Source organism: Sphingomonas sp. UYP23 (assembly GCF_054059235.1).
Map to the genome: position 1 here is coordinate 4,290,199 of NZ_JBSSBX010000001.1, position 54,405 is coordinate 4,344,603.

The 54,405-nt window shown below is 63.4% G+C and carries 60 protein-coding genes and 4 pseudogenes; 30 read left to right on the plus strand and 34 right to left on the minus strand.

Translation table 11 applies throughout. The features are described from left to right. Nucleotides 1–72: 72 nt before the first annotated feature. The 9 genes from ACVWYO_RS21115 to atpD are packed head-to-tail and all read right to left on the minus strand — an operon-like array spanning nucleotide 73 to nucleotide 6,549. Nucleotides 73–924 (minus strand): F0F1 ATP synthase subunit gamma, encoded by an 852-nt coding sequence (locus ACVWYO_RS21115; protein WP_457354193.1) that lies wholly within the window; start codon nucleotides 922–924, stop codon nucleotides 73–75. Further along, complete coding sequence (locus ACVWYO_RS21120) at nucleotides 921–2,459, minus strand: F0F1 ATP synthase subunit alpha (protein ID WP_457354195.1); 1,539 nt, start codon at nucleotides 2,457–2,459, stop codon at nucleotides 921–923. The genes ACVWYO_RS21115 and ACVWYO_RS21120 overlap by 4 nt, the downstream gene beginning before the upstream one ends. Next, nucleotides 2,456–3,187, minus strand: coding sequence for a F0F1 ATP synthase subunit B family protein (locus ACVWYO_RS21125; protein WP_457354197.1), 732 nt, complete (start codon nucleotides 3,185–3,187; stop codon nucleotides 2,456–2,458). Before ACVWYO_RS21125 ends, ACVWYO_RS21120 begins: the two co-directional genes overlap by 4 nt. A gap of 4 nt (nucleotides 3,188–3,191) precedes the next feature. Further along, complete coding sequence (locus ACVWYO_RS21130) at nucleotides 3,192–3,437, minus strand: F0F1 ATP synthase subunit C (RefSeq protein ID WP_457354199.1); 246 nt, start codon at nucleotides 3,435–3,437, stop codon at nucleotides 3,192–3,194. Next, complete coding sequence (locus tag ACVWYO_RS21135) at nucleotides 3,434–4,129, minus strand: F0F1 ATP synthase subunit A (protein WP_457355088.1); 696 nt, start codon at nucleotides 4,127–4,129, stop codon at nucleotides 3,434–3,436. Before ACVWYO_RS21135 ends, ACVWYO_RS21130 begins: the two co-directional genes overlap by 4 nt. After that, nucleotides 4,129–4,398 (minus strand): N-ATPase subunit AtpR, encoded by a 270-nt coding sequence (locus ACVWYO_RS21140; protein ID WP_457354201.1) that lies wholly within the window; start codon nucleotides 4,396–4,398, stop codon nucleotides 4,129–4,131. Before ACVWYO_RS21140 ends, ACVWYO_RS21135 begins: the two co-directional genes overlap by 1 nt. After that, complete coding sequence (locus ACVWYO_RS21145; RefSeq protein WP_457354203.1) at nucleotides 4,395–4,682, minus strand: AtpZ/AtpI family protein; 288 nt, start codon at nucleotides 4,680–4,682, stop codon at nucleotides 4,395–4,397. Before ACVWYO_RS21145 ends, ACVWYO_RS21140 begins: the two co-directional genes overlap by 4 nt. Beyond that, complete coding sequence (locus ACVWYO_RS21150; RefSeq protein WP_457354204.1) at nucleotides 4,679–5,089, minus strand: F0F1 ATP synthase subunit epsilon; 411 nt, start codon at nucleotides 5,087–5,089, stop codon at nucleotides 4,679–4,681. Before ACVWYO_RS21150 ends, ACVWYO_RS21145 begins: the two co-directional genes overlap by 4 nt. Next, nucleotides 5,086–6,549, minus strand: coding sequence for a F0F1 ATP synthase subunit beta (atpD, locus tag ACVWYO_RS21155; protein WP_457354206.1), 1,464 nt, complete (start codon nucleotides 6,547–6,549; stop codon nucleotides 5,086–5,088). Before atpD ends, ACVWYO_RS21150 begins: the two co-directional genes overlap by 4 nt. A 237-nt stretch (nucleotides 6,550–6,786) precedes the next feature. Between atpD and ACVWYO_RS21160 the strand changes: the two genes are divergently transcribed. Further along, complete coding sequence (locus ACVWYO_RS21160; protein ID WP_457354208.1) at nucleotides 6,787–7,524, plus strand: phosphoketolase family protein; 738 nt, start codon at nucleotides 6,787–6,789, stop codon at nucleotides 7,522–7,524. 359 nt (nucleotides 7,525–7,883) lie between these two features. On the opposite strand, the gene ACVWYO_RS21165 is transcribed toward ACVWYO_RS21160, so the two are convergent. Beyond that, nucleotides 7,884–8,789 (minus strand): LysR family transcriptional regulator, encoded by a 906-nt coding sequence (locus ACVWYO_RS21165; protein ID WP_457354210.1) that lies wholly within the window; start codon nucleotides 8,787–8,789, stop codon nucleotides 7,884–7,886. A 117-nt stretch (nucleotides 8,790–8,906) separates the two neighbouring features. Between ACVWYO_RS21165 and ACVWYO_RS21170 the strand changes: the two genes are divergently transcribed. The 7 genes from ACVWYO_RS21170 (at nucleotide 8,907) to ACVWYO_RS21200 (ending at nucleotide 14,268) form a co-directional block, all read left to right on the plus strand. Further along, nucleotides 8,907–9,329 carry a DoxX family protein gene (locus ACVWYO_RS21170; RefSeq protein ID WP_457354212.1) on the plus strand — a complete coding sequence of 141 codons (423 nt, stop codon included), beginning with the start codon at nucleotides 8,907–8,909 and terminating at the stop codon, nucleotides 9,327–9,329. 44 nt (nucleotides 9,330–9,373) lie between these two features. Continuing rightward, on the plus strand, nucleotides 9,374–10,246 hold the full coding sequence (locus tag ACVWYO_RS21175; protein WP_457354214.1) for an NmrA family NAD(P)-binding protein: 873 nt from the start codon (nucleotides 9,374–9,376) through the stop codon (nucleotides 10,244–10,246). 199 nt (nucleotides 10,247–10,445) lie between these two features. Next, a complete protein-coding gene (locus ACVWYO_RS21180; protein WP_457354216.1) occupies nucleotides 10,446–11,069 on the plus strand; it encodes an NAD(P)-dependent oxidoreductase in 624 nt (207 codons plus the stop codon). A 233-nt stretch (nucleotides 11,070–11,302) separates the two neighbouring features. Beyond that, nucleotides 11,303–12,363 (plus strand): IS630 family transposase gene (locus ACVWYO_RS21185; protein ID WP_457354218.1). Its coding sequence is split into 2 segments (ribosomal slippage): nucleotides 11,303–11,795 and nucleotides 11,795–12,363, totalling 1,062 coding nucleotides; the frame shifts between segments, so codons are not numbered across the junction. Between the two features lie 20 nt (nucleotides 12,364–12,383). Further along, nucleotides 12,384–12,863 carry a hypothetical protein gene (locus ACVWYO_RS21190; RefSeq protein WP_457354220.1) on the plus strand — a complete coding sequence of 160 codons (480 nt, stop codon included), beginning with the start codon at nucleotides 12,384–12,386 and terminating at the stop codon, nucleotides 12,861–12,863. Between the two features lie 62 nt (nucleotides 12,864–12,925). Further along, nucleotides 12,926–13,681, plus strand: coding sequence for a winged helix-turn-helix domain-containing protein (locus tag ACVWYO_RS21195; protein WP_457354222.1), 756 nt, complete (start codon nucleotides 12,926–12,928; stop codon nucleotides 13,679–13,681). 116 nt (nucleotides 13,682–13,797) lie between these two features. Next, nucleotides 13,798–14,268 carry a nuclear transport factor 2 family protein gene (locus tag ACVWYO_RS21200; RefSeq protein ID WP_457354223.1) on the plus strand — a complete coding sequence of 157 codons (471 nt, stop codon included), beginning with the start codon at nucleotides 13,798–13,800 and terminating at the stop codon, nucleotides 14,266–14,268. 560 nt (nucleotides 14,269–14,828) lie between these two features. Here the strand turns inward: ACVWYO_RS21200 and ACVWYO_RS21205 are convergent. From ACVWYO_RS21205 to ACVWYO_RS21250, 10 genes are all read right to left on the minus strand, one after another. Beyond that, on the minus strand, nucleotides 14,829–16,121 hold the full coding sequence (locus ACVWYO_RS21205) for a glycoside hydrolase family 130 protein (RefSeq protein ID WP_457354224.1): 1,293 nt from the start codon (nucleotides 16,119–16,121) through the stop codon (nucleotides 14,829–14,831). Nucleotides 16,122–16,355: 234 nt separating this feature from the next. Beyond that, nucleotides 16,356–16,841, minus strand: a complete 486-nt coding sequence (locus tag ACVWYO_RS21210; RefSeq protein WP_457354226.1) for a DUF4232 domain-containing protein — start codon at nucleotides 16,839–16,841, stop codon at nucleotides 16,356–16,358. A 145-nt stretch (nucleotides 16,842–16,986) separates the two neighbouring features. Beyond that, the gene (rpsU, locus tag ACVWYO_RS21215; RefSeq protein WP_010160813.1) at nucleotides 16,987–17,187 is read right to left on the minus strand and encodes a 30S ribosomal protein S21; all 201 of its coding nucleotides are present in this window, start codon (nucleotides 17,185–17,187) and stop codon (nucleotides 16,987–16,989) included. A 134-nt stretch (nucleotides 17,188–17,321) separates the two neighbouring features. Beyond that, a complete protein-coding gene (locus ACVWYO_RS21220) occupies nucleotides 17,322–17,666 on the minus strand; it encodes a VOC family protein (protein WP_457355090.1) in 345 nt (114 codons plus the stop codon). Between the two features lie 54 nt (nucleotides 17,667–17,720). After that, nucleotides 17,721–19,703, minus strand: a complete 1,983-nt coding sequence (gene rlxS, locus ACVWYO_RS21225) for a relaxase/mobilization nuclease RlxS (RefSeq protein WP_457354228.1) — start codon at nucleotides 19,701–19,703, stop codon at nucleotides 17,721–17,723. 349 nt (nucleotides 19,704–20,052) lie between these two features. Next, nucleotides 20,053–20,412 (minus strand): hypothetical protein, encoded by a 360-nt coding sequence (locus ACVWYO_RS21230; protein WP_457354230.1) that lies wholly within the window; start codon nucleotides 20,410–20,412, stop codon nucleotides 20,053–20,055. Between the two features lie 314 nt (nucleotides 20,413–20,726). After that, nucleotides 20,727–21,302, minus strand: coding sequence for a lytic transglycosylase domain-containing protein (locus ACVWYO_RS21235; protein ID WP_457354232.1), 576 nt, complete (start codon nucleotides 21,300–21,302; stop codon nucleotides 20,727–20,729). A gap of 26 nt (nucleotides 21,303–21,328) precedes the next feature. Then, entirely contained in the window at nucleotides 21,329–21,928 is a 600-nt protein-coding gene (locus tag ACVWYO_RS21240; protein ID WP_457354234.1) for a S26 family signal peptidase, read from the minus strand. Then, nucleotides 21,921–22,145, minus strand: coding sequence for a helix-turn-helix transcriptional regulator (locus tag ACVWYO_RS21245; protein ID WP_457354236.1), 225 nt, complete (start codon nucleotides 22,143–22,145; stop codon nucleotides 21,921–21,923). The genes ACVWYO_RS21240 and ACVWYO_RS21245 overlap by 8 nt, the downstream gene beginning before the upstream one ends. Before the next feature lie 192 nt (nucleotides 22,146–22,337). Beyond that, a complete protein-coding gene (locus ACVWYO_RS21250) occupies nucleotides 22,338–22,658 on the minus strand; it encodes a DUF736 domain-containing protein (protein WP_457354238.1) in 321 nt (106 codons plus the stop codon). Nucleotides 22,659–23,086: 428 nt separating this feature from the next. On the opposite strand from ACVWYO_RS21250, the gene ACVWYO_RS21255 reads away from it, so the two are divergent. Together ACVWYO_RS21255 and ACVWYO_RS21260 are read left to right on the plus strand one after the other, a co-directional pair. After that, the gene (locus ACVWYO_RS21255) at nucleotides 23,087–23,542 is read left to right on the plus strand and encodes a thermonuclease family protein (protein ID WP_457354240.1); all 456 of its coding nucleotides are present in this window, start codon (nucleotides 23,087–23,089) and stop codon (nucleotides 23,540–23,542) included. After that, on the plus strand, nucleotides 23,539–23,763 hold the full coding sequence (locus ACVWYO_RS21260; RefSeq protein ID WP_457354241.1) for a hypothetical protein: 225 nt from the start codon (nucleotides 23,539–23,541) through the stop codon (nucleotides 23,761–23,763). The genes ACVWYO_RS21255 and ACVWYO_RS21260 overlap by 4 nt, the downstream gene beginning before the upstream one ends. A gap of 299 nt (nucleotides 23,764–24,062) precedes the next feature. Here ACVWYO_RS21260 and ACVWYO_RS21265 read toward each other — a convergent pair whose 3' ends face one another. From ACVWYO_RS21265 to ACVWYO_RS21285, 5 genes and pseudogenes are all read right to left on the minus strand, one after another. Next, a complete protein-coding gene (locus ACVWYO_RS21265; RefSeq protein WP_457354243.1) occupies nucleotides 24,063–24,287 on the minus strand; it encodes a hypothetical protein in 225 nt (74 codons plus the stop codon). A 136-nt stretch (nucleotides 24,288–24,423) separates the two neighbouring features. Then, complete coding sequence (locus ACVWYO_RS21270) at nucleotides 24,424–26,379, minus strand: ParB/RepB/Spo0J family partition protein (protein ID WP_457354245.1); 1,956 nt, start codon at nucleotides 26,377–26,379, stop codon at nucleotides 24,424–24,426. 127 nt (nucleotides 26,380–26,506) lie between these two features. Next, on the minus strand, nucleotides 26,507–26,989 hold the full coding sequence (locus ACVWYO_RS21275) for a DUF2958 domain-containing protein (protein WP_457354247.1): 483 nt from the start codon (nucleotides 26,987–26,989) through the stop codon (nucleotides 26,507–26,509). A gap of 2 nt (nucleotides 26,990–26,991) precedes the next feature. Further along, nucleotides 26,992–27,267 (minus strand): hypothetical protein, encoded by a 276-nt coding sequence (locus ACVWYO_RS21280; RefSeq protein WP_457354248.1) that lies wholly within the window; start codon nucleotides 27,265–27,267, stop codon nucleotides 26,992–26,994. Beyond that, a pseudogene (locus ACVWYO_RS21285) lies at nucleotides 27,267–27,584 on the minus strand (zincin-like metallopeptidase domain-containing protein); the annotation flags it as partial. The pseudogene ACVWYO_RS21285 and the gene ACVWYO_RS21280, both read right to left, overlap by 1 nt. A gap of 144 nt (nucleotides 27,585–27,728) precedes the next feature. Here ACVWYO_RS21285 and ACVWYO_RS21290 point away from each other — a divergent pair. From ACVWYO_RS21290 to ACVWYO_RS21300, 3 genes and pseudogenes are all read left to right on the plus strand, one after another. Continuing rightward, the gene (locus ACVWYO_RS21290) at nucleotides 27,729–28,940 is read left to right on the plus strand and encodes a tyrosine-type recombinase/integrase (RefSeq protein WP_457354250.1); all 1,212 of its coding nucleotides are present in this window, start codon (nucleotides 27,729–27,731) and stop codon (nucleotides 28,938–28,940) included. Next, on the plus strand, nucleotides 28,937–29,878 hold the full coding sequence (locus tag ACVWYO_RS21295; RefSeq protein WP_457354253.1) for a tyrosine-type recombinase/integrase: 942 nt from the start codon (nucleotides 28,937–28,939) through the stop codon (nucleotides 29,876–29,878). Before ACVWYO_RS21290 ends, ACVWYO_RS21295 begins: the two co-directional genes overlap by 4 nt. After that, a pseudogene (locus ACVWYO_RS21300) lies at nucleotides 29,875–30,750 on the plus strand (tyrosine-type recombinase/integrase); the annotation flags it as partial. The gene ACVWYO_RS21295 and the pseudogene ACVWYO_RS21300, both read left to right, overlap by 4 nt. On the opposite strand, the gene ACVWYO_RS21305 reads toward ACVWYO_RS21300, so the two are convergent. The 3 genes and pseudogenes from ACVWYO_RS21305 to ACVWYO_RS21315 all read right to left on the minus strand — a co-directional run. Further along, nucleotides 30,632–31,720 (minus strand): ArdC family protein, encoded by a 1,089-nt coding sequence (locus tag ACVWYO_RS21305; RefSeq protein WP_457355092.1) that lies wholly within the window; start codon nucleotides 31,718–31,720, stop codon nucleotides 30,632–30,634. The pseudogene ACVWYO_RS21300 and the gene ACVWYO_RS21305 overlap by 119 nt on opposite strands. Before the next feature lie 777 nt (nucleotides 31,721–32,497). Further along, nucleotides 32,498–33,139, minus strand: coding sequence for a DUF2285 domain-containing protein (locus ACVWYO_RS21310; RefSeq protein WP_457354254.1), 642 nt, complete (start codon nucleotides 33,137–33,139; stop codon nucleotides 32,498–32,500). 7 nt (nucleotides 33,140–33,146) lie between these two features. Next, nucleotides 33,147–33,212 (minus strand): annotated as a pseudogene (locus tag ACVWYO_RS21315) (transcriptional regulator domain-containing protein); the annotation flags it as partial. A 356-nt stretch (nucleotides 33,213–33,568) separates the two neighbouring features. Between ACVWYO_RS21315 and ACVWYO_RS21320 the strand changes: the two are divergent. The 8 genes from ACVWYO_RS21320 (at nucleotide 33,569) to ACVWYO_RS21355 (ending at nucleotide 39,454) form a co-directional block, all read left to right on the plus strand. Continuing rightward, the gene (locus ACVWYO_RS21320; RefSeq protein WP_457354256.1) at nucleotides 33,569–34,312 is read left to right on the plus strand and encodes a helix-turn-helix transcriptional regulator; all 744 of its coding nucleotides are present in this window, start codon (nucleotides 33,569–33,571) and stop codon (nucleotides 34,310–34,312) included. Between the two features lie 105 nt (nucleotides 34,313–34,417). Then, entirely contained in the window at nucleotides 34,418–35,005 is a 588-nt protein-coding gene (locus ACVWYO_RS21325) for an acyl-homoserine-lactone synthase (protein WP_457354258.1), read from the plus strand. A gap of 16 nt (nucleotides 35,006–35,021) precedes the next feature. Next, on the plus strand, nucleotides 35,022–35,894 hold the full coding sequence (locus ACVWYO_RS21330) for a phytanoyl-CoA dioxygenase family protein (RefSeq protein WP_457354260.1): 873 nt from the start codon (nucleotides 35,022–35,024) through the stop codon (nucleotides 35,892–35,894). Beyond that, entirely contained in the window at nucleotides 35,891–36,496 is a 606-nt protein-coding gene (locus ACVWYO_RS21335) for a GntR family transcriptional regulator (protein ID WP_457354261.1), read from the plus strand. Before ACVWYO_RS21330 ends, ACVWYO_RS21335 begins: the two co-directional genes overlap by 4 nt. A 115-nt stretch (nucleotides 36,497–36,611) precedes the next feature. After that, complete coding sequence (locus ACVWYO_RS21340) at nucleotides 36,612–36,731, plus strand: benenodin family lasso peptide (RefSeq protein WP_457354263.1); 120 nt, start codon at nucleotides 36,612–36,614, stop codon at nucleotides 36,729–36,731. A gap of 155 nt (nucleotides 36,732–36,886) precedes the next feature. After that, complete coding sequence (locus ACVWYO_RS21345) at nucleotides 36,887–37,006, plus strand: benenodin family lasso peptide (RefSeq protein WP_457354265.1); 120 nt, start codon at nucleotides 36,887–36,889, stop codon at nucleotides 37,004–37,006. Between the two features lie 50 nt (nucleotides 37,007–37,056). Continuing rightward, on the plus strand, nucleotides 37,057–37,716 hold the full coding sequence (locus ACVWYO_RS21350) for a lasso peptide biosynthesis B2 protein (protein WP_457354267.1): 660 nt from the start codon (nucleotides 37,057–37,059) through the stop codon (nucleotides 37,714–37,716). A gap of 1 nt (nucleotide 37,717) precedes the next feature. Beyond that, nucleotides 37,718–39,454, plus strand: coding sequence for an asparagine synthase-related protein (locus ACVWYO_RS21355; protein ID WP_457354268.1), 1,737 nt, complete (start codon nucleotides 37,718–37,720; stop codon nucleotides 39,452–39,454). On the opposite strand, the gene ACVWYO_RS21360 is transcribed toward ACVWYO_RS21355, so the two are convergent. From ACVWYO_RS21360 to ACVWYO_RS21375, 4 genes are all read right to left on the minus strand, one after another. Continuing rightward, a complete protein-coding gene (locus tag ACVWYO_RS21360; protein WP_457354270.1) occupies nucleotides 39,455–41,554 on the minus strand; it encodes an Atxe2 family lasso peptide isopeptidase in 2,100 nt (699 codons plus the stop codon). It lies immediately after the preceding gene. Between the two features lie 14 nt (nucleotides 41,555–41,568). Beyond that, complete coding sequence (locus tag ACVWYO_RS21365) at nucleotides 41,569–44,088, minus strand: TonB-dependent receptor domain-containing protein (RefSeq protein WP_457354272.1); 2,520 nt, start codon at nucleotides 44,086–44,088, stop codon at nucleotides 41,569–41,571. Between the two features lie 164 nt (nucleotides 44,089–44,252). After that, nucleotides 44,253–45,218, minus strand: a complete 966-nt coding sequence (locus tag ACVWYO_RS21370) for a FecR family protein (protein WP_457354274.1) — start codon at nucleotides 45,216–45,218, stop codon at nucleotides 44,253–44,255. Beyond that, entirely contained in the window at nucleotides 45,215–45,805 is a 591-nt protein-coding gene (locus tag ACVWYO_RS21375; RefSeq protein ID WP_457354276.1) for an RNA polymerase sigma factor, read from the minus strand. Before ACVWYO_RS21375 ends, ACVWYO_RS21370 begins: the two co-directional genes overlap by 4 nt. A 692-nt stretch (nucleotides 45,806–46,497) precedes the next feature. On the opposite strand from ACVWYO_RS21375, the gene ACVWYO_RS21380 reads away from it, so the two are divergent. From ACVWYO_RS21380 to ACVWYO_RS21420, 9 genes and pseudogenes are all read left to right on the plus strand, one after another. Beyond that, on the plus strand, nucleotides 46,498–46,785 hold the full coding sequence (locus tag ACVWYO_RS21380) for a transposase (RefSeq protein WP_457354278.1): 288 nt from the start codon (nucleotides 46,498–46,500) through the stop codon (nucleotides 46,783–46,785). Nucleotides 46,786–46,878: 93 nt separating this feature from the next. Then, a pseudogene (locus ACVWYO_RS21385) lies at nucleotides 46,879–47,148 on the plus strand (tyrosine-type recombinase/integrase); the annotation flags it as partial. Nucleotides 47,149–47,541: 393 nt separating this feature from the next. Beyond that, on the plus strand, nucleotides 47,542–48,291 hold the full coding sequence (locus ACVWYO_RS21390) for an enoyl-CoA hydratase/isomerase family protein (protein ID WP_457354280.1): 750 nt from the start codon (nucleotides 47,542–47,544) through the stop codon (nucleotides 48,289–48,291). Between the two features lie 222 nt (nucleotides 48,292–48,513). Continuing rightward, nucleotides 48,514–49,536, plus strand: a complete 1,023-nt coding sequence (locus ACVWYO_RS21395) for an alcohol dehydrogenase catalytic domain-containing protein (protein WP_457354282.1) — start codon at nucleotides 48,514–48,516, stop codon at nucleotides 49,534–49,536. Nucleotides 49,537–49,935: 399 nt separating this feature from the next. Further along, the gene (locus ACVWYO_RS21400) at nucleotides 49,936–50,160 is read left to right on the plus strand and encodes a transposase (protein WP_457354284.1); all 225 of its coding nucleotides are present in this window, start codon (nucleotides 49,936–49,938) and stop codon (nucleotides 50,158–50,160) included. Nucleotides 50,161–50,198: 38 nt separating this feature from the next. Then, nucleotides 50,199–50,390, plus strand: coding sequence for a hypothetical protein (locus ACVWYO_RS21405; protein ID WP_457354286.1), 192 nt, complete (start codon nucleotides 50,199–50,201; stop codon nucleotides 50,388–50,390). Between the two features lie 177 nt (nucleotides 50,391–50,567). Then, nucleotides 50,568–51,362: an alpha/beta fold hydrolase gene (locus ACVWYO_RS21410; protein WP_457354288.1), complete on the plus strand. Its 795-nt coding sequence runs from the start codon at nucleotides 50,568–50,570 to the stop codon at nucleotides 51,360–51,362. A 67-nt stretch (nucleotides 51,363–51,429) separates the two neighbouring features. Further along, on the plus strand, nucleotides 51,430–52,065 hold the full coding sequence (gene wrbA, locus ACVWYO_RS21415; protein WP_457354290.1) for an NAD(P)H:quinone oxidoreductase: 636 nt from the start codon (nucleotides 51,430–51,432) through the stop codon (nucleotides 52,063–52,065). A 133-nt stretch (nucleotides 52,066–52,198) separates the two neighbouring features. After that, nucleotides 52,199–52,957: a sensor histidine kinase gene (locus tag ACVWYO_RS21420; protein ID WP_457354292.1), complete on the plus strand. Its 759-nt coding sequence runs from the start codon at nucleotides 52,199–52,201 to the stop codon at nucleotides 52,955–52,957. A 41-nt stretch (nucleotides 52,958–52,998) separates the two neighbouring features. Here the strand turns inward: ACVWYO_RS21420 and ACVWYO_RS21425 are convergent, their stop codons facing one another. Continuing rightward, nucleotides 52,999–53,523, minus strand: coding sequence for a cytochrome P460 family protein (locus ACVWYO_RS21425; protein WP_457354293.1), 525 nt, complete (start codon nucleotides 53,521–53,523; stop codon nucleotides 52,999–53,001). Nucleotides 53,524–53,612: 89 nt separating this feature from the next. Then, nucleotides 53,613–54,368, minus strand: coding sequence for an SDR family NAD(P)-dependent oxidoreductase (locus ACVWYO_RS21430; RefSeq protein ID WP_457354295.1), 756 nt, complete (start codon nucleotides 54,366–54,368; stop codon nucleotides 53,613–53,615). Nucleotides 54,369–54,405: the final 37 nt, after the last annotated feature.

Below are 54,405 nucleotides of genomic sequence, written 5' to 3' on the forward strand. Positions count from 1 at the left end.
TCCCGGCGCAATGCCGGATCAGCGTTAGGATGGGTCATAGCTTGATCGCCAGGCCACCTCGTGGGTCGGAAACTACCTAGCGCGCGCTTGACTCGCTGCCGCTCCTGCAGCGAGTTCGATGACTTCCGCGGTGATCTCTTCCTGTCGCACAAGCCGCGCCTGGGCCTGCAGATCGACCAGCTGGCGCGTGGATTGATCGCGCGCCGCCGCCATCGCTTCCATCCGCGCTTCGTTCTCGGCGGCGAAGGCGTGGAGCGCTGCGTGGCACAACTGAGCGTGGAAATAGTCGGCGGTCAGCCCGGCGAGGAGTTCCGCCGGCGCGAGGTTGTGCAGCGGGGGACCAAGCACTGACGCGGGAAATCGACTCAGATCGAGCGGGAGCAGCGTCATCCGCTCGATCCTAGCGTTGTGCCCCGGATCGCGCTGGCTGAAGACAACGTCCAGCGCCACAATCTCCCCCTTCGCCAGCCCGCTATAAAGCGCCTCCGCGACCCGATCGGCCAGTTTCGGAATACCCGCCGAGTGCGATGGCATCGCGCCGAGCCATGCCGGGTCGATCCCGCGTTCGGCAAGAACGGTGGCACCGCGCGTGCCGATTAGGAAGATTGCCGATCCTGCCAAGTCGTCGCCGAGCGATGCGAAGACGTGTTCGCTGAACGCACCGGCAAAGCCTTGCTCCGCCGCGAATACCACCAAAGCAGGATGCGTGTCAGCCGCTCGCTCCTTGTGCGGAGTCGACGGCATCAGCGTGAGCGCGCGGCCGATCGCGGCGGCGATCGTCGCGGCATAGCTGTCCACCGCCTTGACCTGCGCGCGCGCCTGCTGCGCCCGCGACGCAGCGATGCCGCGCATCGCGTTGACCACAGCTCCAAGCTGTTCGACGCCCTCGATCCGTGCGTCAATATCGGCAAGGCGAAGCGTCACGTCGCAGGGTCGACGGGCGCGGCCGCGAGTTCGGGCGCGAAGCTGGTCACATACTTCTCCAGCGCGCCGAGCAGCGCCCTTTTCGCGTCGTCGTCGAGCGTGCCGTCCTTCTGCATCATTGCGACGGCATCGGCCGCGTCGCGATCGATCATCTCGGCCAAGCCCTTGCGGAACCCCAGGATCGTGGGCAACGGAAGCACGTCGAGCAGCCCGCCTTGGACCGCGAGCACCAGGGCGACCTCGTCCGCAAGCCTTAGCGGCGCGTGCTGAATTTGATCGAGGATCGCGCGGATTCGCGCACCGCGCGTCAATTGCTGGCGGACGCGCGTATCGGGCATGCCGCCGAAGCGCGTGAAGCTCTCGAGTTCGAGGAACTGCGCGTAATCGAGCCGCAGCGTTTGCGCCGCTTCGCGCAAGGCATGTGCCTGCGTCTTGCCGCCGACGCGGCTGACGCTGGTGCCAACGTCTACTGCCGGCTTCTGCCCTTGGTAGAACAGCTTCGCATCAAGCACGATCTGGCCGTCGGTGATCGAAATGAGGTTGGTCGGGATATAGGCGCTGAGATTGCCTGCGTCGGTCTCGGCGATCGGCAACGCGGTCAGCGATCCGCCGCCCTTGTCCTTCGACAATTTCGACGCGCGTTCGAGCAACCGCGCATGGACGTAAAACACATCGCCGGGATAGGCCTCGCGACCCGGCGACTGGCGCGTCAGCAGCGCGATTTCACGGTGGGTGGCGGCGTGCTTGGTCAAATCGTCGATCACGATGAGCGCGTGGCCTCCCGAATCGCGGAAATATTCGGCCATAGTCATGCCGGCGAAGGGCGCGATCCATTGCAGCCCAGGCGAACTCGCCGCACCTGCGACGACGATAATGCAGCGTTCGGGCGCGGCGCTGCCCTGCATCGCGTCGATCGCACGGCGCACGCTCGAGCTTTTCTGGCCGACCGCGACATAGACGCAGACGATATCGCTATCCTTCTGGTTGATGATCGTGTCGATCGCGATCGTCGTCTTGCCGATCGCGCGGTCCCCAATGATGAGTTCGCGCTGCCCTCGGCCGAGCGCAAACAAGGCGTCGACCACCATCAGGCCGGTCTGCACCGGGTCGACCACCAGATCGCGGTCGATGATCGCCGGGGCGGGCCGTTCGATCGGATGCCGGGTGTCGCTGGCGATCGGCCCTTTGCCGTCGAGCGGGCGGCCGAGCGGATCGACCACGCGGCCGAGCAGCCCTTGCCCGACGGGGACGCGCACGACATCGCCAGTGCCGCGCACGCTGTCGCCCGCCTCGACTCCGTCGACGTCGTCGAGCAGCACGCAGCCGATGCGATCCTCATCGAGCATTTGCGCAAAGCCGAACTGGCCTTTCTCGAAGCGGAGCAATTCATCGAGCCGGACATTCGGCAGCCCTGACACCAAAGCGATGCCATCACCGACCTCCTCGACCCGCCCGATTTGCTCGGCCTGCGCGCCGAGGGTGGTGCCGCCGAGTCGAGCCTGCGAGTCCTTCAGCCAAGTGTCGGAAGCGTTCATATCGCCAGATCGGCCCGGATCGTCACCAGATCGGCTTGCCAGCTGCTGCGCACGATCAGATGCTCTCCGCTCAGCTCGAAGCCAGCGATCAACGTAGCATCGGTGGTGAACGCAATCTTGGGATCGCCGCCGAGAGCCTCACCGATCGCCTTCGCACAGCTCTGCTGAGTCCCCGCATCAAGCGTTACGGCGCTCGCAAGCATAAGCTTCATTTCCTTTGCTGCGGCGGCCTTCCGGGCCGGCGCGGGAAGCTTGCCGATCTCTTCGATCAGCCATTGCCGAAAGCAAGCCTGCACCGCGTCGCCATCGAGCCGCCCCGCCAGCCGACCGGCAATCTTGACCGCGAGGTCGGCCGACCGATCGCTCCAGGCGCCCTCCTGCGTCTTGGCGTCCTTGGCGATGTCGGCCTTCGCGGCGGTCTGCAGCGCGTCCGCATCGCTCTTGGCCTTCGCCAGGACCACCGCGCGCGCGACATCGGCCGCCTTGCGCGCGTCACCCAGTATCGTTTCGCGCTCGTTGGCGAAGCCAGCGCGCGTCTTCGCGACGTCGGCCAGTGCAGCCGCTGCCGTGTCGCTTGCCGTTTTGGCATCGTCGGTCGACTTCTGCGTCGCAGCGCGACGCGCTGCGATCATCGCCGCCACCGGCTTCCAGAAAAAAAGGCGGAGCAGCCAGATCAGGACCGTGACGTTGACGATCTGAAAGCCCAGTGTCCACCAGTCGATGGTCATGGCATCACTTCAGCAACGGGTTGGCGAACAGCAGCAACAGCGCGATGACCAGGCAATAGATCGCCATCGTCTCGATCATTGCCAGCCCGACGAACAAGGTCCGCGAAATTGTGCTGGCCGATTCGGGCTGGCGCGCGATTGCGTCCATCGCCGCTGCGACCGCGCGCCCCTCTGCGAGCGCCGGCCCGATCGCGCCGAACGACACCGCCATCGCCGCGGAAACTATACTGCACAGGGCCAACCAGTTCATGGTGCCGTCCTTTCTTGGGGAAACTTGGGAATGGGCTTGGCCGGCAGGCCGCTGCTGATGAAGACCATTGCCAGCACTGCGAAGATGTAGGCCTGAACCACGCCGGTCAGCAAATCGAGCGCCATCAACGGGATCGGCACGAGCAGGCCGGCGAGCGACAGCACGATGCCGATCACGAACACACCGCTCATCACATTGCCGAACAGGCGCACGAACATCGAAAAGGCGCGCGTGACGCTTTCGATCAGGTTCAGCGGAATCATCAACGGCGAAGGCGAAGCGAAGGTCGATAGATAGCCGCCGAGCCCGCCCGCGCGGATGCCGAACCAGATCACCGCCACGAAGACGAGCATGGCGAGTGCGGCATCGGTCTCGAGACGCGCGGTCGGGGGCGAGACACCGGGAACCAGCGTCGACCAGTTCGCCACGAAGATGAAGGCGAACAGCGTGCCGATGAACGCCCGATATGGACCCGGCTCTGCCTGCATCGTGTTGCGAATCTCGCCGTCGACGGTATCGACGATCAGTTCGAACAGCGCTTGCGTCTTCGACGGTGCCGCTTTCAGCGTGCGCGAGACGGCGATCGCACCGCCGATCAGCACGGCCATGATCGCCCATGTGGTGACTACCGCCTGCGAGATCGGCACCGGACCGATGTGGAACAGCGTCACGCTGGCGAGCGGCGAAATCATCATGCGACTGCTCGCAGGCGAAGCATGACGCCGAAGCGGGCGAGCACGATCCCCAGCGCCATTGCCAGCAACGGCCCGGCACCCTGAAAGCTGGCGAGCACGAGCAACCCGCCAAGTGTGGCCAGCCGCAACAGCGCAACTGCGATCGTCGTCGCCAGGCCGCCATCGTTGGCGAAACGCTGCGCGCTCCACCAAATGCTCATGAAATAGACGATACCGGCGAGAATGCCGGCGACCAGCCAAAGCGCGAGGAGAAGATCTTGCCTCATGCGCTCTTGATCCAGCGCCACGCCGACCAGCAGCCGAGGCCTGCGCCGAGCATGAGCAGCGGCGCGGTCCAGAAGATGCCGCAATGATACGTCCGGTCGAGCCAGCGCCCGGCGAAAATGCCGGCCAGCATCGGGACCACAGTGATCCAGCCGAGCACGCCGATTTGTGCGAGGCGCCGCGCCACCGAATCCTCGCCATCGCGCAGCCAGCGCGCTCGGCGTGCGCCGCGCAGCCGGACGTTGGCGATCAGCGGGTCTTCGGGCGGCGTTTTGAGCGCGCTCATGCGAAGGTCGTCCCGCCACTCGATCCAAGCTGGCTGACAATCCGGCGGATTGCATTGAGCTGGAGCTGGTTGTTTTCGAAGCGGTCGCTGCGCTCTTGCTCGATATCGGCGCGGAATCGGTCGAGTACAGTCGCATCGAGCGTTGCGAGATCGTCGCCCGCAATCGCCTCGCGCGTCGCGACGGCCACGTCCTTCCCGCCGGAGATCGACAGCATCCCGCGGCGCACCGCGCAGTACCGCCGCGACCCGTCGGTTCGCTTCCAGCCGACGACCGAGATTGCGAGGCTGGTCAGGAAATCGCCATGGCCGGGCAGGATGCCGAAGCTTCCGCTATCGTCCTCGGCGCGCACCGCGAGTGCTTCCTCGTCGACGACCACCGAAAGCGGGGTGACGATGCGTAGCCTCATGGCTTAGTATCCTTGTGGGCGTTCTGCTTGGTCGAGGCCGCTTCCTTGGCGCGCGCCTGGTCGAGCGTGCCGACCATGTAGAGCGAGCTTTCCGCCCAATCGTCGGCTTCGCCATCGAGGATCGCCTTGCAGCCGGCGAGCGTATCGGCACGGCTGACGCTCTCGCCGGGCGTGCCGGTAAAGGCTTCGGTGACGACGAATGGCTGACTAAGGAAGCGCTGCAGGCGGCGTGCGCGCTTGACGATCAGCCGGTCGTCGGCCCCGAGTTCCTCGACGCCGAGTAGCGCAATGATGTCGCGCAACTCCTCGAACCGCGCGAGCGCCTCGCGCGCCCGCTCGGCGAGCGCATAATGTTCTTCGCCCACCACCAGCGGATCGAGCAGCACCGAAGACGAGGCCAGCGGATCGATCGCTGGGTAAAAGGCTTCGGCCGCGAGCTTGCGCGACAGCATGATGATGCTGTCCATGTGGCTCGAAATGGCCGTCACCGCCGGGTCGGTAAAATCGTCCGCCGGGACATAGACCGCCTGGATCGCGGTGACCGACGCGCCGGGCACCGAGGCGATCCGTTCTTCGAGCGCGGCGACTTCGCTCGCCAGCGTCGACTGGTAGCCGACGCGCGACGGCAACCGCCCAAGCAGGCTCGACAATTCGCTGCCGGCCTGAACGAAGCGGAAGACGTTATCCATCAACAGCAACACGTTCTGGTGCTTCTCGTCGCGAAAATATTCGGCGATCGTCAGCGCGGTCAGCGGCACGCGCCAGCGCGCGCCCGGCGGCTCGTTCATCTGCCCATAGACCAGCACGGTGCGCTCGAGCACGCCTGAGCTCTGCATGTCGGTGAGCAATTCATGCCCCTCGCGCGAGCGCTCGCCGACGCCCGCGAACACCGAGAGCCCCTGGTATTTCGTGCCCATTGCGTGGATCAGCTCCATCACCAGCACGGTCTTGCCGACCCCTGCCCCACCGAACATCGCCGCCTTGCCGCCCTGTGCGAGCGGCGCCAGCAAGTCGATCACCTTGATGCCTGTCTCGAAAATGTCGGTCGACGAGGTCTCGTCCTCGAGCGCGGGTGGCTTTTGGTGGATACTGCGAAGAGGCGTTTCCTTCGGGAGCGCGGGGCCATTGTCGCGTACCGTGCCGACCACGTCGAGCAATCGCCCGAGGACCGCATCGCCGACCGGCACGGCGACCGGCACCCTCGTCGCCCGGACCCCGGTCTGGCGGGCGAGACCCATCGTCGCCTGCAGCGCGATCGCGCGGACCGTCTGCGGATCGACATGGCTGTGGACTTCGAGGACGAGCGTCTCCGGCCGATCCCAGTCGACGATCAACGCAGTGTCGATCGCCGGCAATTCTGCACCCGCAAAGGACACGTCGACGACCGCGCCGCGCACTGCGATCACGATTCCGTCGGGCGCCTTCGGCGTGGGACTCGGTTGAGGCAACGGTATCTCCATGCGGCGCGGCAGGGCACGCGCTGCTAGGGCAATGGCAGTCGGCCTGGTTGCGCGGCACCCTCGGGAACTACCTATGTCGGGGAAGCCACAGCCGGGTAGGTAGTTCCCGAACCTGCTGTGCTCGGGGCAACGGGGCTATGTCATTTTGGAAGGTCGAGCGCTCGACCCCTACGGGGCATGTGCATCGCCCCGAACGATCGCCGCAAGCGATCCTGCAATGCGTGGAGCCACAATCTCATGGATGCATCTGTTCTCACACGGGAGGCGGCACCCCGCCCCGACCTATCAATAGCGCCAGCCAAGCGTTGCCTCGGAGCGGAGGAACTCCGCCTGACCGACGCCTATTGGCGAGCCGCCAATTATATCTCGGTCGGCCAGCTCTATCTCTACGACAATCCGCTGCTGCGCGAGCCGCTGACGCTCGCGCACGTCAAGCCGCTCGTGGTCGGCCATTGGGGCACCACGCCGGGGCAGAATTTCATCTACGTTCATCTCAACCGCGCGATCTGCGCACACGATCTCGACATGATCTATATCGCCGGTCCCGGACACGGTGGGCCGGCGCTGGTCGGCAACACATATCTCGAAGGCACCTACAGCGAGTTCTTCCCCAACGTCACGCAAGACGAAGCCGGACTCAAGCGGCTGTTCACGCAATTCTCGTTTCCCGGCGGCATTTCGAGCCATGTCGCGCCGACCACGCCCGGGTCGATTCACGAAGGCGGAGAGCTCGGCTATTCGCTGAGCCATGCGTTCGGCGCGGTGCTCGACAATCCCGATCTGATCGTCGCTTGCGTCGTGGGCGACGGGGAGGCCGAGACGGGGCCGCTGGCGACCGCGTGGCAATGGGCCGCAAGGTCCGCGCCTTGGAAGCCATGCGCCGATCACTCACTGAACTTGCTAGGTCCTGTCACGGGGAAGATCGCCCCGATTGCCCTATCATCGAGCATTTGGCCGAATAACTTGTACGGCTAAGGGTTACTCGACCGCCGCGAGGGCCAAAACCGAACGGTTGTGATACCGGTAGCAAGGCCGCTCTCTGCCGGGCCGCGCTCAAAACCCGGCGGTCAGCAATCAGCGGGGCTTGATCCTTCGCGGCCACGGCACCGGTGAAGGTTGGTCTGCTCTTGTCGGAAGCTGTCGTTCGGCCCCGTCATCAGGAATGACCGCAAAGTCCCAATGGCGGACCGAAAGCCGTTGACCAGATCCGGTCGTTTATATCTTTTCCGGCGAACGTCCGGCATTGACTAAAGCTGCCGGTCGCAGCGGATGACTAGCAACGCGCCCCATTCGCGCTCGTTATACGGAAATAGTGTGTGACCTGAACCCGCCATTCATTCCAGAAACGGCGTCAAGACCTCTTCGATCCATTCCATGAAGGCGCGGACTCGGCGCGACAGATTGCCTCGATGTGCCACCACGAGCGATACGGCGAGCGCCTGGCGCTGAAATTCGGGTAGGATCTCTACCAGCGATCCGCTCTCCAGATAGGGGCCGATGCCCATAAGCGGCGCCTGGATCAGACCAATGCCGGCAAGGGCGGCGGCTTCGTAGGTCTGGGCACTGTTCACGTGTAGCGCACTTGGCAAGTGAAGCGTCGCGTAGCCGTCGCCGTCCGGATATTCCCATCCATGAGGTCGCGCGCCCAGCGTCGTCGAAAAATGGATTGTGCGATGTTGCTGACGTTGGAGATCTTCCAGCGATCGAGGGGTGCCGTAGCGCGCCAGATAGGCAGGACTGGCGGCGTTCGCCATGCGCAACATGCCCAGCGGGCGGGCGATCAGCGTCTCGTCCCGGATGGGTCCAAGCCGTAATACACAGTCGAATCCCTCTTGAACCAGGTCGACGTGCCGATCGGTACTCGACAGTTCCAGCTCCAGTTCGGGATGGGCCGCCATGAACTCCGGCAGGGCCGGCACGATCGTCATGCGCGCTACCTCGGTTGGGAGATCAATTCGCAAGCGCCCGCGCAGGGCCACGCGATCGCCTGCGAACATCGAATGCAGGTCATCGACTTCCGCAAGCAGGCCGCGGGCACGAGCATGAAAGGCGCGGCCGTCCTCCGTTAGCTGCACGCTGCGAGTCGTCCGGTGAAGCAGCCTGACGCCGAGATCTTCTTCCAGCTTGCGGACCGCCGTCGAAGCTCTCCCTTTCCGGATGCCCAGGCTGTCCGCCGCGCGGGTGAAGCTGCCCATGTCCGCCACCGTGATGAAGATGAGCAGCGGCCCGAGATTTTGCATTTTCGTGCCTCGATATTGTTCACTAAGAAGGAAACAGTGCGTTCGGTCTGCCGGTGTTTATCATACCTTGGAGACACAGTAATCCTCGGAACTGAGACTTCCACCGGAGAACGACCCGTGTCCGAAACTATGATCTTGCATCAGGCGCTCGAAACCTTGGCCGTGCATCGCGCCCTATGGGCCGGCCGGATGATGAGCGCGTTTGTCATTGTCGCCCTGGTGGCTGACGGCGTTATCCAACTTTTCGCGCCGCAGCAGATTGCGAGCATGTTGCAGGAAACCGGGTTCGCGTTGGAACTGACCCGCGTCGTGGGTCCGATCATCCTCGCTTGCGCGATCCTCTACGCCATTCCATCCACCGCCGTCCTCGGCGCGGTCCTGGTGACCGGATTTCTGGGAGGCGCCATCTGCGCGCATGTCCGCATCGGTGAGCTGGGATCGCCGCCAGAACTGATTTCGCTGCTGCTGGGCGCGATGACATGGGGTGGTCTCTATCTGCGCGATCACCGCGTCCGGGCGCTTCTGCCGCTCATTCATTGAACCAATTGGGCGGTGTTTTGTCCTAAACGATCAGGAGAAAAAGCATGTTCCTAGTAACGGGAATTACGGGAAAAGTCGGCGGCGCGACGGCACAACATCTGTTGGCGCGCGGCAAGAACGTCCGCGCGCTCGTCCGCGATCGCGAGAAGGCGGCTGCTTGGGCGGACCGGGGCGTGGAAATGGTGGAAGGCGATTGGAACGATCCGGCAGCCATCGAACGAGCGCTCAACGCCGTCGACGGCGCATTCGTCATGTTGCCAGCGATCTGGACGCCCTCGCCCGACTATAAGGAAGCAAAGGGCGTGATCGCGAACTATGTCGCGGCGCTGACCAATGCGGCACCGCCGCGGGTCGTCGCGCTGTCGTCTATGGGGGCGAACAGGCCCAGCGGACTCGGGATGATCACGGCTTTGGCGCTTATGGAGCAGGGTCTTCGAGATTTGCCGTCGCCGATCGCCTTTGTGCGCGCCGGCGGCTTCTTCGAAAACTTCCTTTTCGGCCTGCATGTGGGTCGTGGGGGTACGCTACCAGTCTATTATAATCCGACGAACCGGAAATCGATGATGGTCGCGACCAACGACATCGGCGCAGAAGTCGCGACGCTTTTGACCGGGCCGGCCTGGTCAGGACAGCGTGTCATCGAGCTTGGTTCTATGGTCAGCGCGGACGAGGTCGCGGCGCAATTGGGCGAGGTTCTGAGCCGCGACGTGAAAGCGTTTGCCGTCCCGCGTGCCGGCTGGGCAGAAGCGTTCGAGCAATTCGGCGTCCCCAAGGGCCACACTGGACCGGCCGAAGAGATGTTCGAGGCCGTGAACGCGGGATGGATGGACCTTGGCGTCGCGGGCACGGAGCACGTAGCGGGCACGACGTCCGCACACGACGTCTTCGCGAGAGCGCAACGGGCCGCCAAGTCGTAGGTCCGAGGACCTGCGGATCGATGCGACTTAAGGGATCTGCTCCGGAAATTCGCGCTCCTCCGAAAAATGGTTGCGTCGTTGCCGGCCGTCCGGATTGGAGCGGCCGGCACCCGATTTGCGTCGCTATTCTGGCAGAGAGTTCGAAGAGGCCCGGCCGGTGCGAACCGCGACGCTCTCGATGAAAAAATCGAGGTTAGACATGAAGATTTTTGTTTTGGGTGCAACGGGCGGAACGGGACGACTGATCGTTAGCGACGCTGTGGCGAGAGGTCATTCCGTCGCTGCCTTGGTTCGCTCGACGGCAGAGGCCGATCTGCCAGGAGCAGAATTGATCGAAGGCGATGCCCGCGATGATGGCACTCTCGGGCGCGGCATGGACGGTTGTGATGCCGTCGTCTGCGCGTTGGGGACCGGTATGGGTTTTCGCAAGGTCAGCCTGCTGACAGAAGTGACACGCGCGCTGGTCCCGGCAATGACGCGCCGCGGCGTGCGCCGCCTGGTCTGCATCTCCGCTTTGGGGGTCGGGGACAGCCGCGGCCACGGCGGCTTCGTGTTCGACCGCCTCTTCCAGCCTTTGCTGCTCAACCAGTCTTATAAGGACAAAACCCAACAGGAAGCCGCGATCCGCGCCAGCTCACTCGATTGGGTCATTGTCCGGCCTGCCATGCTCACCGATGACCCAGCTCAAGGCAGCGTCAGGGCCGTGATAGACCTCGCAGGCATCAACGGCGGCAAGATCGCTCGCGCAGACGTTGCTCGGTTCGTTGTCGACCAACTGACGACCGACACTTGCCTGAGACGGACACCGGTTATCCTGTGGTGAGCTTGGTCCCGCAGATTAGTTCTCGAGCATATGAAAATCGAGGATACGGGGTCGGGCAACTGCTAGCGGATTGGGTCCAATCCCATGTTTGGAATCCGGAAGCTGGCCGCCTAGGGTTGAATATCGCTAGTTTCCGAGGACTGATACCAAGTCCCTTGGAGCCTGACTCAGCGCGGGGGATTCCCAAGTCGGTCATGATCTGATTCAACATCGCAAACGATGGGAGGTTGGCGGTGGCATCAGCGGTTTGGCTTCGGGACGATTTTGACGGGTCTGGTCTTCGAAGGCTGGCGCGTTTGAGCGGTGACGCCAACCAGGTCCGGCGGCTGCTGGCGCTGGCGGTAATTTACGATGGTGGTGCGCGGCACGCGGCGGCACAGGTCGGCGGCGTTGGTTTGCAGACGGTTCGAGACTGGGTGCTGCGCTTCAATACCAGCGGGCCCGACGGCTTGCTCGACGGCAAAGCGCCCGGTCCCCGTCCAGTGCTTGGCCCAGAGCATAAGCGGGCGCTTGCCGAGATCATCGAGCAGGGCCCGATCCCGGCGTCGCATGGCGTGGTGCGCTGGCGGATCGTCGATTTGATCCAGTGGCTGTTCGACGAATATAGCGTGTCGGTCAGCAAGCAGACGCTGAGCCGCGACCTGCGCGCCATGGGCTATAGGAAGCTGACGGCACGGCCGAGGCATCATGCGCAGGCGGCTGACGCCATCGACGTTTTTAAAAAGGCTTCCCAGCCCAGGTGGCAGCGATCCGAGCGACGCTCCCCGGGGGTACACCCATAGAACTGTGGTGGCAGGATGAAGCGCGGGTCGGCCAGAAGAACGGCATCACCCGGCGCTGGGCCAGGCGCGGAACACGTCCGTCAGCGCCCAAGGACCAACGCACCACCTCGGCCTATATCTACGGCGCCATCTGCCCCGCCGAGGGCAAGGGGGCGGCGCTGGTGCTCCCGCGCTGCAATACCGAAGGGATGACGCTACACCTCGCCGAGATATCCGCAGCCGTCGCGCCCGGCGCGCATGCCGTGCTGATACTTGACCAGGCAGGCTGGCATCTCTCGGCGGGGCTGATCGTTCCCGCCAACATCACGCTACTGCCGCTGCCGGCAAAATGCCCCGAGCTCAACCCGGTCGAAAACGTCTGGCAGTTCATGCGCGACAATTGGCTGTCGAACCGCATCTTCAAATCCTACGACGACATCCTCGACCATTGCTGCTTCGCCTGGAACCGCCTCACAGATCAGCCGTGGCGCATCATGTCCATCGGACTGAGGTCGTGGGCCCATCGGTCTTAATCAACGAGTCTTGGTATGAGATGAAAGCATTTCTAACAGCGCTTCTGCTGGCCGCGCCGCTTTCTGCCGTCGCGCCCGCGCGGGCGACATCAATCCCGCCGCGTTTCCCAAGCGCGGGAGCGGACAGAGCAGCGATCCAGTTGCTGCTCGACACTTATGCCAAGGCAGTATCGAGCAAAGACGAAGCGCTGTTCGAGACGCTGCTGCTGAACAAGAGTATCCCGTTTTCCGACGTAGGCTCCGTCGTGAAGGCGGCTGGCGCTGACCCCAGAACTCAGCATTACGACGCATTCAAAAAAGGCGTGTTTGGGGGCCTCCCTTTCTCCCAGCATTTCCAGGGCGTCCATATCCAGCAGGATGGCGCGCTGGCTGCCGTGTCGCTGGTTTTCGTAAACCGCTCCGCCAGCGGGTCGAGCTGGGGCTGGAAGACGCTCCAGCTATTGAAGATCGACGGACGATGGAAAATCGCCAGCGAGTTCTACACTGGCCATCCGATTTAACGGTGCTGCAGGCGCTGTTTGGGCGATGGACGCGGGCCGGTGACGAAGGATATTCTGCGGGGGTGCACGAGATCGGATCTTCGCTGTTCGACCCCGTCGCCGGCGTTATCACCAAGGGTAAGGTTGAGCGGAAGCTGGAAGATCGTGCCGCGCGTGTCTTGGCATTCCTGTGCCGCCACCGCGGAGAGTTGGTATCGAAGGATCAACTGCTGACCGAGGTTTGGTCCGGGCGCTCCGTCAGCCCGAACAGCGTAGCCATCGTCATCGGCGACCTTCGTCGCGCGCTCGACGACGATCCCGGTGACCCGGCCCAGATCGTGACCGTTGGCAAGCGCGGATATAGGCTCACCGCCGCTCCCGCCAAAATTGCATCACCGCGCGTCCGGCTCTGGAGGCAGCTTTCCTTCATTGCAGGCATTGCGATCCTTGCCTCTGCGGCGGCATTGGAAACGCACGTCCGTGGCGGGTCGCCGCTGATCCTGGTCGTCATGCCGACGCGAAACGAGACGGGTCAGTCGCGCTACGATGCCTTGGCGCGCGCGCTGGAGACGGTCGTCACAGATCGTGCGGCCCGGCTGAATGGCGCACACGTTCTGAACGGCGCTCCGCGTACCACCAACGCCAGCGATCTGTTCCTGAAGTCACGGTTGATCCTTTGGAATGGCGCGCCGGAGCTGGCGCTTACGGCGATCAGGGCTTCCGACCATTCGGTCGTGTGGTCGGCTTTCGCGACCAGCGCTTCCGGCAATCTCGCTGAGGCCTCTGCCCATAAACTGGATGGTCTGCAGTCGCGCCTTGGACGAACCTCGGCCTGGTAGCGGTCTTCTTTATCCAATCTTGAGTCGTTCAAGTCGTCGAACGCGGTCTAGCGGGTCGATCTGTCCAACCGAGGATCGACCATGTCCCATCTGACCAACTACGCCCGTTTCGTCGCTTGCTGTTCAGCGCGCCCCTCCTTTACGCCGGAGCCGCCAGCGCATCGACACCGGCCTCCGAGGTGGTGCGCCTGATGACGGATTATCACTCCGCCGTGATCGGTCATGACGGAACGCGGCTCGCCGCGCTTTTCGTTCCGGCTGGAAGCGCTTGGTTCAACGTCTTGTCCGATTCCGGTTTTGCCGCGGCGCAGGCGACGAACCCTAAGTCCCCAAAAGTCCGTCCCAGCACGGTGGAGGGTTTTATCAAGTTCGTGAGTACGAGCACGGCGAAGCTCGATCCCGAACATGGCCCGGTCCACATTCAGACGGACGGAGCCATCGCGTCGGTCTATTTCGATTTCCGCTTCCTGATCGACGGCAAGGTGCAAAATCGGGGAAGCGAGAGCTGGCAGCTCGTGCGCTTCCCCGACGGTTGGCGCATTGCGTCTATTGTCTATTCATCGACCCCAGCTGCGCAGGGGAAGTGAAGCGGATAGGCTGGGACCAGACGTCCGTCAGTTTTACGGTGCGTTCGCGCCTATGGCGCTATCACGTTTCGATCTCTGGATGACGGACACCAAGCATGATGCGGGCCATTCCGCGCCTAAATGGACCATTCCGCCAGATGACGGCACTTCCCGGCTGACGAGCTGTTAACCTCCCGCCGGCCATTGCAGGGTGATTACCCGCGCGGCGTTGTCTGATAATCGACCGACTCACGAACGACCGGATGTGGCGATAGCCGTCGTTGAGCAGAGGCCGCCTGGACGACGGCTTCGTCCCAATCCTCGCCACTCCAGCGGTGCTGCATGACGCTCACGAACCGATGAATGAGTATCCGAAATCTGGAAAGGGCGAGGAAGACACTAAAGGGTCGCCTTGGGTCATGTCCGACAAACTCAGAGCATAAGCTAGTCGGTGCAAGCGACGAACCCGAAGCAAATTCGGCGTCGCGAAAATCGAGGCGCGATGATCGCCCTCACGACGTCCGCTACTTCCTCGCTTGGTACAAGGCGGTTCCACCCCTGTGCGAACGCTCTCAAGCGCATCAGCCCATCCGCGCCAGTAAATCGTCGATTTTGCAACTTGCAAAACTAGCGAAATTATCGGCGACCCCGAACGGCAATAACAGGGTACGGTCATGCACGATCGCGCCACAACTATAAACGACATTGGGAACATAGCCGCTGCGCTCCGACGGGCTTGGCCGAAGGATCGGTTCGGCCGTGCGCGCGAGCAACTTGCCGGGGTCGGCCTTGTCGAGCAGGCACGCGCCCATGCAATAGTTACGCATCATGCCGACGCCATGCGTGATGACAAGCCAGCCCTCATCCAATTCAATCGGCGATCCGCAATTGCCCATCTGGACGAACTCCCACGGATAGCGCGGACCGATTAGCTTGGCGCCTCCGTCCCAGACGGTTAGTTTCTCTGACGCAATCAGCCAAAGATTCTCATTGTCCTGACGGCCGATCATGTGGAAGCGGCCGTCGATCCTGCGGGGGAAGAGCGCCATGCCCTTGCTCGCCGGGACCGATCCCTGCAGAGTCGTCATCTCGAAGGTATTGATGCCGGTGCCGCGGAACAATTCGCAGCGCGCAGCGCGCCCGTCGAATGCGGTATACGTCCCAAGAAAGCTGGGTGTCCCGTCGTCTTCGGTAAAGCGCACCAGGCGTAGATCCTCAATCCCTTGGCGCTGGCTCTTGGTGACCGGGAACAACACGCTTTCGGACGGGTCTTGGCTGCCTTCGCAGATTACCCTCGTCGTGCCGGCATCGCCGCTGTCATCGGGGCCTTCGATCCGTGGCGATGTCACCCATGGACTGGCATCATCCACCTGGAAGCCGGCGCTAGCGCTCCAGCTGCCGGTGCGGAAGGTCACGGACGAGACATGACCTTCGCCGATGCCACGTAGCGAGAGGATAAAGTTGAGCCCGTCCGTCGGAGCACCGTCCTGATTCATCCGCAGGACGATACTTGGATTGAACAAAGCCGCCGCCTCAAACGAGTATTCCGCGCTGAGATAGGCCCCTATTAGCAACTGCTGCTCGCGATCTGCGGTCACGTCCTCCGGCAGGCACGCGACCACGTCCTCGAAGCGGCGCAGCAGCATGGTTTCGACGTTCCGGTGCCGCTCCGAAAGGGTGGCTATGGCAATTTCGCAATCCGCGCGGCGCGAGGCCGAGTCGAGCGACAGGACGCGCTCGACCACCTTGCGCATGCGGGGATGCTCGGTATCGCGAAACGGCTCCGGATATTCGACACTGAAGGGCTTGATCACAGTGCGGGACGGATCAGGCCGCAAGTGAAGTCCTGAAAACTCGAACAATTCGTCAGTCATATCGATAGGTCTCCGAGGTCGCGTCGTGTTATGAGCCAACGTGTTGGCGCTAAATCGGTCTTCCCGGCACTTCTTAACCGCGCCGAACTGACGATCGCCCGCTTTTGATCCGAAAGCTGCGGTAGAAGCATCGCGAGGGCGAACGAGCGAGTGCATCGAGGGCAGACAAGATTCTTTTAGCCGCGTTTGGGATGACGACGCGACTAGCGCTTGTACAAACTCCGGTCGCGACCGTCAGCCAGCGACCATGCCTTCGATAGCTCGCATAGGAGTCTGTTCGAAGGTGGCGGGCTGCCCGACCTCTCGGTAGAGCGTTGCGGCTAGTGGTGCGGTCAGGGTTCCCGTCCCGATCCTCACCGTGATCCTGCTGGCGCGTACGCTTTGGCTGTGCGTAAAGACCGGACCGGAAACCCAGCGAATTTCGGCTGCGGCGCGGTGGCCGGCGGTGAGGCGGACCGGCGTCATCACCGGCCCGGGGTGCATCCCACGCGGTGCCTGACGAACGGCCGGAACTACGCGGTTGCGCGCGTCGCGCAGTTGAACGGTGGGCAGGGCGACGAGGAAGCAGTCGGCCCCGGTATTGCGGATCGAGAGCTCGGTTCCCGAATGCGACATCCCGCTGAAGTCGCCACCACGCCCGTTGAGCGAGATGTGAAGCTGATAGACGCGACCGTGCGGCAGTGGAAGGGGAGACCTTGCGAGCATCAGCATAACGAGCATCGGAATCTATTTTCTCCAGCAGGCAATCCGTATCGACACACTTGCTTGCGGGCAGCTGCGGCCAGCTGGCTTGGCTCAGCGCAATCACGAGCGATCGCAGCGACCTTTATTCGGTCGCGTCGTTACGGGCAGCACAAAGGGTTGATCAGCCGTCCTTCTCGGCGCGCTTGCGATCAGCCTTTTTCGCGCGACGGATGGCGGCGGCATGCTGACGGGCACGCTTCTCCGAGGGCTTCTCATAGTGTTTCCGGAGCTTCAGTTCGCGATAGACGCCTTCGCGCTGCAGCTTCTTTTTCAGAACGCGGAGTGCCTGATCCACGTTGTTGTCACGTACGATGATCTGCATGCTGGCCTTCTCAAGATGTCGTATAGCGCTGATGACGCAGCTCGCTCTATGGTCCTGGGCGCTTCAAGCCAAGACCCGATGCGCCGGATCGGGGCCTATAATGAACGTGTGAAAGCTGGACGCAGCCGGGTGAGCTAAGCAGCGTGGAACGGCCGCCGGTGACACTGTTTTGCCGGCGGCTGCCAGAGCTCGATCTTGGTTCCGTCAGAATCGAGGATTGACGCGAACTTGCCGGTACTGATTTGCTCCCGTTTGATGATCTTCACGCCCTTGCCTTCCAGGCTTTTCACGAAAACATCGATATCGTCGACTGCGACGTTGATCATGAACTCACGATGCGATGGCGTGATCTCGTGGCTGTCGCGCGGCACGGCGTTCCACAGCGCCATGGGAGGGTGTCCCGCGGCGTCATAGTGCAATATGGCCCCGCCCCAGGCTTCCAGGTGAATGCCGAGCACGTCGCGGTACCAAGCCGCCAGCGCCTTTTATTCCTTACTTGTGACAAATACACCGCCAAGCCCCGTGACATGTCTTCAACCGATTGTTGGACCTCCCCGCCCTCGTCCGATCGTCCAGCTCACACCATCGCCGCGAACGAACCCCGACACCGCTTTTCCGACATGCGGGTCGAGCACCGGCCGCCACGGCACGAGCGTGAAGTCGCGCGATCGTTCGACGACCGCAAAGCGCCCGCTGACGAGATCGACCTGGCGGCGCAAGACGCCCTCGATCCGCGCACCGTTCGTTGCCTCGACGAACGGCAGATCGAGCTCGCTCGAAAGCTGTCCCGCGACCTTCAACAGCTCGCGCCGCTGGAGTGTTGCGATCAGCCCGGCTTGGTAGGTCACGGCGCCATCGCTTTCTTCGGCCAGGCCTTGCCCGATCAACCACTGGCGACGACGGCTCTGGGCGTCGGCGACCTCACGGCCGAACCCGGCATCGCGCAACGGCTCAGGCGCTGGCGCCACCGCCTCCCGGTCTAGCCAGGTTGCGGCGTCGGAATCGACCAGGCGATCGAGTGGCCGCGCGGACAGGATCGTGACGGTGACCGGTCGGTCGCGCAGCCGGGTACTTTCCCAAGCTTCCACCCGCTGGAGATGGTTCGGAGCAATCGTCCAGCGACCGGATGGTTCGCGGGTCACACCGCCCTGCCCACGGCGCATCGCTTCGAGCCGACGGACGTGCATTTCGGCGAACTTCTCGGTTGCGCTCTGATCGTGGCGCAGGTGGAGATCAATGTCGTAGCGCCCGCCACTGGCCGCAGCGACCGCGGCGATCGTGCGATCGACCTCGCGAACCGAGGCGCGCCGTGGTTCGATGCGGACAATCGTTCCAATCGGGACCGGCTCGACATTTTCGCCCTTGCCGATCGCAACGTAATGGCTGCGCCCATCGGTTGCGTCGATGACGAGATAATGTCGGTCGGCATGCTCGTGAGCAAGCCCGCGCGCGACGATCTTCCCGGTTACGGCCCGACCCGTACTGGCCGCCGGTTCGTACACCACCTGATCGGCGACAGGCCGGCCGAGCGCGGCGCGCGAGATGTCGCGTTGCATCGTGCGGATGATGTCGCCGCGCTCCCCCATCCGCCGCAACGTATCGGCAAGGTCTTCCGCCAATCGGAAGCGACCGGCGCCGATCGGTTCGGCAAGACCCATGCGCGTGAGTGTCGCCAATCGCCCCGCCCGCAACGTTTGATCGAAGTCGTTGCGACCTTGCGCGACGACGATCCGATCGGCGCTGGCATCCTGCAGCAAGGAGCGGTCGATCGACGTCAATCGCTCCTGACCGATTTCCGCGCGACGACCATTCTCGATCGTACGCGCGGAACGGGGCCCCAGATCCAGGTCGAGAAGTTCGGCGGCGCGCTCGCGCATCCCGCTCGTTAGATAGTCGCTCGCGATGAGCAGATCCTTGCCCGTCGCGTCCGTACCACGCACGACGATATGCGTGTGGGGATGGCCGGTGTTGAAGTGATCGACCGCCACCCAATCCAGCTTCGTTCCCAAATCCTGTTCGACCCGCTCCATCAACCGCCGCGTCAGGGGTTTCAGGTCATCGTATTCGGCACCGTCTTCGGGCGAGACGATGAAGCGGAACTGGTGACGATCGCCGGTCCCGCGCGACCGGAATGCGGCGCCGTCTTCCACGCCGATCTCGCGTCCATACAGCGCACCGGGCGAGCCCTCGCGTGTCGTCCCGTCGCGTTGCAGATAGCGCAAATGCGCCGTCGCCGCCCCGAGCCCCTTGCCGGCGAGCTTGACGATGCTCGCCTTGATGATGACGCGACGATGCTGCAGCGCCGTGCCACTCCCACGCGACGCCAAGAGCCGACCGACCCCGGCACCCCGACCATAGCGACTGCCGCTGAACCCCGCGGAGCGGCCCGGCGACAGCGCACCGCCGCGTGCCAGGTTGGTCGCCGCAAGCACGCGACTGAGATACTTGCGCGCGTGCTTGCCGCCGCCAGATTTTTGTCGGCCAAGCCGCGGCTCGAAGTCGTTATCGTCTGCCATTAGTCAGGTTCCAAGGGCGAATGGCATCGACCATGACGTGCGCCTGCGCCCGAGAAAACCGGTGCCAAAAATGTCCCGGAAATCCGCCGTTTTTCAAACAACCGGCACTGGCGCCATCGCGACCGTGTCGGTTTAACTCAAGAAAAAAGATGTGCAGACAAAGACTTGCGGGACCGAAGGTGCCGCAGCTTTATCTTGCCTTACGCCCCCTCCCCTCCACCGTCCCCTTCTCAGTCCGTTTTCCTGCCCTCTCCTCCCCTTTTCTCACGCCGGTGCCAGGTCGAGCCAAGGCACAAAAAACCGGGACACGATGCTGTTCACATCGCATCCCGGTGGTCCGAACCCACCCTTATCGCGCCGTTCCCAGCGCCGTTTCCGCAGCCTTTCGACCCCTGAATGCCCGACACCCGAGCATCCCGTGCGCTTCGCCCTCGCCATCCACAATCATCGTCGCCACGAACCATCGCCCATCGAGCTTTCCGCAAATCGCCACCCGATCAAGCACCAGCTCATCCTCATCCCCGCCTTCGTAATTGCCCAGCCAGCGTTCCGACAGCCGAGCATCCCAGCGAAATTCCGCATCTTCCGCGCTGAGAAAATGCTGCGCCAAACCTTCCCCTGCGCCGCGCCCGAATTCAATTTCGAGCCCTGCGATCAACGCCGCCATCACCCGATCCGATGCAATCTGAACTGGCTGAAACATGGTCATGAGAACCTCCATCCGCTTGCTTCCCCAAAATCGAGGACAGCCCTCGTCCGGCGGCTGGCGCGGCGTCTGTCAGGGCTGCCGCAGCGAAGCGGAGGCACCGCGAAGCGGCGGTGGAGGAACCGATTTTGTTGCGCTGCTACAAACAGACTCGGCTGCGCAGCAGCCTCCGGTTCGCAGCAAAATTGGAGGCGCCGCCGGCCTTGCACAGACGCCGCGCCAGCCGCCATGCTCGGACGACCCGAGACGAGCCCCTCCCGACAGACGTTCGAGTCCGCTCGCTCCCCGTGAGCGCCATCATCCTCTCGGCAGGTGGCTCACTGTCGTGGCGGCACCGCGAACAGTGAACTTGGTGGTGGCGCGGTAGGTAGGGCGGCGCTGGCGGTCACGACATCTCCAACCGTCGCAAACAATCGGTCGCGTGGCGGCGTGCGCGTCCTCTGGGGTGCAGTATCTGCGGCACCGACAACCTGCGACAGATACGCCTGTGTTTCGCTGGGCAGGGCACGACCACCCAAGAACTCCGCATAGCGCCCCGGCCCGGCATTGTAGGCGGCGAACAGTCCGGGATAGCCGAAGCGATCATACATCAGGCGCAGATAGGCAGCCCCAGCGATGATATTGTCATGCGGATCATACGGGTCGGGTCCCAACTGGTAGCGCCCCCGCATCTCCGCCCAGGTCGCCGGCATAAGCTGCATCAGCCCCATCGCCCCTGCCCGCGAAATGGTCGGCCTACCCTGCCACGTCGTCCGGCCGCGGCTCTCGGCCTGCAGGACGCGCTCGATCCAAGCGACGGGGATGCCGAAGCGCACCGAGGCGGCCGTCACTTCGGATCGCCAATCCGTAACGGACTCCGCTGCACTTGGCGACGCGGCGACCAATAGCATCATGGCGACGGCGCGGCGTGCGCGCACCTTTAGTGCACCCATACCGGAATCGCTCTGCCGATCACCAAACCGCGCTCGATCGGTCCGAAATAGCGCCCGTCGAAGGAGTCAGGCGGCGCATTGAGCAGCAACACCGCCCCGTATCGAAGCGTGGCACAACCGCTCCACCACGGCATTGCGCGCCCCGTCCCATCGCGTGGTTTGCGCACCACGACCACGCGATCGGCAATCCAAATCGTCGCGCCACGGGCACAGACGCGGTCGCCCGCGATCCCGGCGACGCGTTTCACGAGCGGCACGTTGATCGGCAGATAATGCCGCTGCGCGGCGAGCCGCCGGGGCCCTGGCGGTGCCCAGGCAACGACCATGTCGCCCCGCGCGATCGTGGCACTCGGGGAGACAATGTATAGCCCGACCGGCGCACTCGCGCTCGCATTCCACACGAGGCGTGGCAGTGGAGGGCGCGCGATCGTCAGCGCCAGCAGCGCCAGCAGCGCGATTCCGGTGACAGCGGTCGCGCCGCGACGGATCACCCGGGAGCGGCGCAGTCGTTCTGTACGCCGCGTTTCGGTCGCCTGCGCCGCCTCGGAGGCTGCTGCGAACAGCGGCAATTCCGGGCGCTCAGTCATGGCGATCGCCGCTGGCGCGCGCCGCCGACCATGCGTCGATATCGTCGATATGATAGCGCCACGTGCGCCCGTGCAGCCGCCCGATCGGCGCGCGCCCGGCGGCGCGCAACTTGCGCAGCGTGCTGTAGCCGATGCCGAGATGATAAGCCGTCTGTTTGGCAGTAAGATACGGGGAGTGGTCGCGCGCCGCCTGCGCGCGGTCGGTACTATCGTCCATTGGCCTGGTCCTGCCTTGGCACGGCGCTCGATTGCGCTGCGTGCCGCTCGACCTGACCCACGACCGCTCCACCCGGCAGGGTCGGATATCGCCATAAGCGATTTCGACCCCCCCATTTGGCCGGGCCTTTTGCGCACCGAACACAGTTTCGACGCCCGCATCCCGGTCGGATGCGGGCGCCGTTCCCGAAGATCAGTCGGCGGGATTCCAGATGATCGCAAACACCGCGTCATCGCCCTGATCGGCGGCGCGACCGAGATTGGCGTAGAGGCGGCGCGGCCCGAATTCCGGAGCGGCCAGGCTCAGCGACACATATTCGGTGCCCGAGCTTTCGCCGACCCGGTTCCACCCGGCACCGACCTCGACCCCGCTCGACAGGACCCGGTAATCGGGCTGCCGGTCGTTGCTCTTGCGGGTGGTGGGCAGGATCTCGATCTCGGCACGGATCGAAAGGGTCTTGAGCTGGCCCTTGAAGCCATTTCCGTCGCGAGTGACATATCCGATAGCAGGCATGATGTGGTTCCTTAAAATGTCGACCGGACCGTTTTCCGGACGATGACGCGACCGTCGAACGGCCAGACGCCGCGCGCGAACCTGCAAGGCCGCAGCGTAAGCGGAGGACCGGAGCCAGAAACTGATTTGACGCGCAGCGCCGCGAGGAGATCGCCGCAGGCGAGCGGGGAAATCAGTTTTGCAGCGATGGTTTCGCAAGCGGTGTGGTCGTTCAGGTCATGCGTTTGAGGCGCCGGAACGGGTCACGGACACCTTCGGCAACACCGCGTGCTGCCAGCGCGATAGATCGTGCGGAACGGGTTCAACGGCACCTCCTGCAACCCCGATCTCGCGCGATCGGTCGCCCGCTATCCGCCAGAAACGTCGCCGGTTTCGATACCGGTCAGGGCTGGTGCGAAGCGTTGCCATGCGGCAAAAGGGTCGGCGAAATGCGCCTGAATGTGTCCCCCAAACCGTGGCTGCTGGCGAGTGCCGCGCTGCTGCTGATCGCGGCCGCGCCGCCGAAAACCGGGCGCATCCGCTCTGTAACGGACGGGGATACCTTCCGCCTGACCACTGGCGAACCCATCCGCATTGCCGGGATCGACGCGCCCGAAACGCATGCCGAACACGCAAAATGCGCCGCTGAACTGACGCTTGGCGCGGCCGCGACGGCACGGGTGCGCGCGTTGCTCGACGGCAAATCGGTCGGGATCGAGCGGGTCGGACGGAGCTATGATCGCACCGTCGCCAAGGTGACGATCGACGGGCGCGATCTCGCCACGCTGCTCGTCGCGGCCGGCGTCGCGCAGTGGTGGCCACACTATGCGCCAAAGCCCGATTGGTGCGTCGGCGCGTCCGACCGGCTTGCGGCGCGGCGGTTCGACCGGCGTCTGGACAGATGACCGCCACGAGTTCGCTCGGCGATCGCGTTCGCGCGCTCGTGACGCGGCTTGCGCCGCATCCCGTCTGCGACGCGTGCGTCGCTGATCGGCTCGGTCTGGATGCGGGCGCGCGCGCCAATCCCGAGACGCGCGCGCTGGCCGGTAGCGGCGGGTTCGAGCGGCGGCGCGATATCTGTTCGCTTTGCTACGGTGAACGGCTGGTGATTCGATTGCGCCTCTGATCGCATGCACCCACACGCTCGATTTCGGCCCGATCGCGGACCCGGAATCGAGGGCGCTGCCCGATTTTTACTTTGCTGTCTTTAGTCCGAGACGGCGAGCGTCGAAACATCGAAGCAGCGGCATCGAAGTGCCCGAGGATCGCAGTGTAGCTACCGAGCGGCTCGGCGGTTGCGCGACAGATGACCGGCATTTCATCCTCGTCGGCGGCGAAATTCTGTAGCGCGCCGTCGCCGGGAACACGACGATCTCTGGTCCCAACGCATCGGCGCATCCGCCCGATCAGCGCACGAACGACAGCTCACAGTCGATGCAAAGCGCCTCCGCTACAACCCAGCCGCCCCCGCGCCACCTCGTGCGCGTACAGGGCAAGCGGTGCGCCAAATGGCACCTGAGTGGCGTCGAAATCGGGGCCATCCCACTTGGTGGAAAGTCCCTCGCAGCGGATCGTCTCGAAGAATGCGTCACGCCTGTTGGCCGGCAGGACCCAGCCGATGGCAATGGAAACAGAAGCGCGGTCAGCCATGATTGTTGCTCCTTTCCGCGCGGCCGTCGCCCCTTGGGGCGCGGACGCGCGGCCGATTTTTTAGGGTCCGACAGATCTGCGGGCGGGGGCTGCGGGCGACGGGAACCCCGCCGCCCGCAGCCCCCCCGCAGCCACGTCATGCGGCGAGACGCCGCTCGCCGGCGTCGGGGTCCGCCGACTCGGGCGCGATGTCGTCATCCCCGGCAGCGGCAACGCCATCGCGATCGTCATCGGCAGCGAGAACGAAATCGGGGTGCGTGTCGGCGGTCGCAGCCGTGTCGAACGCGTTCGCGGCGGCGCGGTCGTCATCGTCTCCCGCGTCCGTTCTCCGCCCGATCTCGCGCGCATTCTGCGCGCTCGCATGGGCGGTGATCGAACCGACCCCGCCGCGCGCTGTGTAGGCGGACGGCGGGAACGCGAGCCATTTCGGCACCCAATGTTCGACCTTCTTGCGACCGTCCACGCCACCCAGATGGTCGGTTACGATGCGTTTCAACGTGCTTCCCTTTTCCTTCGCATTGGCGGCGGCGACAGTGTCGCCAGCCACCTCGGCGACGATGGCGGTCAGCACTTCCTTGTCGCGGATCAGATCGAAGAACGCCGTGTCGGCGGTCCAGACTTTCGCCATATCGACCCCGATCTCGGCCCCGACCGCCTCGACAGCGGCGCTGCCGCTGGCTAGCGTTTCGCCCATGACGATGGTCAATACCTCCATCACCACCGGGTCAGGCAGATCGAGCAACCGCGCAAAGATCGCGACGGCACCATCGTCGAGCCGATAGCCGCGTGCGCCGCCGGTCACGGTCGGCGCATCCTCGTCGAAGCCCAGAACGGCGAGCACCGCGCGGCGGCGCTCGTCGAAGTACGTCTCGGCCAGACCCGTCTCGACACTCTCCTGCGTGGCGTCGTCGCGCGCGGTTTGCGATTGAACGCGCAAGGTCCACAGCGACGATCCGGCGATGGCGTGGGCGACCATCAAGCGCAGCGCGATACCGGGATGACCGGTCATCGCAGCCCGCACGGCTGCGTGGCGATGCAAGTCGATATAGGTCTGCATCGCACTCGTCACCTCGGGCCGCGACGGCTTGGCTGCGGTCGTCATGCTTTCGCCGCGTGCCAGCCGCGCGGCTTCCTTGCGGCTGACATACCCTTCGTGGATGGTGACCTCGCCTGAGCCGCGCACGTCGAGATAGACCCGCCCGCCTTTGCGTTTCCCGGCTTTCTCATATTCCCAAGTCGAGAAATGCTCGGCGGGCGGGATGATGATCGCATCGCTCCATCCCGCTGCGATATAGTCTTCGCGCAGGGCTTCTACGGCGGCGTTCTGCGCCGTCCAGAATGCATCCGCATCGGCGAAATAGCGGTCTTCGCCGAACAGATCGGCAATGACCGCCAGCGCGCTCGCCTCCACGTCGAACAGCGCATGTTTGACCGCGATCGACTGCCCGCCAAACGGCCACGCTTTCAGCTGATGGCCCGTCGGCAGATAAGCATTTGCATCGGCGGCTAGCGCCAGCCACGCCTGTTGTTGGCGTTTGCTGGCAAGCGTCAGGTGCCGAACGGTGGCGGCATCGACCCGCTCGGCGGCGTACATCCGGCGGATCGCGGGCAACAGATTGCCGAGCGCAAGCGTGCGCTTGACCACCAGCTCTGGCAGCCCGAACGTCGCCGCGATATCGTCCACGCTGCGGCCTTCCTTGACCAGCCGGGTAAAGGTTTCCCAACGGGTGACCTCGTCGGCTTCGAGCCGCGCCATGTTCTCGATCATCGAGGCTTCGATGGCGTCGGCATCGTCGCCATCGTCGAGAATTGCGCACGGCATCGGCTCGGCGTCCTCGCCGACCGCGCGGCGCTCGTCGGCGACGATCAGCGCGGCTGTGAAGCGGCGGAACCCGCCGACGATCTCGAACGGGCCGGGACCGCATCCTTCGACATCGCTCAGGACGGGATTTGGGCGGACGATGACGGGCTGCAGGATGCCGCGCTTGCGCACGGTCGGCAGGATATCGGACACGTCTGGCGCTTTTTTAGAATAGCGCATGTTGGTTTTGCTGACAGACAGCTTGTCGAGCGGGATAAAGTCGAGTTTCATCATTCTACTCCTTGTGAGTGCCGGTCCCGTCTGATTCTTGAAGGTTGGGCGGGGCCGGTTTCGGGGTGCGGGCGAGTCGCGCCCGCTGCGTCAGGGCTGCATCGACGGGATACGCCGATGGGCACCCTCAGCCGCCATCCGAACCGGATGGCGGAAGTTCTGCGTCCTTGGCGAAGTCTCGGGGAACCGGGGCGGCATTGAAGACGTCGAGCGCAGCGCGCAGCCGCGCGTCGGGGTCGCGCAGCAGCGCCTCGGTACGGATGATCGACCCGGAACCGCGCGCGACATCGGCCCATAGCGACAACGGCACGACGCTCGAAAAATGTTCGTCGCGCTCGATGGCGAGACCGTAGGGCAAGCGCACTGCGGCAATTTCGCGGAGCGAAAAGCTGCCGAGTTCGGGGCATCCGAACCCAAGGTCGGCAAGACCGAACAGCGTATCACCATCGCCATCGAGTTCGGTCGCGAGCCATGTCGCGGCCCCCAACGGATTGAAGAATTTGACAACCGGCGCGGGGTCCGGTTCGCGCGTGCAGCCGCGCTGGGCGGCGGTCATCGCCGCCGCATTGGCGATGAGCGCGAGACGAAGGTCTGGGGTGAGCAAATCCATGATCAAAGGTCCCTTGGCTGGAACAGATCGAGTTGGTTGCGGGCGTTCAGGTCGAACAGGCCCCTTCGACTGCCCGCAGGGCAGGCGCTCAGGACCGGCAAGTCGCAGGGACGCTGCGGCTTCTTCGGTTCGAGCGGTGCGGCAGCGCGCGCGGCAAGGCGGTCGGCGGGGGTGATCGGCGCGACGCCGGGAACGAGCGATTGCAGCCCGATTGCAGTGGCCTCGAAGGCGAACGCTGGCGCGGGCGTCGCCATCGAAAGGACGGATGTGGCGGGCATCATGCCGCTACGCCAAGGCGCTCGGGCTCGGCCTCGCCCGCTCGAACGTCTCCGGCGCAGGACCGCCGCGCGAGCAACCAGTCCGCCGCCTTGCTGGCAGCGGATGCGGCGCGGAAGATCGCGCGATTATCTTCACGCAACACGTCGAGCCACGACGCCAGATAGTCGGCATGGCGCACGGTCGGCACGATGCCGAGCGCGGCACACAGGAAGGCCGACCCCATTTCGGCGACCAGTTCCTCCCGCGCGTAATCCTTGGATCCGAACGCGCTCACCAGCTTACGGTCGAGCCTCGATGGGTGGCCGGTCGCGTGACCGTTATGCCGATATCGGCATAATGGCCATAATGCCGCGATCCGGATTATGCCGCGTGCTATCGAGATGGCGCGGGTGGCGGCATGATTACGTGCGGCCCATTCGGCATAATCTTTGGCGCTCCTACAACATGGAGCACGAAGATCATGTCCGAAAACCTGAAGACCTGCGTCGAGCCGTATCTGGCGGCATTCGAGCAGACATATGCCGCAGAGAATTACAAAGCCCGGACGATCGTTGCTTATCGGTGTCTGGTGAGGAAGTTCGGCGCGGTGCTGGACGAAGCGGGTATCGCGCCCTCGTCGGTAACACTCGACCGCGTCGAGCCGCTGACGCGCGACCTTCCAAGGGAACGAAAGAACACGATACGCCTCGAGACCATCGCGCGCCGGTTCGTCCAGCACTTGGTCGATATCGGCGTGGCGCAACCGGTGCCGATGACGGAGGCCGAGATCGCGCGTGCGGCGTTGCTGGCGGACTTCGAGACCTATCTCGTCAAGCAGCGAGGCCTCAGCCCGCGCACGATCTACCACACGCTGCGCTTCGCCCACCGGCTTCTCGATTATCGCTTCGGCGATGCGATGATCGATCCGGGTCGCTTGCGTCCCGCCGATGCGGTCGGCTTCATCGAGCATGTGCTGGCGGGGGCGCGGCGCGACAAGACGATCGCGACCCATGTCCGCATCTTCCTGCAATACCTGTTCAGCTGCGGGGCGACCGCGACCAATCTGGCGCTGAGCGTGCCGAGAACGGCGAAGCGCTGGGCCGCGCGACTGCCGCGCCACTTGTCGCCTGATGGCGTCGAGGCCGTGCTCGCCTCTGTCCGCGACAATCACCGGCACGGTGCGCGTGACTATGCGATGCTGCTGCTGATGGCCCGGCTCGGGCTGCGCGCGGTCGAGGTTATCGCGATGCAGCTCGACGATATCGACTGGCGTGCGGGCGAACTGATGGTGCGTGGCAAGGGACAGCTGCACGACCGGATGCCGATCACGCCGGAGGTAGGCGACGCGGTGAGCCAGTATCTTCGGGAAGAGCGAGGACCGGCGAGTTGCCGCGCGATGTTCGTCACCCAGCGTGCGCCGCATCGGCCCTTCAAGAACAGCCAGATCGTCAATGACATCCTGAAAGGTGCCCTGGCTGCGACCGGCCAGAAGCCCGTGACACCCTATGTGGGATCGCACCTGCTGCGTCATAGCCTTGCGACCCAACTGGTGAACACGGGCGCGTCGCTCGACGAGGTGGGCGATGTGCTGCGGCACCGCTCGCGGTCATCGACGATGATATATGCCCGCCTCGACATCGACGGGTTGCGGTCGATCGCACAGCCCTGGCCGGTGACGGGAGGCACGCTATGAGCCTCACCTCCCAGCTCGACCGCTATCTGAGCGTGCGGCGCAGCCTCGGCTACGACCTTGGCACCAGCGAGCGCATCCTGCGCCGCTTTACCCGGTTCGCCGATGGCGAAGGCACCGCCCACATCGACACGGCGCTGTTCCTGCGCTGGCACGCCACACTGGCCGACGCCTGTAGCGGGACCAGGGCGGCAAGGCTCAGCGTCGTGCGCCTGTTCGCGCAATGGCTGAGCAGCTTCGATCCAGCGCATGAAGCGCCGCCGCGGGGGCTGCTCCCGGGTGCCATCCAGCGGTCGCGCCCGCACATCTACACCGACATCGAGATCGGAGCGATAATCGCGGCGGCAAGGGAGCTGCCATCCGTCTATGGCCTGCGAGGGCTGACCTGTTCGACGCTGTTCGGGCTCATCGCGGTCACCGGCTTGAGGATCAGCGAGGCGCTGGCGCTCGATCGTGACGACCTCGATGCCGACGACGGCGTGCTGCGCGTCCGGCAAGGCAAGCTCGGCAAGGAGCGGCTGTTGCCGCTCGACCCGAGCGTCGCCATCCGGCTGATCGACTATCTTGCCGACCGCGACCGGCTGATCGGATGCCCGGCCAAGCCGCTGTTCGTCATCGACCGGACCACCCGTCTCACCGACTGTGCCGCCCGATACAACTTCGCGCAGGCCTGCCAGCAGATCGGCCTTCGAGCGCACCAGCCCTATGGCAAGCATGGCCGGGGACCGCGCATCCACGATCTTCGCCACAGCTTCGCGGTAAAAACGATGATCGACTGGTATCGCTCCGGCAAAGACCCGGCACGCGAGATGATCCGGTTGACGACCTATCTGGGCCATAGCAAGCCCTCCAACACATACTGGTATCTGGAAGCGGTCCCGGAGCTGCTCGACCTGGCGATGGCGCGGGCCACTGCCGATGGCCGGGAGGCAGTGCAATGAGCGCCGCCGCCTTGTCCGCGCTGATCCAGCGCTTCTTCACCGACCGGTTGTGCGTCCAGTTGGAAGCGAGTCCACACACAGTCGCGGGCTATCGCGACACGTTCCGGCTGTTGCTGCGGTATGCGAGTGCTCGATGCGGAAAGCCGCCGGTCAAGCTCACGGTCGAGGATCTCGACGCCGATCTCGTCGCCGACTTCCTCGTCCATACCGAGACGGCGAGGGGTAACAGTGCGCGCAGCCGCAACACCCGGCTTGCCGCGATCCGATCGTTCTTCCGCTACGTCGCGATGAGCGATCCGACCTGGTTGCTGCACTGCCAGCGCATCCTCGCCATGCCCAACAAGCGCTATGTGAAGCGGACGGTCACGTTCCTCGACGCCGACGAGATGGCGGCGTTGCTGGCGGCACCGGATCGCACGACATGGGCGGGGCGGCGCGATCATGCGCTGCTGCTGCTCGCGGTCCAGACCGGTCTGCGGGCCTCCGAACTGGTCGGCCTCACCCTGGGTGACGTTGTGCTCGGGAGCGGCGCGCACATCCGCTGCATGGGCAAGGGCCGGAAGGAGCGTGCGACGCCGCTTCGCCGCGAAACAGCTAAGCTGCTGGCGGCGTGGATCGGCAATAGGGGTGAGAACAGGCCGCTGTTCCCGTCGATCCGGGGCGAACGGCTGAGCCGCGATGCTCTCGAGCATCTGGTCCGCAAGCACTGCCTGACGGCATCGCGCGCGTGCCCGAGCATCGGCACCAAGAGGGTTACGCCACATACGCTGCGCCACAGCACGGCGATGGACCTTCTCCACCACGGCGTCGATCCAGCGGTGATCGCGCTCTGGCTGGGTCATGAGAACGTCGAGACCACCCAGATCTACATCCATGCCGACATGCGGATGAAAGAAAAGGCGCTCGCTCGCGTTGCTGCGCCAGCCACGCCGTCAGGCCGGTTCCGGCCTGATGATACCCTGCTCGCGTTCTTGGAAGGGCTCTGATTATGCCGAACAGCCGCATGGCCAATGCCGGGCTATCCAGTCTCCAGCAGAGGCCATGCGGCATAATCCGGATCGCGGCATTATGGGTCAGCTCGTGCAAGACGGTGCGATAGAAATTGATCTGGTCATGAAAGACGGGTTGCGGCGGCACTTGCACCACGTCGCGCGACGGCATGTAAAAGGCTTGGTCGCCGCCGACGTGAAAGGTCACACCACTCGCCGCGATCACGTCCTCGGCGACCGGGACGATCTCGCGCTCGGGAAGCGGCACCGGCTCGGGCGCGAGGCCGCGACGCAAACCCTCGCACTGCGCGACGTTGAACACGGTGAAGCGTTTGAGGAACGCCACAGTGCTTGCGCTTTCGCCGGTTTCAAGCGGCTTCGCCGTGTCGCCGCTACCGGGTGAAGCAATCCCCCGGACTGCCGCGTCACGCTGCTGGCGCGGCACGAAGCGGTCGGCATAGACGATGGTCGTGCCGCGCTCGCCCTTGCGCACCGCACCGCCCGCCGTGATCGCCTGTTTAAACGTCAGCCACGCTTGCGAGGGATAGCCCTGCTCGATCACCGCGCCCCACAGCATCAGAACGTTGATCCCGGAATAGGATCGCGCGGTAAGCGCGTTGCGCGGGAGCCCTACACCGGCATTCCACCGATGCTGCGCATCGTCAGAACCTTGGCCGGTTCCGCCCGGCGCGGTGCCACCCAAGCATCCGGGGGCACCGGTCGCTCCCCATGGCTGCACCCACGGCACGCGCCCCGCTTCGAGTTCCGCGACGATCCGCGCGGTGACCTCGTCGTAAAGGCTGGCGCGCGGCGCGGCTGCCGGGAGCGACCCCGCCCCTGCCCCTGCCCCTATCCTCGCCCGAGCCCCCGCCGCGCTTTTCCCCTCGCCGACCCGTGCTGCACGATTACTGCCAGTGCCACGCCCGCGAGTGCCGATGCTCTTGCCCTTGCATGCGGACATTCGACCCCCGGTCTTCGGGCCACGGCTGGTTGGGACAGGCATACATCGCCTCCATCGCCACCCGAAAAACCCACAAGGCCTCCCCGGAAAGCGGGGGTGGGCGGCACCTGGCGACCAAGAGGCCCGCCGCAAGTGGCGCCGGCACCGTGAGGCCGCAACGCAGTGAAGGAGCCGGGCGAAGCCCGGCTTGCGGGCGACGCTGGCGGGCCTAGCCGGGAGCGCCGCCCACCCGCGCTTGCCCGGGAAGGCCAATCCAACGCCGCCGCGCGCCAGCGCGGCGTCCGCATCGATCGGCGGCTCGGCCGCCCCATCAAACACCGGCACCCCGGCGAAGCGGGCGGCAAGAGGTGCTGGGTCGGGCTTCGCCAGCAGCGACGTGGCGGAACGCCGCCGAGCGGCTGAGAAACCGGGCGCACCGTCCGCCCGCCCGAGCCGGAGCGCCCGCGGGGCAATCCGAAGGCGTCGCACCCCGCCGTGAGCGAAGCGCGACGGCGGTGTGCGTCATCAGCCCCGCTCCCTCAGGCAAGCGATAGCGCGCCCGCGCCAGCGATCGTCACCGCCAGGCCGAGACCCGCGCAGCGGAGCTCGGGGGCGAGGTCTCGGCCGAGCCATAGAGCGCGCTCGTCAGCGACCAGCGGACGAGGCGTCAGATCCAACGCCGACAACCGATCATCGAGACCCCGACAGCATCTGGCGATATCCCCCGGCCGCCATGGCCCGTGCATCGACGACCAGACGCCTGACCTGCGACCTGAGCGCATCGCTCGATCCGTCCCACTGCCGATCGACACGCTCCTGGCCGAACACTACGCGCGCGATTTCGCGGTGGCTGGCGCCCGCCGCCAACCCATCGCTCACCCGCAGGAGCAGAATGAAGCGGTCCATGCGCGGGTCGACCGGATAGAGCGTCGCTGCGAACCGCCGGTGCCGAAAGAAATGCAGCAGGCGCCGCAGCGGCAGAATTCTACGAGCCGCGGTCGAGATGCCACTCAAACGATAGTGCAAGACGACAGGCCCCGGGGCGATCAGACTGCCGACCTCAACGTCGAGGCGGATATGATGCAGTCCATCAGACAGGACGGCATGTTCGCCACCTGCCGGGTCCGCAGCGACGGTCAGCCAGGGCGCAAGCTCGGCCGGATCGATCGCTTCAGCTGCGTCCGGACCAGAGCGTTCGCTGATGACCGGGAGCGTTCCCGGATCGAGTTCGGCATGCCAAAGGATCCGGGCGTCCGGCGCGGCGCGCTCCGGATTCTCGGCGAAAGTGGATCCCCCATTGGACAGGATCGTGAACCGGGCGAGCGGTCGCAACGCCGCGTGTCGCGGTGGTCGCCTTCGTGTACCAGGCGACATAGTCGCGGTCGCGACGGAGCCATTCCCACATCAAGCCCGCGCGATCGATACCGCGTAGCCGGGCATAAGGCGCGGGGTCGCGCCATCCGCCGTCGGTCGCGTGCGAACCGTCCTGCGTCACGGCGGAAAGCGTTCCGAAAATCCATTCGGACTGGCGCGACCTTCCCCCAAAGGCGAAGCGCAATATATCCGCAATATATTCGACTTAGGTGCCGCGTCATGATATCGGTTGGCTCGGGAAGCCTCTATAAAGGTGCGCCTTTTCGATATTTGCTCCCGGCCGGTGTGAGAATCCGGCCGTGAGCCTGAAGCAAGCGTGGAAGGGGCGTTCGCGGGGGTGACGGCGACTTGAGGCGCCGCCCGTGGCCGGGTCGATGCCCAATGGGCATGCGCACGATCGCAGAAGACTTTGTCGGGCGCTTCGCTACCGCCTCGACACCTGATGATCTCGCACAGGCACTCCATTCCGTCTGTGAAACGATGGGCTTTGAATATTTCGCGCTGTCGCACCATGTCGATATCGGTCGAAGCGGCGGCACCGCGATCCGCCTTCACAATTATCCCGATCAATGGGCGGATTATTACGACGCCAACGCGCTTGGCGTTTCCGACCCGGTCCACCGCGCCAGTCACGTGACTGGCGCGGGTTTCGTCTGGTCGCGCATTCCAGAAATGATACCGCTGACCGGGCACGACCGCCGAATGCTGGCCTTGGGCAGCGAACAGGGCATAGGCGACGGCTTCACGATCCCAACCAATGTTCCTGGCGAAGCCCGTGGTTCGTGCTCGTTCGCCAACGCCGCCGGTCATCCGATGCCGTACGCGATGTTGCCGTTGGCCCAGCTGGTCGGTGTGTTTGCATTCGAAGGCGCGCGACGGGTGTGGTCGGTCCGTCGTTTCGAGTTTGAGCCGCAGCCGCTGTTGACCGATCGCCAACGCGATTGTGTGCTGTGGGCGGCGCGTGGCAAGGGCGATTGGGAGATTGGCCGCATTCTTGGCGTGAGCGAGGAGACGGTCGCACGCCATATCAAGCATGCCTGCCAGAAGTACGGAGTAAACAAGCGGACATTGGTGGTGATCCGGGCGCTGTTCGACGGAACGATCACCTTCGGGGATATTTACCGCCGCTGATATGACCCTTTTCCGGTATAGCGACCGAGCCCGTATCCGATCGACCTTGGCGCATAAGCCAAGGAGAGTTTCATGCTTCATCTCGTTCGATCGAGCGCCGGCGAAATGCCCGACGCGATACTCCGCGCGATGTTCGCCGCGCGCAAATCCGTGTTCGTCGACTTGCTCAAATGGAATGTGCCGGTCCTCGACGGGCGCTACGAAATCGACCAGTTCGACGATGTGCACGCTCACTACCTTGTGCTCACCGACTATGACGGGGTCCATCTGGCGTCGGCGAGATTGTTGCCCACCGTTCGACCGCACATTCTCGGCGCGCTATATCCGGAGCTGTGTGAAGACGTGCCGCCGACGGGTCCGGCGATTTTCGAAATCACCCGCTTTTGTCTCGACCGCCGCCTACGGGCGCCCGAGCGCCGTGCCGCGCGCGACACCCTCGTAGCGGCACTGGTCGATTATGCGCTCGCGCAGCGCATCTCCGCTTACACGGCGATCGCAGAACTCGGCTGGTTTCAGCAAATCCTCGCGTTCGGCTGGCATTGTGTGCCGCTCGGGCTGCCACAAAACGTGAGCGGCGCGCCCCTCGCCGCGTTGCAGATCATGATCACCCCCGAAACGCCCGCCTTGCTCGACGCCGCCGGGATACGCGCCCGGCAAGCGATGCTCGCTCACCGGGAACTGGCCGCGGCCTGAGAGACAAGGAACGATCATGAACATTCAAACTAACAGCGTCGAACGTTGGACCGCCGAATTACTAAGCGAAGGATATTGCATCATCCCCAATGCACTGCCGGTCGCGACTATCGGCGCGCTCAATACCGATCTCGACCCGACGTTCGAGCGGACACCGTTCTGCCAGGGCGGCTTTTATGGCGATACCACAAAGCGGTTCGGACGCTTGTTGTCGCGGTCCGAGCACACTGCTTCGCTCGTACAACACCGCACGATCCTCTCCGTGGTCGAGGCACTGCTGTCGCCATATTGCGACACGGTCCAACTCAATGTCACCCAGGCGATCGCCGTTCATCCCGGTGCGCCAGCGCAACTGCCGCACCGCGATCAGGACATGTGGCGCGGACCGGTCGGCGAGATCGAATACCTCGTCAATGTCATCTGGCCATTGACCGAATTTACCGCGGACAATGGTGCGACGTTGGTATGGCCACGCAGCCATGGTGCCAAAGCGCTGGACGTCGGGCCGGACGCCGAACCCGTCGCAGCGGCGATGGAACCAGGATCAGCATTGATTTTTCTTGGCTCGGCGTTGCACGGCGCTGGGGAAAACCGCTCCGCTACGGTGCGCCGCGGGCTCGTCGTGGGGTATGCGCTTGGCTGGCTAAAGCCATATGAGAACCAATGGCTCGCCTATCCGCCACCGGTTGCGCGACGGTTTTCGCCCGAACTCGCCGCATTGGTGGGATATCGACAGCATCGACCGAACCTCGGTAATTACGAGGGACGTTGCCCATCGATCCTGCTCGGCGACGACGTTTGCGACCATCTTGCTGCGATCGACGCGCTTCGCCCGGATCAGGAAGAGGCGATCGCTGCCTATGTCCAAGAACGGCGCCGGGGGTCGTGAACTCCGGCGCTACTGCCGAGCGAATTTACGATTCGATCAAGCGCGCACTGCTCGAGCACGAGTTTCGACCGGGCGATCGACTTGATCCAGCACTGCTTGCCGACACACTGTCGAGTAGCGTCACGCCCGTGCGCGAGGCCCTAAATTTGCTGACGGGCGAAGGATTGATCGACACCCGCAAGGGGGACGGTTTTCATGTGCCGGGGATCGACGAGCCCGGCGCTTGCGATCTCTACGACTATAACGAGCAACTGTTGGTCCTTGCGCTGCGGTGCTGGCCAAAGCTTGTGCCCTCGCCCACCGGACTAACGATCCCCGACACCGGCCCGGTCGACCGCACCACCTTTTTGTTTGCCCACATCGCTAGGCGCTCTGGGAACGCCGAACATGCATCGGCAATCCAATCCGTATCAGACCGGCTGACAGCAATGCGCCATATCGAGGTCGGACTTTTGGCAAACATCGACGAAGAACTCGCGGCGATCGCGGACTGTCTGCAACGCGATGACCGTTCTGGACTACGCCGAGTCCTTGCCGCGTATCACCGGCGCCGACGTCGTGTAGCGGCGGCTATCGTCCGCGGTCTCTATCGGTCGAGATAGCCATGCCGACCCGGCAACAATCGGCTTATTTTCAGCGTATAAAATTGGGATAGCCAGAGCGCGCCTTATGCTTTGCGATGCCGTCAAATCGACGGCCTCAGCAAGGAGCAAGACGATGGAACGCAATGACGACGTCATCGAACTCGGTGCAGCCAGCATCGAAACCAAGGGCCCGGTCGGCCAGATCACCGATGCCAAGCTCGGCCTCGGCGCGACGGGTCTTCATCAGGACTGAGGTGTCGGTGCGCGACCGGAAGGTCGCGCACCTTCGCGCGCGCCGATCACGCCGCCAAAACAATCGGCAAATAATCAGCGTATAAAATTTGGATACGCACGTCCTGTCCTAGACTTTGCCTTGCCGCACATCGGCGGTGCTGAAGGAGCAAAGCAATGGAACGCCAAGATGACATGATCGACCTCGGCGCAGCAAGCGTCGAAACCAAAGGTCCAACCGGTCCGATCGTTGATTTCAGGTTCGGCATGCCCGCAACCGGTCTCAACGACGAATAAGCGCGCGCGCGGCCGCAGGGCCGCGCCCGCCGATCTGCGGATAAGAACTGATGGACTATGCCCTCCACGAAGAAGTTTCATTCTGCGATGTCGCTGGGCGGCTCCTCTTTCTTGACCTCCGTCAAGATCGCTATTTCTGTCTGGCGCCCGATGGCGAAGCGGCATTTCGCGTGCTCCTCGCGGAAGACATTCCGGACGAGCGCCAGCGCGAAGCACTCGATCGGCTGCTTTCCAACGGAGCGCTTCGCTTCCGGCCCGGCAGCCCTGTCCCAAAGCCGTGCAGTGCGCCGTTGGCCGCAGAGACGAGCTTGCTCGATGCACCGACCATAATTCCCACGACATCCAGTCTGGGTGCAGCGATGATCCAGTTGGTGGCGGTGCCGATCGAACTTCGCCTGTTCGGCCTCGCCTACGTCCTCCGCCGCACTGAGCGACGCAAGGGCGAAGCCTCCGGCGAGCCGCACGGCGAGGCGAGAGCTGTCGTCGCCGCATTCCAGCGGATCGGGTCGATCATCACGGCGCATGATCGCTGCCTGCCGCGCTCGATCGCCGTTGCAAGACGCCTGATCGCGTTGGGCCATCGTCCGGACCTGCTCATCGGGGTCAAGCTCCAGCCCTTCAAGGCACATTGCTGGGTTCAGCTCGGCAGCGTGATCGTCAACGAGCGTCGCGATGTCACGCGTGCGTTCACGCCAATCCTGGTTTTGTGAGATGACGCGCTACGCCATCCTGATCGATGCCAACCCTGCATCCCATCTCGAGGCGATCCGTCGGGCTGAGCGGTTCGGTCTGGGCCTGATCAGGAGCCGGCCAGGCCTTACGATTTTTGCGCGGCAGGATGGTCCCCATATATCGCTTGGCGAACATGGCGTGGTGTTCGGTGCATTGTTCACGCCGGGCGTACCCGACGCCTTGACCAACCTGCAGCCCGAGACGCAGGCAACAGTGCTGGCCAGCCAGGGTCGACATCTGATCCACGCCTATTGGGGCGGCTATATTGCCGTTTTCGACACGGACGCGGGCGTGACGATCGTCCGCGCGCCGTTCGGCGATCTGCCGTGTCTGTTCGTCTCGAGAGACGGGCTATTTTGCGCGGCATCCGACATTCCGACGCTGGAAGCGCTCGGGCTTTACGATCGCGTGGTGGACTATGATGCCGTTGCACGCCATCTCGTCGCAGGGGATTTTCGGAATGCTGACACCTGCCTCAAGGGCGTTTCGGAATTGCGTGGTGGTGTGCGCCTGTCCGTAAACGCGGGAATGGTGCGAACGGAGACACTGTGGTCGCCGTGGAAATTTACCGGCAAGGCGTCGCGCCTTAACGATCGCGTGGAAGCCGATCACCGACTGGCAGATCAGGCGCGGTACAGTATTCGGTTGCGCACAGCAGCGTACCGACGCCCGCTTGTTCTTTTGTCCGGCGGCCTGGACTCGTCGGCGCTTGCTGCATGCCTCCATCATGCCGGACGCGATTTCGCTTGTCTAACGGTCGCCACGGCGAATCCGACAGGCGACGAACGCCACTTTGCGCGTGCGGTCACCGATCGCCTACAGTGTCCCCTGGTCGAACGTTTCGGCGATCTTGCCCGCATCGATCTGCTACGATCGACCGCAACCGACATGCCGCGACCGGTCGCGCGTAGCTTCGAACAGGCTACGCTCGCGCTTGCGGCGGAGGTATCGGACGAGCTGGGTTGCGATGCCGTGCTAGACGGTGGCGGCGGCGACAATGTCTTCAACTCGTTGCAGTCCGCGACACCAGCTGCCGATTGTCTGCTGGACGACGCGGGCCGCCCGCATTTCTGGCCGTTGGTATCGAGTATTGCAGAGCTCGCCGACACCTCTGCATGGCAGGTAGCATATCGTGCCTGGCGACGCGCGCGACGCCCGGACAATGCCTATCGGTGGAAGCCCGACCTGCGCTTCCTGTCGGTCGCCGCGGCGCAGCGCGCGAGCGAAGCGCTTGCTCATTCTTGGTGCGTTCCGCCGTCCGGCACGCTCCCTGGGCGCGTCGCGCATGTGGCGATGCTGATACCAGCTCAAGGACTTGCCGAGGATGGCGACCCGTTTCGTCACCGCCCTGCCCTGTCGCCGCTCGTATCGCAGCCGTTGATCGAAACCTGTCTGCGCATTCCGAGCTGGTTTTGGTTCGAGCGGGGCAACAACCGCGCGGTCGCGCGCCGGGCATTTGCCGCCACGCTCCCCCCCGACATTGCTTGGCGGCGCTCCAAGGGCACGCCCGATAGTTTCGTCGTCGAGATTTTCGAGGCCAATCGGGAATTGATCCGCCGCTGCCTTCTTGACGGCGTCCTGGCGGCGAACGGCGTGATCGATAACGATGCCCTAGCGACCGCATTCGATGATCGTCGACCTACGCGCGGCCATGATTTCGTTCGCATCATGCAGTTGATGGACGCGGAAATCTGGTGCCGCGCGCAGGCTGACTGATCAGTTCACGACTGTCGGCGAAGGTGCCACGCGCTTGCGACGCATCGCGTCCCAGCGCGCGAATTGATCGCGTTTTGAAGGGGCATTGCTTCCGACACTTTGAAGCCAGAAAGAGAACCAGTCGATATTGCGCTGGTAGATCGCAAGCCGGTGCGCGGGTTGCCATTTGTTGTGGTACTCGTCGGGAAAGACGTACAGCTCGACCGGCTTATTGCTCTCGCGAAGCGCGGTGAACGTCACGATCGACAGCAAAGCTTCGCGGTCGGCCAATTGCATCAACAGCGGCGTGTCCAACGCTGCGGCGTTCTGCGCCAGCGAAAACGGTTTCCAGAAATTTCGATTGTCGTCGACGATTCGCGGATAGCCCATGACAGTGTGGTTCCAGTCCGCCCAAGCAATGCCGCCAAGCGCGAGATCACTGACGGGTTCGTCGCAACAGGTGCTGATCGCGGCGGCCGCGAACTTACGGGTGTTGACGAGTGCGAAGGCGACGTTCGCGGCGCCATCGCTCAATCCGGTGAGACCGACCCGGGCAGGATCCGCAATCCCGCGCGCGATGACCTGATCGACCCCGGTCGTTACGGCCGACAGGATGTTCCGGCGCTCGGCCCAGTCGCGACGACCGGCACCGTTGACGTCATCGAATGTCCGAATATTTGGAAGGATACTCGCAATATGCGGCGGCCGCTCGAAGCTCAGGACCGCGAAGCCTTTCGCTGCCAAAGCGAAAATCGGATATTCGTCGCCGACGCCGCCGCGCAGAAACCCACGGCTGAAATAGACGACAACCACCATCGGCAGCTTGCTCTTGCCGTCATAGCCGGGCGGCAAGACCAAATCACCCCAGGCGGGCAGACCGCGATCGTTGCTCCAGCGCAACCGCTCGACCGATCCCAACCGGATGTGCGCAAATTCGGGGTTTGGGTCGAATAGCAACCGGTCGGTGCCAGTCGAGAGATCAATTGCCACCAGGCGACGCGGTGTCGTCGCGTTCTCGCGTCCACACAAAAGCAGGTCTGCAGTGCGCGTGCAGCCGATCAAACTGTCCTTCGTCCGCAAGATTGATGCGATGTTGCCGCTGTCTGGCGTCCACCGATACAGCGCGGTCTCTTCCTTGTTCCAGCCCTCGCGGCGCAGGAACACCAGGGTCCGAGCTTTGGCATCCCACCAGATATTCAGGATGCCGCCGTGGCACGCCTTGTTGCTGCACAGCGTTCGTGCCCCTGCGCGACGCGTGACCCATAGTCGGTTTGGTCCAAGCGGATTATTGCCGGATGGCTCTGTCCAGGCATAGTCGCCGTCTGTCGACTTGGTCGTGCGGTAGACCGGATTACCGGCTGGCGCTGTGGGCGATAGAAGGGCCCGCTCGTCCGCGCCTGCCACATGGACGCGCGCCGACGCCAGATCGACGACCGACGCGACGAGCGGGACATCCGACGCTTTCAGACTTGGACGCGACGTCACGTCGAGGCTGACACGGTCGTCATAGAGATAGCCGCTACGGGATTCCGTATCGAGCCGCCGCTCGCCGATGACGACACCCGGTCGACTGGTGTAGATCACGCTTTGGCCATCGGCGGACCAGGTGAACGCCTCGACGTCGCTCGCAGCGCTCGTGATGGGCTCGGCACCGGTGCCGTCTGTCTTTGCCCGCCAAACCTGCGTGCGATCCTGAAGCCGTTTCAGATACCCGACCCACCGCCCATCGGGTGACCAGGCTGGCACGACCACATCGGGGAAACCGGTGGTGACGTACATGCCGCGGTAGACCCCCTTCACCAGCGGCAGTTCCCCGCCCCGGTCGATCACGCGCGGCGCGGATCGACCGTCGAGTGCCACGATGACCAGGGCACGGCAGATCGTATTGTTGTCGGGATCTCCCCGGTTGATCACGAAACTCAGGTGTCGACCGTCTGGCGAAATCGCGATCGGACTGGTTTCGTCGTCTTCGGCGTCGGGATGGCCGATGTCGCGAAGCGTTGCGAGATCGTGCGGTGTGATATCGCGCATCGCGCCGGAGGGGACAGGCGCGGGCAAGATGTCTCCGCAAGCGGCGAACGCAGGTCTTGCGACGACCAACGTGGTGATCGCAGCGAGCACCAAGACGTGGCGGCTCACCATTTCTTCGTGACCGAGAGGCTGATGACGCGGCCGAACGGCGAGTAGTTGGTCGAATCGTAGGGGGTGTCGTAGAATAACGATGTTGCGATCGGCGTCGGCTTGTCGTTGAGCACGTTCTGGATGGACAGCGTGATGTCGATCCCGCCGAAAATCCCCTTGCCATCTTTACCCCGATAGCGTGCCGTCAGGTCGATCGGCATCATGCCTGCGACATGCACGGCAGGCGTCGAGCGCGAGTCGCGCACCGATCCGATAAAATTGACCGTGGTGTCGAGGCCGAAACGTCCGCGTTCCCACAGGAGATCGGCCCGGCCGCGCAGATGCGGTGGATTGTAGAGGATACCGGCCAGCTGCGTGACTGGAAGCGTCGCGATGATCCGCTGGTCGCTGACGAGATAGCTTGCGTTCAGCGTCAGGTTAAGACGGTTTGCGCCGAGTTTCGTCTTGTAATTTGCCAAGGCATCGATGCCATGTGCGCGCTGGCGACCGGCATTGACGCTGCTATTGTCGACGATTGCTATGACCCGGGTCGGATCATAGCCCGCACCACCGGTAATGTCGGTGAAGGAGGCACCGCCCGCGATGATCGCCGCTTGGGCGGCACCGCTCGGCGCTCGCGCCACGAAGCTGGCATTGGCGGGATCGCTCAGAGCGGTCGAGGTGAAGGCGATCGGGGTCACGATCCGATCGGCATAATCGACCGAGAAATAGCTGAGTTCGAGCTTCAGGCCCTCGATAGCGCGCGGATGCAGATCGAGGGTCGCCGACCAATTCGACGATCGTTCGGGCTTGAGCGCCGTATTGCCGCCGACGACGAGCAACGCGGTCGTACCGGGCACCGTTGCGCTACCCCCGACGGACGAGGCACCGACCAGATACACCGATCGCGGCTGATATTGCTGATACAGGGTCGCGGCGCGGAACGAGCGTCCCCAGCTCGCCTCGATGTCAAAATCCGGGGTCGGTGCGTAGATCAGTCCAAGCTTTGGCGTAGCGACCTTGCCGACGCCGGGGTAGCGCTCATAACGAACGGCGGCACTCAGGCTTAGCTGATTGACGAACGCGATGCCCTGTGCAGAGGAAATCAGCGGAAGGCTGAGTTCCCCGAAGGCATAATAACTGCTCTGCGCTCGGTCGATATCCTGACTGACGGACCCCGTGACGCGCGCGAACGCGGTTCGACGATACCCTGCCCCGAATGCCAGTTTGGCTGTTCCACCGGGCAGGCTGAGCAGCCGCCCGTTGCCGGATAGCTCGACATTTTGCTCGCGGTTGCGGTACGTTCCGCTCCCCGGATCGACGCGCGTCGTGCCGAAGAACAATTCCCCGCCATAAGTGACACGATCCCGACCATAGCTACCTGAGAGCGACGCCTGCCATTCTGCCGGCAAGGCCAACGTGACTGATGGTGCAAGGCCAAAGGACTGCGCGATCGTGAACGACCTACCGCGACTGATCGAGAGATCGCCTGCAAAGTTGAGGGGGAAAGTCTGGTCGGCCCAGCGCTGGTTGAACAGCCCGTCGAGCGCGAACGTCAATCCGGGCGCAATGTCCTGATGAGCAACCAGCGCCGCACTATGATGGCGCAAGCTTGGATAGAGCGTCAGGCCGGGCGAGCGACCCGCCGCATAGTCGCGCTGACGTGCTTCGATCTGAGTGTTGCTGGCATATTCATAAGCAATTAGTGCGCCGCCCGACTCCCATTGCTTCCCCGCTGTCGCATCATATTGCTGTTGAAAAAGGCCGCCATCGGTCGCCGCTCCGACCCGCGCGCCGGTCTCCAGCCCGTCGAAATCATGGCGCAAGATGACGTTGACGACGCCCGCGACGGCATCCGAGCCGAACAGCGCCGACGCGCCATCCGGCACGATCTCGATCCTATCAACCGCGCCGAACGGAATGGCCGAGATGTCGACACTTTGCTTGGCGGCGCTGTAGGACAGGCGGTGACCATCGAGCAGCGTCAGCGTCGCATCGCTGCCGAGACCGCGCAGATTGATCGAAGACCCGCCGCCCACATCGGCGCCGTTTGCCTCCGGGACGTCGAAGCCGATCCCGGGATTTTGACCGCCGCCGAAGCTTTGCGGCAAGGTGCGCGCGACGTCGGCGAGATTTGCTTGGCCGGCACTCCTTATACTGTCACGACCGAGGGTGATGACGGTCGATGCGACTGGAGCACCGCGAATGCGAGAACCGGTGACGACGATATCCGAAGCGGCTTCGTCGTTCGGCAGCGCACCCGGCGGTGACCTATCGACACGCTGGATGACAACGCCGCCTGCAACCGACTTCGCGCGCAGCCCGGTGCCTGCCAGCAATGCCGAAACCGCCGCCTTGATCGAAAAATCTCCGTCTAGCGCGGGCGCGCGCTTTGCTTCGACAAGGTCAGCGGGCGCAACGACATTGCGGCCTGTCTGCACGGCGACGGCACGGAGGGCGTCAGCAAGCGACTGTTCGGGAAGATGATAGGTGCGGTGGTCGGCATCACGTGCGACCGCTGGAGCGGTCGTCATCAGTAATGCTATCGTGCCGAGCGACGTAGACGCTGCCGCCAGTGCAAATCGGAATTCCCCCACAGATGATCCCCTTTTGGCGATGCACCGAATTCGGCATCGTTCAGGGGCGTTGACACCCAAGGCAACCGATCCCCTGGGAATTTATTCAACCGAGGATCAAGTTAGGAACCGCCGCTTACCAGCACATAGTTGTCGCGATCATCTCGGGTCAGTGAAAGACGGAACGTCGTAGCTAGCATGCGTGCCAGCGCATCGGTCTCTTTCGGGCGGAATGTGCCCGTGAAGGGCAAGCTTTGGATCTTAGGATCCGACGTGATGATCTTTTTTGCGGTATATCGGTTGGATGCTTCGATCACGTCAGAAAGTCGCGCGTTTTCAAACGACAACATGCCACTTACCCATCGCAAATCCGCGGTTTCTGACAGTCGGTTGATGTCGGTGGTCGGCGATATCGTTACACTCTGCCCTGCGGCAATATGTCTTAACAACGCCTGACCAACGCTGCGAACATCGACGGAACCGCTAAGCGAGACCACGGAAACGCTGCCTGGGAACACGCCGACGTCGAACACGGTGCCGGTAGCAGTCACCGAGTTCAGGCCCGCGCGTATGACGAAGGGACGGCTTGGGTCTTTTACAACGTCAAAGCGGGCTCTTCCGCGAACCAGAAGTAAATGACGCTTGCCTGCCGTGAAGGCGGCCGTCAGGACGGTGTCGGTGTCGAGCGTTACACGCGACCCGTCTGGCAGCCTCACGGTACGGATTTCGCCGAGCCGACTAGCATAAGCTGCAGATACGGTGCCAGAATCCCCAGATAGTCCGCCGACACCAAGAAGAGCAAATAGGGCCACCGCCGCCGCCGCAAGCATCGCATAGCCGTGCTGACGTCGTCTAGTGACCGCATAAAAATGCTGTCGGGACTTGCCTATTGGCGTTGTTGCGACGCGTGCCATCTCGTCCCAGCGGGCAAGCGCAGTCTCATAGGCGTCGGCATTCGCAGGATCGGCGCCGAACCACGCTTCAAACGCCGCCTGATCGTCAAGATTCCGCGACGACCTTAGTCGATTGAGCCACGACAAAGCTTCTTCCGCACGGGTCGCGTGAAGATCGCCGCCCTCATCGATCATAGATGCGAGCCCAAGGTGCGGTGGATATGGGTAAGCGCTTTTGACATATGCCACTCTACGCCCTTGACGCTCAGGCCAGTCCTCTCGGCAATCTCGACGTACGTCGCGCCGTCTAAGCGATGAGCCATAAAAATCTCGCGAGTCTTCGGGCCGAGCCTGAGCATAGCGGCCTGTAGTCTATTTAGCATGTCGCGCGCTTCAAGCGTCTCGATTGGATCGATCGGCAGAGGAATAAGAGCGTCATCGACCTCGTAGTGGGCAATCGACCGATGAAAAGCCGTCCGCGCCCGATTGCGAAGGATATTGGTAGCGATCTGAGTTAGATAGGCTTCCGGCTGATCCGGCGGGGCGCTTCGGACCTGTTCTGAATATGCGAGCCGGACGAAGCATTCTTGCAAAAGATCGCCGGCATCTTGGCGATCGGACTTACGCGCGAAGAATCGGAGCAGTCGTGGCGCCTGCGACCGATAAAGCGCCTCGAGCGACGAAGTTGCCCTACGCGGTTCCGCCGCCCGATCATCGGGCGGGATCGGGTCGGCCTCCGACAATATAGATACCGTGGTGGCGGCAGCCGCCTCATATTTCACTCGCACGAGATCACCTGCCCGCCGGCCGATCGCATGGGCGATGCGAAAGTTCTGCTGCAGGGAAGTTTACGCATGATGGTTCCGCCTGAAAGCGAGGCGAAGCCGGCAGAAGCCGGGTGTTGAGAACATGCTTGAGACACGCGCCGACGCTTTTAGTCGCAAGCGACCTGGACATATGCGTCGGCCACCCGGCTGCATCGCAGTACGGTATCCGCTACTCAAGCGAGGTTCTCACGCCTCGACGCTGGCAATCGCCACCGCGACATCAAGATTAGAACCTCGCCAGAAAGTTGCAAGCGCGGTGAATCGTTACCGTCAAGATGCTCGCCACCGAGGTTGATCGTGGCGCCTGCGCTTTCGTTTATGCGGTCCATTCGTGTGGATAGGCGTCGACGCAGGGCTCTGACTCACTTTTGGTGCAAGCGCGTCGATACAAGCGAGTTCTCCGAAGGAGGATATCGCCATGGATGGAAAGGTTTTCGAAAATCTATCGCCCCGGCAGGGTTAGTGGTCGACAAAGTTGAGATCGCGGCCGGGCAGATATTGATCACGGGGCGATCCCGCTCGCCGGTTTCGATCTGCCCGAACTGCTGCCGTCCACGCTCAAGTAAAGCCAACGATCATTGGCATTGAAGACTGGGCATGGAAGCGGGGCAGCGATATGGAACGGTCGTCTGCGATCTTGAGCGCCGATGCATTGTCGATCTGCTCCCAATCGCGGCGTCGACACCGTGGAAGCGTGGCTCAGGGCCCGATCAGAGGTTCGTATCGTCTCGCGTGATCGCGGTGGCGGCTACCGGCATGCGGCTGCGCGTGCCTTGCCAGGCGCCCTACAGATTGCCGATCGTTGGCATTTGATGGAGAACGCGAGCCAGGCGTTCCTCGACGCTGTCCGTAAATCCATGCGTGCCATCCGTCAGGCACTCGCAGCAGCGCAACCCGATGCAGAACCCCTCACCTGTGCCGAGCGGCGGCAATAAGAAGGCTTCAAGCGGCGTCAGGATGCCGATGAGACGATCCGCGTACTGCTTAGCACGGGATCGTCGATCAAGGCTTTTGTTCGCGCAACCGGCTATGCGCGCGCGGCCGGCGAACTTTTAGACTGGTGCGATGCACAAGGCGTGGCGTCGATCAAAGGCGTTCAGCCGATGCATATCGCGGCGTGAGTGGAGCAGGTTGGGCGCGAGGTGAGCGTGCCGACCGTCAAGCAGCGCCTTGCCGGCGTACGGCATATGTTCGACTGGCTGGTTACGGGCCAGATCGTTCCAACAAATCCGGCTGCACCGGTACGGGGCCCATCGCATAGCGTTAGGCGCGGCAAGACGCCGGTGCTGGCTGTGGATCGGCGCCCAAAGCGAGACCCCGCTCCGAGCGAGGCAGCTAGCCCAGCGTCCGCGCCGCTGACGCCAGCGTCTCTCCGCCCCGCACCAACCGCACTGCTTCCTGTTTGAACTCAAGCGTGTAGCGCGCCCTCACTCCGTCCTTCATGCAAATATCCCTCTGCTGATCGATTCCTATCAGCCAAGGGAGACGTCAGGCAGGGGCAAGTTCAGATCCGTGGCAAACCGCGCTAAAGCGGGCCGTCGACTAGCACATGACTAAAAAGCCGGATTCGTTACATCCTTTTCCGGATGATTTGCGAGATCTTATAATATCTCACTTGTCGAAGTAGCAATTGAAGAAGAACAGCTAGGCGCTCGGAAACGCCGCTCGCGGTATATAAATCGGAGGTTTTTATGCCTGTCGTAAATTTCTCGTCGTCCGGCGAAGTTGGCAGCATTACAATCGATAATGGCGCCTATAATTTGATCGACCAGGCGTTTGTAAGCGATCTAGCCCAAGCAGCGGCGGATGCAGGCGATAGCGACGCGAGGGTGGTGACCCTTCGTGCGACTGGCTCGGATTTTTGCGGCGGGGGTCATCCGGATCTCTTTGCCAACAAGGATAAGGCACAGATCCGCGCGCTCATTCGAACGATCAATCAGACGTACGAAACCATAGAGCGACTGCCCGTTCCCACCATTGCTGTTGTGCAAGGTAGGGCGATGGGAGGAGGGTTCGAGCTCGCACTGCGGTGCGATTTTCTGATCGCCGCCGACGATGCGCAATTCCGTTTTCTGGAGGCCGATTACGGCGTTCTGCCCCTAGCGGGAGGAGCCCAGCGCCTCGCGGCGCGAATTGGTATAGCTGCCGCCAGCAGATCCGTCCTGCTCTCTGAAACCATCCCTGCATCCGATCTGGCAAAGCTTGGCGTTCTGACAGTTGCAGACCGCAATTCTTTGGGGCAACAGGCCGACGCGCTTTCTGTGCGACTGGGGCACGGACCCACTCAAGCGTATGCCGGTACAAAGCGCATCCTGGCGGCGTGGGCGCGGGGCGGTCTCGATGCTGCCGACGAGGTGATGATCGACCTGGCCAGCAGGCTCTTCGAAACGCAGGATGTATCAATCGCCGCGAGCGGCTCAACAGATTTTCTCGGCCGGTAGCGCTGCCGTTAGCCGCCTTTGGCGGCAGGGCAATAGTGTCAGCTGAGCCTATCTCTTGGCCATCATGATCGTCGAACTTGGGGCCAAAATGCACTTCGTCTCGGGCATAGAAGGTATCGCTATAGCCGGCATGAGGCATGAGAGCCGGTCATCCAATACTTCCGGCATCTTGTCGCGCGTCAAAATTCTTCTCATTTCACAATTAAAGCAAAGGAGATCGGAATGTCCGCACCCACGTTTGAGCGGGGTCGTCGTATTGTCCACTACCGATATGGAGATCCTCATACCGTCCTAAAAGTCGAAGAGGATGTTCGTACAAGGTCGCTGGAAGAAGGTGAGGTTTTAGTCCGCGTCGTGCGCAGCATGATCCATCCCGGCGACCTGCAGCTTGTGGCCGCCAAGTATTCTGACCCGACCGAGCTCATGCCGGACGCAAGCGTTCCGGGGCTTGAAGCGGCCGGGGTAATCGTTGATGCCGCGCCAGGAGCGCTTCAGGGCGTTGGACTGGTAGTTGGTGCACGGGTAGCGTTCTTTGCGCCGGGTGCGTGGCAAACCTACGCGGTTGTGCCGGCTAACGCGTTGGTCGCGTTGCCCGATGAACTGACCTACGAGCTCGCGACTCAGGTCCTCATCAACACGATCATTGCGCGCCACGTGTTGCGGACGGCGCTGAGTGGGCTTCCCGCAAAGCCGCGCCATATCGTTCAAACCGGAGCGTCATCGGCGGTCGGCATGCTTTTGACGGTACTTGCACTGAAGGAGGGAATAGCGCCGATCCGTCTTGTCCGATCTTCGAGAAGCGCGGCGCGGCTTATTGATAAACTTCCCGGCGGGCAGATCATCGACACCGGCTTATCCGGTTGGCAATCTCAAGTGCGCGATGCATCGGACAACCACATTCCGCTAGTGCTGGATGGAGTCGGCGGCGCGATGGTTGGGGAGATTGGAAGCCTCCTTGCAATGCACGGCCGCATGGTTTCCTACGGGCTGCTGGGAGACGCGCCGGCGGATCTAACTCTGTTTTCGGCTAAGGGGCTTTCTCTTGTGGGTGTGACGATTGGCACATGGGCACAAGACACGACGCCTGAAGATCAGGTCGCGGACCAGCAGACTGCAATCGACATCGGTCTCCAGATGCCAGAATTGTTCGCCGACCACAGCATCTTCAATGCGGATGCGCTTGGCGACGCCATCTCCGCGGTAGGTGCGGCAACGAAGACAGGCAACGTCCTATTGGCGTTCTGATGGATGCGTGGCGTCCGAGGAACATGACAGCCAGACCTGTAGCGCGCGCGTCTTCTGCGCGACATCAGGCCCGAGAGTTCATCCGTCGCCCCCCGGGGTGTGGATCCGATGCGGACTGGTGTGGATCGGCGTCCAAAGCGGGGTCCCTGCAGTGTTGCCGGTAAGGCCTTGGAAGATTTGTGATAAATAGGGTCAAGCGGGATCCCGAGCGGCGCTTATTTAGCGATAGAATGCCAACGTAAATCGCGCCAAATCAGTGTGGTATTGAAACTGGATAGGTCCTACTTTTTGGACGCTGACCTGCTCATCAGAAGTAATATAACGCCATTGGTAAGTTAGCTCGTCAGATGGAGACGAGTGATGCGGCGAAGCCGATTTACTGAAGATTAGATCATAGGTGTGCTGCGCGAGCATGAGGCGGGCGTGAAGACGTCCGATCTGTGCTGGAAGCACGGGATCAGCGCTGCGACCTTTTACAACTGGAAGTCGAAGTACGGCGGGCTGACGGTGTCCGACGCGGCACGGTTGCGAGCGTTGGAAGACGAGAACCGGCGGCTGAAAAAGCTGCTGGCGGAGTCGATGCTGGACGTGTCGGCACTGAAGGATCTGCTGGGAAAAAACTGACCCGGTCTGCAGAGCGCTACACTGCGGTGAGGAAGCTGATGGCCGATCACGGCTTCTCTGAGCGTCGCGCCTGCAGGCTGATCGGGGTCAACCGGTCGGCATGGCAATATGAGCCGCTTCGCGGGAAGGACGATGCTGTCCGCGAGCGGATGCGTGAGATCGCGAACGAGCGTCGCCGGTTCGGCTATCGGCGCCTGGCGATCCTGCTCAGCCAGAGGGTAAGGGCATGAACCTGAAGAGGGTCTATCGGCTATATCCGGGACGCATCGCTCCCAGCACTTCCCGACGCGATATGCCATTGGCTCACATGCTCTAACGAGACCTTGCCAGCCTTCGCATCCATATCGGGGAGGCCGACGCTGAACGTCAGTTCCGGCGCCCAGCTTCACCGATTGAAGGAATGACCGATGCGCTTCTGCCTTATGACAACGTCCTTTATCGCCGCGCTCGCGATGGCATCGACCGGCCCTGCGGTGGCACGCGAGCAAGCCCCTGCACCAAAGCCCACTATCGTGCTTGTTCATGGAGCCTTTGCGGGGGCCTCGAGCTGGAACGGCGTGATCACTGATCTCAAGCGCGACGGTTATCCGGTCATCGCTGCGGCCAATCCGCTACGCAGCGTGAAGGGCGATGCCAATTATATCGCGACGCTCGTCAAGAGCGTCAAAGGGCCGGTCGTGCTGGTCGGCCATTCCTATGGCGGCGAAGTCATTTCGGTCGCCGCCGCCGATGTGCACAACGTGAAGGCGCTGGTGTTCATCGCAGGCTATGCGCCCGAAGTCGGTGAAAGTGGCGTGTCGCTCAGCACCCGGTTCCCCACCGGCACGCTAGGCGAAACGCTTGCGCCGCCGGTGCTGCTGTCGGACGGCACACACGACCTGTATATCGATCAGGCGCGCTACTGGAAGCAATTCGCCGCCGACGTGCCGCAGGCAGACGCCGTTCCCATGGCGGTCAATCAGCGTCCCGTGACGCAAGAGGCGCTGGGCGAACCCGTCGCTGCGTTTTCTTGGGCCAGTGTGCCGTCCTGGTTCATGTGGGGGTCACTCGATCGCAACATCCCGGCGGCGCTGCACGCCTTCATGGCCAAGCGGGCCAAGGCTCGCGAGGCGGTGCAAGTCGCCGGTGCCTCGCACGTCGTGATGATCTCGCATCCGCACGAAGTCGCCAAGATGATCGAGCGCGCCGCCGAGGAACGCTGACGAGTGGTGCTGGCCCCGCATCCGAGGCCAGCGTGCTTGTTGACTCCCCGTTACCGGAGGATTTGCGATGTCTGAACATGTCACCCCACGGGTTCTCGTGGTATTCTACTCCCGCACCGGCGTCACCGAAGCGCTGGCCAATGATGTGGCGCTCGGTGCCCTGGAGACGGGCGCGGATGTTCGCTTGCGTCGCGCCCGCGAATTTGTCGCCGACGACGTTATGGCGCGCTCGCCGGGCTGGCGCGAGGCCGCTGAAGCAATGAACAAGCGCTATGAGGCACCCAGCGAGGCCGATGCGGTATGGGCGGATGCAATCATCTTTGGATCGCCGAGCCGCTTCGGCGCGCCGGCCGCCGAGCTCAAGGCGTACATCGACAGCCTCGGTGGACTGTGGTTCCAAGGCCGCCTCAACGGCAAGGCCGCATCGGCCTTCGCATCGTCGTCCACCACGCACGGAGGCAACGAGACGACGATTCTGTCGCTCTACGCGCCGGCCGCGCATCTCGGCATGATCATCGTGCCGACCGGCTATGCCGACCCTATCCTGTTCGAGGCGGGAACGCCCTATGGCGCGTCGTCAGTATCCTCCAACACCGCGAAGGCCCCGTCACCCACCGACCTTGCCGTTGCCCGTTTCCAAGGCGCGCGGGTCACCCAGGTTGCCGCTGCGCTCCGCGACATGAATGATGGCAGACAGGCATAGGCGGCGCCCTCGTCATCTGAACCAGTTGGAGCCCCAGCGGCACCCCCTAGCTTCAGCTAATGTAATCTAATTCGCGGACCCCGACCCAGCGGGATAGCCAGTAATTATTTCCAAGCGATCGGCGAGAACAGAGATGAGCGAACGGGCCGAAATCAGCGCGCAGCCTTCAAGCGCGCACGCGCGGCGCGAAGACCGTGGCGCGACCGCGAAAACGGCCCACGATCTGTGCAATCAGCTCCAGGTGATCGAGAGCGCGCTCAACCTTATTCACCGAGCGATCCACGCAGATGCCTCGAGCGCGCTTAACGAAGTCTTTGGCTTCGCACGATTGGCATTAGATCGCGCCGGCCGCCTGAGCCGAAGGCTCGTCGATACGACCCCGGAGCGCACCGATACCACGTGCCGGGTGTCGATCGCAGAGCGGCTGGCCGCTCTGCCCGAGCTAGCGCTGCTGGCATCCGCTTCGAACATCCTGATCGATTACCGTGTGCATGATGACGTGCCGGACGTGCTGTGCGATCCCGACGCGCTTGCCGACGCGATCCTGAACATTGTCGTCAACGCACGCCGGGCGATGCCGGGCGGCGGCCGCATCCTGATCACCGCCGTGCGGGAGATCGACGCACTCGAAGGCCTGCCGCTAGCCGTCCTGCGGATCGCCGATACCGGTTGCGGTATGTCGCCCGAAATCGCAGCCCGGGCTTTCGAGCCGAAGTTCACGACGCGCGCGGCCGGCGAGGGTTCGGGGCTCGGCTTGGCCATGGTGGCCGAGTTCGCGCGGGCGGCCGGCGGCGTGGCGGAGCTCGAAAGCAAGCTGTGCGTCGGCACCGTCATCACGCTTCGCTTGCCCAGCGTTATGAAACCCGTCCTTGACGTGCGCCGATATCAGTAAGATGGATTCGGTCGAATGCTGACATGGCATTGCCACGTCGATCAGCGGGCATAGGACGTAAAGATGAAATCGTCGGCGGCCGGCAATCGGGCGTGGCAAGCAAAGCAAGTCTTGATGAGCGCAGCGTCGGGATTGGCGTTGCCATTTTCGAACTGGCCATAGCCCCACCCGCCCGTTGCGGCATATTTCCGATTGTCCTTGGCCACGATCTGTACGTTGGTCGGATCGCCGGCGATGAAGGACTGGGGTTTGCCGAAGATCGCGTCGTTGCGCGCCGACGGGACCAGTTTCCACGCGACGCGCGCGATGATCGCGCCGTCGGGAAACGGCCTGTGTCCGCTACGAAAGCCCTTCATGGCTATGTCGTTGCCGAGAATGACCCGGATATCATTGAGACCGTCCGCTTCGTGCGCGACGCCGGCGACCTGCCACAGGCGATACCCCGCAGGAATGCTTACGCCGTAAACGGGCGACGCAATGGTCGGCGCGCGCGATCCCGCAATCGCCACAGCGCCACAGAACAAAGCCGCTGCTGCTGCGGCCGACCGAGCATGGATGTTTACCATCATTCACTCTCCACCGTGTCCTTAGCTTCCCATTTCGATGGTAATGGGCGCCCGGCTGCGGGGGGCGAACACAGCCGGGCACCCGCGGGTCAGACTTGCGCCGTCCCGCCATCCGCGAACAGCTCGGAGCCGTTCACGAAGCTTGCATCGTCTGAGGCGAGGAAGAGCGCAACCTTGGCAATTTCCTCGGCTTCACCTACCCGGCCCAGCGGGATGAAGGTGGCGAAATGATCGAGCAAATCCTGCTGACGCGCGGCGTCGTCGCCGGCCAGCCCGATCAGCCCGGGCGTGCGCACCGGGCCCGGGCTCACCACGTTCACACGGATGCCGGTCCCTTTCAAATCGACCGCCCAGCTGCGCGCCAGGTTGCGGACGGCGGCCTTCGATGCAGAATAAACGCTGAACGCCGCCGTGCCCCTGGACCCGGCAGTCGAGCCGGTCAGGATGATCGAGCCGCCTTTCCCCATCAGCGGCAGCGCCTTCTGCACGGTGAAAATCACGCCCTTGACGTTGCGGCCAAACGTGTCGTCGACCTGCTCCTCGGTGATCTCGCCGAGCGGCAGCAAACCGCCGCCACCAGCGTTGGCGAACAGGATGTCGATCCGGCCCGCTTCCTTGCGCACCTTATCGTAGAGCAGGTCGAGTTCATCGAGATTGGCGGAGTCGGTCTGGACGCCGATTGCGCCGCGACCGATCTCCTTGGCTGCTTGGTCGAGCACGCCCTGCCGGCGCCCGGTGATGAAGACTGTAGCGCCTTCGTCGGCGAAAACCTTAGCGCTAGCCAGGCCGATGCCGCTTGACGCCCCGGTGATAACGGCGACTTTGCCCCTGAGACGATCGTGCATGCTCAATTTCCTATGGTTTGGCGCTGTCGATGCGCGC

What these genes read in the sequence shown, in the direction of transcription:
- ACVWYO_RS21120 (WP_457354195.1), bottom strand. Translation starts at nt 2,459, where the DNA reads ATGAACGCTTCCGACACTTGGCTGAAGGACTCGCAGGCTCGACTCGGC.
- ACVWYO_RS21125 (WP_457354197.1), bottom strand. Translation starts at nt 3,187, where the DNA reads ATGACCATCGACTGGTGGACACTGGGCTTTCAGATCGTCAACGTCACG.
- ACVWYO_RS21130 (WP_457354199.1), bottom strand. Translation starts at nt 3,437, where the DNA reads ATGAACTGGTTGGCCCTGTGCAGTATAGTTTCCGCGGCGATGGCGGTG.
- ACVWYO_RS21135 (WP_457355088.1), bottom strand. Translation starts at nt 4,129, where the DNA reads ATGATTTCGCCGCTCGCCAGCGTGACGCTGTTCCACATCGGTCCGGTG.
- ACVWYO_RS21140 (WP_457354201.1), bottom strand. Translation starts at nt 4,398, where the DNA reads ATGAGGCAAGATCTTCTCCTCGCGCTTTGGCTGGTCGCCGGCATTCTC.
- ACVWYO_RS21145 (WP_457354203.1), bottom strand. Translation starts at nt 4,682, where the DNA reads ATGAGCGCGCTCAAAACGCCGCCCGAAGACCCGCTGATCGCCAACGTC.
- ACVWYO_RS21150 (WP_457354204.1), bottom strand. Translation starts at nt 5,089, where the DNA reads ATGAGGCTACGCATCGTCACCCCGCTTTCGGTGGTCGTCGACGAGGAA.
- atpD (WP_457354206.1), bottom strand. Translation starts at nt 6,549, where the DNA reads ATGGAGATACCGTTGCCTCAACCGAGTCCCACGCCGAAGGCGCCCGAC.
- ACVWYO_RS21160 (WP_457354208.1), top strand. Translation starts at nt 6,787, where the DNA reads ATGGATGCATCTGTTCTCACACGGGAGGCGGCACCCCGCCCCGACCTA.
- ACVWYO_RS21165 (WP_457354210.1), bottom strand. Translation starts at nt 8,789, where the DNA reads ATGCAAAATCTCGGGCCGCTGCTCATCTTCATCACGGTGGCGGACATG.
- ACVWYO_RS21175 (WP_457354214.1), top strand. Translation starts at nt 9,374, where the DNA reads ATGTTCCTAGTAACGGGAATTACGGGAAAAGTCGGCGGCGCGACGGCA.
- ACVWYO_RS21180 (WP_457354216.1), top strand. Translation starts at nt 10,446, where the DNA reads ATGAAGATTTTTGTTTTGGGTGCAACGGGCGGAACGGGACGACTGATC.
- ACVWYO_RS21190 (WP_457354220.1), top strand. Translation starts at nt 12,384, where the DNA reads ATGAAAGCATTTCTAACAGCGCTTCTGCTGGCCGCGCCGCTTTCTGCC.
- ACVWYO_RS21205 (WP_457354224.1), bottom strand. Translation starts at nt 16,121, where the DNA reads ATGACTGACGAATTGTTCGAGTTTTCAGGACTTCACTTGCGGCCTGAT.
- ACVWYO_RS21210 (WP_457354226.1), bottom strand. Translation starts at nt 16,841, where the DNA reads ATGCTCGTTATGCTGATGCTCGCAAGGTCTCCCCTTCCACTGCCGCAC.
- rpsU (WP_010160813.1), bottom strand. Translation starts at nt 17,187, where the DNA reads ATGCAGATCATCGTACGTGACAACAACGTGGATCAGGCACTCCGCGTT.
- rlxS (WP_457354228.1), bottom strand. Translation starts at nt 19,703, where the DNA reads ATGGCAGACGATAACGACTTCGAGCCGCGGCTTGGCCGACAAAAATCT.
- ACVWYO_RS21230 (WP_457354230.1), bottom strand. Translation starts at nt 20,412, where the DNA reads ATGACCATGTTTCAGCCAGTTCAGATTGCATCGGATCGGGTGATGGCG.
- ACVWYO_RS21235 (WP_457354232.1), bottom strand. Translation starts at nt 21,302, where the DNA reads ATGATGCTATTGGTCGCCGCGTCGCCAAGTGCAGCGGAGTCCGTTACG.
- ACVWYO_RS21240 (WP_457354234.1), bottom strand. Translation starts at nt 21,928, where the DNA reads ATGACTGAGCGCCCGGAATTGCCGCTGTTCGCAGCAGCCTCCGAGGCG.
- ACVWYO_RS21245 (WP_457354236.1), bottom strand. Translation starts at nt 22,145, where the DNA reads ATGGACGATAGTACCGACCGCGCGCAGGCGGCGCGCGACCACTCCCCG.
- ACVWYO_RS21250 (WP_457354238.1), bottom strand. Translation starts at nt 22,658, where the DNA reads ATGCCTGCTATCGGATATGTCACTCGCGACGGAAATGGCTTCAAGGGC.
- ACVWYO_RS21255 (WP_457354240.1), top strand. Translation starts at nt 23,087, where the DNA reads ATGCGCCTGAATGTGTCCCCCAAACCGTGGCTGCTGGCGAGTGCCGCG.
- ACVWYO_RS21260 (WP_457354241.1), top strand. Translation starts at nt 23,539, where the DNA reads ATGACCGCCACGAGTTCGCTCGGCGATCGCGTTCGCGCGCTCGTGACG.
- ACVWYO_RS21265 (WP_457354243.1), bottom strand. Translation starts at nt 24,287, where the DNA reads ATGGCTGACCGCGCTTCTGTTTCCATTGCCATCGGCTGGGTCCTGCCG.
- ACVWYO_RS21270 (WP_457354245.1), bottom strand. Translation starts at nt 26,379, where the DNA reads ATGAAACTCGACTTTATCCCGCTCGACAAGCTGTCTGTCAGCAAAACC.
- ACVWYO_RS21275 (WP_457354247.1), bottom strand. Translation starts at nt 26,989, where the DNA reads ATGGATTTGCTCACCCCAGACCTTCGTCTCGCGCTCATCGCCAATGCG.
- ACVWYO_RS21280 (WP_457354248.1), bottom strand. Translation starts at nt 27,267, where the DNA reads ATGCCCGCCACATCCGTCCTTTCGATGGCGACGCCCGCGCCAGCGTTC.
- ACVWYO_RS21290 (WP_457354250.1), top strand. Translation starts at nt 27,729, where the DNA reads ATGTCCGAAAACCTGAAGACCTGCGTCGAGCCGTATCTGGCGGCATTC.
- ACVWYO_RS21295 (WP_457354253.1), top strand. Translation starts at nt 28,937, where the DNA reads ATGAGCCTCACCTCCCAGCTCGACCGCTATCTGAGCGTGCGGCGCAGC.
- ACVWYO_RS21320 (WP_457354256.1), top strand. Translation starts at nt 33,569, where the DNA reads ATGCGCACGATCGCAGAAGACTTTGTCGGGCGCTTCGCTACCGCCTCG.
- ACVWYO_RS21325 (WP_457354258.1), top strand. Translation starts at nt 34,418, where the DNA reads ATGCCCGACGCGATACTCCGCGCGATGTTCGCCGCGCGCAAATCCGTG.
- ACVWYO_RS21330 (WP_457354260.1), top strand. Translation starts at nt 35,022, where the DNA reads ATGAACATTCAAACTAACAGCGTCGAACGTTGGACCGCCGAATTACTA.
- ACVWYO_RS21340 (WP_457354263.1), top strand. Translation starts at nt 36,612, where the DNA reads ATGGAACGCAATGACGACGTCATCGAACTCGGTGCAGCCAGCATCGAA.
- ACVWYO_RS21345 (WP_457354265.1), top strand. Translation starts at nt 36,887, where the DNA reads ATGGAACGCCAAGATGACATGATCGACCTCGGCGCAGCAAGCGTCGAA.
- ACVWYO_RS21350 (WP_457354267.1), top strand. Translation starts at nt 37,057, where the DNA reads ATGGACTATGCCCTCCACGAAGAAGTTTCATTCTGCGATGTCGCTGGG.
- ACVWYO_RS21355 (WP_457354268.1), top strand. Translation starts at nt 37,718, where the DNA reads ATGACGCGCTACGCCATCCTGATCGATGCCAACCCTGCATCCCATCTC.
- ACVWYO_RS21365 (WP_457354272.1), bottom strand. Translation starts at nt 44,088, where the DNA reads ATGACGACCGCTCCAGCGGTCGCACGTGATGCCGACCACCGCACCTAT.
- ACVWYO_RS21370 (WP_457354274.1), bottom strand. Translation starts at nt 45,218, where the DNA reads ATGATCGATGAGGGCGGCGATCTTCACGCGACCCGTGCGGAAGAAGCT.
- ACVWYO_RS21380 (WP_457354278.1), top strand. Translation starts at nt 46,498, where the DNA reads ATGCATTGTCGATCTGCTCCCAATCGCGGCGTCGACACCGTGGAAGCG.
- ACVWYO_RS21390 (WP_457354280.1), top strand. Translation starts at nt 47,542, where the DNA reads ATGCCTGTCGTAAATTTCTCGTCGTCCGGCGAAGTTGGCAGCATTACA.
- ACVWYO_RS21395 (WP_457354282.1), top strand. Translation starts at nt 48,514, where the DNA reads ATGTCCGCACCCACGTTTGAGCGGGGTCGTCGTATTGTCCACTACCGA.
- ACVWYO_RS21405 (WP_457354286.1), top strand. Translation starts at nt 50,199, where the DNA reads ATGGCCGATCACGGCTTCTCTGAGCGTCGCGCCTGCAGGCTGATCGGG.
- ACVWYO_RS21410 (WP_457354288.1), top strand. Translation starts at nt 50,568, where the DNA reads ATGCGCTTCTGCCTTATGACAACGTCCTTTATCGCCGCGCTCGCGATG.
- wrbA (WP_457354290.1), top strand. Translation starts at nt 51,430, where the DNA reads ATGTCTGAACATGTCACCCCACGGGTTCTCGTGGTATTCTACTCCCGC.
- ACVWYO_RS21420 (WP_457354292.1), top strand. Translation starts at nt 52,199, where the DNA reads ATGAGCGAACGGGCCGAAATCAGCGCGCAGCCTTCAAGCGCGCACGCG.
- ACVWYO_RS21425 (WP_457354293.1), bottom strand. Translation starts at nt 53,523, where the DNA reads ATGGTAAACATCCATGCTCGGTCGGCCGCAGCAGCAGCGGCTTTGTTC.
- ACVWYO_RS21430 (WP_457354295.1), bottom strand. Translation starts at nt 54,368, where the DNA reads ATGCACGATCGTCTCAGGGGCAAAGTCGCCGTTATCACCGGGGCGTCA.